At 73.8% G+C, this 57,671-nt stretch carries 48 protein-coding genes (1 of these 48 running past the window's edge); 39 read left to right on the top strand and 9 right to left on the bottom strand.

Translation table 11 applies throughout. The features are described 5' to 3' along the window. The first annotated feature begins 55 nt into the window (after window positions 1-55). The 6 genes from RM540_RS03915 to RM540_RS03890 all read left to right on the top strand — a co-directional run bounded on the left by RM540_RS03915 (window position 56) and on the right by RM540_RS03890 (window position 6,995). On the top strand, window positions 56-1,783 hold the full coding sequence (locus RM540_RS03915) for an alanine/glycine:cation symporter family protein (RefSeq protein WP_311662221.1): 1,728 nt from the start codon (window positions 56-58) through the stop codon (window positions 1,781-1,783). A gap of 68 nt (window positions 1,784-1,851) precedes the next feature. Beyond that, window positions 1,852-2,472 (top strand): uracil phosphoribosyltransferase, encoded by a 621-nt coding sequence (gene upp / locus RM540_RS03910; RefSeq protein ID WP_311662220.1) that lies wholly within the window; start codon window positions 1,852-1,854, stop codon window positions 2,470-2,472. Between the two features lie 140 nt (window positions 2,473-2,612). Then, the gene (locus RM540_RS03905) at window positions 2,613-4,439 is read left to right on the top strand and encodes a Na+/H+ antiporter NhaC family protein (protein ID WP_311662225.1); all 1,827 of its coding nucleotides are present in this window, start codon (window positions 2,613-2,615) and stop codon (window positions 4,437-4,439) included. A 79-nt stretch (window positions 4,440-4,518) separates the two neighbouring features. Continuing rightward, window positions 4,519-5,289, top strand: a complete 771-nt coding sequence (locus RM540_RS03900; RefSeq protein WP_311662219.1) for an RluA family pseudouridine synthase — start codon at window positions 4,519-4,521, stop codon at window positions 5,287-5,289. Window positions 5,290-5,463: 174 nt separating this feature from the next. Next, the gene (locus tag RM540_RS03895) at window positions 5,464-6,156 is read left to right on the top strand and encodes a YceH family protein (RefSeq protein ID WP_311662218.1); all 693 of its coding nucleotides are present in this window, start codon (window positions 5,464-5,466) and stop codon (window positions 6,154-6,156) included. A gap of 203 nt (window positions 6,157-6,359) precedes the next feature. Further along, window positions 6,360-6,995: a helix-hairpin-helix domain-containing protein gene (locus tag RM540_RS03890; protein ID WP_311662217.1), complete on the top strand. Its 636-nt coding sequence runs from the start codon at window positions 6,360-6,362 to the stop codon at window positions 6,993-6,995. Window positions 6,996-7,166: 171 nt separating this feature from the next. On the opposite strand, the gene RM540_RS03885 is transcribed toward RM540_RS03890, so the two are convergent. Both RM540_RS03885 and RM540_RS03880 read right to left on the bottom strand, forming a co-directional pair. Continuing rightward, window positions 7,167-8,258 (bottom strand): DUF72 domain-containing protein, encoded by a 1,092-nt coding sequence (locus RM540_RS03885; RefSeq protein ID WP_311662216.1) that lies wholly within the window; start codon window positions 8,256-8,258, stop codon window positions 7,167-7,169. After that, window positions 8,255-9,388 (bottom strand): lysylphosphatidylglycerol synthase transmembrane domain-containing protein, encoded by a 1,134-nt coding sequence (locus tag RM540_RS03880; RefSeq protein ID WP_311662215.1) that lies wholly within the window; start codon window positions 9,386-9,388, stop codon window positions 8,255-8,257. Before RM540_RS03880 ends, RM540_RS03885 begins: the two co-directional genes overlap by 4 nt. A 379-nt stretch (window positions 9,389-9,767) precedes the next feature. Between RM540_RS03880 and RM540_RS03875 the strand changes: the two genes are divergently transcribed. From RM540_RS03875 to RM540_RS03830, 10 genes are all read left to right on the top strand, one after another. Further along, window positions 9,768-10,277, top strand: coding sequence for an NADH-quinone oxidoreductase subunit J (locus tag RM540_RS03875; RefSeq protein WP_311662214.1), 510 nt, complete (start codon window positions 9,768-9,770; stop codon window positions 10,275-10,277). Between the two features lie 85 nt (window positions 10,278-10,362). Next, on the top strand, window positions 10,363-10,662 hold the full coding sequence (nuoK, locus tag RM540_RS03870; protein WP_311662213.1) for an NADH-quinone oxidoreductase subunit NuoK: 300 nt from the start codon (window positions 10,363-10,365) through the stop codon (window positions 10,660-10,662). Between the two features lie 86 nt (window positions 10,663-10,748). Further along, window positions 10,749-12,923, top strand: a complete 2,175-nt coding sequence (locus RM540_RS03865) for an NADH-quinone oxidoreductase subunit L (protein WP_311662211.1) — start codon at window positions 10,749-10,751, stop codon at window positions 12,921-12,923. Window positions 12,924-13,112: 189 nt separating this feature from the next. Then, on the top strand, window positions 13,113-14,768 hold the full coding sequence (locus RM540_RS03860; protein WP_311662210.1) for a complex I subunit 4 family protein: 1,656 nt from the start codon (window positions 13,113-13,115) through the stop codon (window positions 14,766-14,768). 41 nt (window positions 14,769-14,809) lie between these two features. Further along, complete coding sequence (locus RM540_RS03855; RefSeq protein ID WP_311662209.1) at window positions 14,810-16,576, top strand: sodium:proton antiporter; 1,767 nt, start codon at window positions 14,810-14,812, stop codon at window positions 16,574-16,576. 79 nt (window positions 16,577-16,655) lie between these two features. Continuing rightward, a complete protein-coding gene (locus RM540_RS03850; RefSeq protein WP_311662208.1) occupies window positions 16,656-16,952 on the top strand; it encodes a 4a-hydroxytetrahydrobiopterin dehydratase in 297 nt (98 codons plus the stop codon). A 209-nt stretch (window positions 16,953-17,161) separates the two neighbouring features. Further along, the gene (locus RM540_RS03845; RefSeq protein WP_311662207.1) at window positions 17,162-18,649 is read left to right on the top strand and encodes an NADH-quinone oxidoreductase subunit N; all 1,488 of its coding nucleotides are present in this window, start codon (window positions 17,162-17,164) and stop codon (window positions 18,647-18,649) included. A gap of 236 nt (window positions 18,650-18,885) precedes the next feature. Beyond that, on the top strand, window positions 18,886-19,428 hold the full coding sequence (locus RM540_RS03840) for a hypothetical protein (protein ID WP_311662206.1): 543 nt from the start codon (window positions 18,886-18,888) through the stop codon (window positions 19,426-19,428). A gap of 58 nt (window positions 19,429-19,486) precedes the next feature. After that, window positions 19,487-20,110, top strand: a complete 624-nt coding sequence (locus RM540_RS03835) for a hypothetical protein (RefSeq protein WP_311662205.1) — start codon at window positions 19,487-19,489, stop codon at window positions 20,108-20,110. Between the two features lie 103 nt (window positions 20,111-20,213). Beyond that, window positions 20,214-20,828 carry a superoxide dismutase gene (locus RM540_RS03830; protein ID WP_311662204.1) on the top strand — a complete coding sequence of 205 codons (615 nt, stop codon included), beginning with the start codon at window positions 20,214-20,216 and terminating at the stop codon, window positions 20,826-20,828. A gap of 235 nt (window positions 20,829-21,063) precedes the next feature. Here the strand turns inward: RM540_RS03830 and RM540_RS03825 are convergent, their stop codons facing one another. Next, entirely contained in the window at window positions 21,064-22,263 is a 1,200-nt protein-coding gene (locus RM540_RS03825) for a hypothetical protein (RefSeq protein ID WP_311662203.1), read from the bottom strand. A 143-nt stretch (window positions 22,264-22,406) separates the two neighbouring features. Then, on the bottom strand, window positions 22,407-23,849 hold the full coding sequence (locus RM540_RS03820; RefSeq protein ID WP_311662202.1) for a cryptochrome/photolyase family protein: 1,443 nt from the start codon (window positions 23,847-23,849) through the stop codon (window positions 22,407-22,409). Window positions 23,850-24,205: 356 nt separating this feature from the next. Between RM540_RS03820 and RM540_RS03815 the strand changes: the two genes are divergently transcribed. The 3 genes from RM540_RS03815 (at window position 24,206) to RM540_RS03805 (ending at window position 30,771) form a co-directional block, all read left to right on the top strand. Then, window positions 24,206-27,256 (top strand): SusC/RagA family TonB-linked outer membrane protein, encoded by a 3,051-nt coding sequence (locus RM540_RS03815; protein ID WP_311662201.1) that lies wholly within the window; start codon window positions 24,206-24,208, stop codon window positions 27,254-27,256. Between the two features lie 135 nt (window positions 27,257-27,391). Then, window positions 27,392-28,759, top strand: a complete 1,368-nt coding sequence (locus tag RM540_RS03810; RefSeq protein ID WP_311662200.1) for a RagB/SusD family nutrient uptake outer membrane protein — start codon at window positions 27,392-27,394, stop codon at window positions 28,757-28,759. Between the two features lie 26 nt (window positions 28,760-28,785). Then, entirely contained in the window at window positions 28,786-30,771 is a 1,986-nt protein-coding gene (locus RM540_RS03805) for a prolyl oligopeptidase family serine peptidase (RefSeq protein ID WP_311662199.1), read from the top strand. 73 nt (window positions 30,772-30,844) lie between these two features. Here RM540_RS03805 and rnr read toward each other — a convergent pair whose 3' ends face one another. Next, window positions 30,845-33,100: a ribonuclease R gene (gene rnr / locus RM540_RS03800; RefSeq protein ID WP_311662198.1), complete on the bottom strand. Its 2,256-nt coding sequence runs from the start codon at window positions 33,098-33,100 to the stop codon at window positions 30,845-30,847. A gap of 166 nt (window positions 33,101-33,266) precedes the next feature. On the opposite strand from rnr, the gene RM540_RS03795 reads away from it, so the two are divergent. From RM540_RS03795 to RM540_RS03780, 4 genes are all read left to right on the top strand, one after another. Then, entirely contained in the window at window positions 33,267-35,516 is a 2,250-nt protein-coding gene (locus RM540_RS03795; protein ID WP_311662197.1) for a protein-disulfide reductase DsbD family protein, read from the top strand. Between the two features lie 73 nt (window positions 35,517-35,589). Further along, window positions 35,590-36,273 (top strand): redoxin family protein, encoded by a 684-nt coding sequence (locus RM540_RS03790; RefSeq protein ID WP_311662196.1) that lies wholly within the window; start codon window positions 35,590-35,592, stop codon window positions 36,271-36,273. 72 nt (window positions 36,274-36,345) lie between these two features. Then, a complete protein-coding gene (locus RM540_RS03785; RefSeq protein ID WP_311662195.1) occupies window positions 36,346-37,443 on the top strand; it encodes a formate/nitrite transporter family protein in 1,098 nt (365 codons plus the stop codon). 82 nt (window positions 37,444-37,525) lie between these two features. Then, window positions 37,526-37,969 carry a BLUF domain-containing protein gene (locus tag RM540_RS03780; protein ID WP_311662194.1) on the top strand — a complete coding sequence of 148 codons (444 nt, stop codon included), beginning with the start codon at window positions 37,526-37,528 and terminating at the stop codon, window positions 37,967-37,969. Here RM540_RS03780 and RM540_RS03775 read toward each other — a convergent pair. After that, window positions 37,942-38,319, bottom strand: coding sequence for a hypothetical protein (locus RM540_RS03775; protein WP_311662193.1), 378 nt, complete (start codon window positions 38,317-38,319; stop codon window positions 37,942-37,944). The two genes, RM540_RS03780 and RM540_RS03775, sit on opposite strands and share 28 nt — an antisense overlap. A gap of 315 nt (window positions 38,320-38,634) precedes the next feature. Here RM540_RS03775 and RM540_RS03770 point away from each other — a divergent pair, with 315 nt between their 5' ends. The 4 genes from RM540_RS03770 (at window position 38,635) to RM540_RS03755 (ending at window position 43,045) form a co-directional block, all read left to right on the top strand. Then, window positions 38,635-39,561 carry a universal stress protein gene (locus RM540_RS03770; protein WP_311662192.1) on the top strand — a complete coding sequence of 309 codons (927 nt, stop codon included), beginning with the start codon at window positions 38,635-38,637 and terminating at the stop codon, window positions 39,559-39,561. A 131-nt stretch (window positions 39,562-39,692) separates the two neighbouring features. Beyond that, the gene (locus tag RM540_RS03765) at window positions 39,693-41,285 is read left to right on the top strand and encodes a sensor histidine kinase (RefSeq protein WP_311662191.1); all 1,593 of its coding nucleotides are present in this window, start codon (window positions 39,693-39,695) and stop codon (window positions 41,283-41,285) included. A 116-nt stretch (window positions 41,286-41,401) separates the two neighbouring features. Beyond that, entirely contained in the window at window positions 41,402-42,070 is a 669-nt protein-coding gene (locus tag RM540_RS03760) for a response regulator (RefSeq protein WP_311662190.1), read from the top strand. A gap of 153 nt (window positions 42,071-42,223) precedes the next feature. Next, window positions 42,224-43,045, top strand: coding sequence for a universal stress protein (locus tag RM540_RS03755; RefSeq protein WP_311662189.1), 822 nt, complete (start codon window positions 42,224-42,226; stop codon window positions 43,043-43,045). A gap of 58 nt (window positions 43,046-43,103) precedes the next feature. On the opposite strand, the gene RM540_RS03750 is transcribed toward RM540_RS03755, so the two are convergent. From RM540_RS03750 to RM540_RS03740, 3 genes are all read right to left on the bottom strand, one after another. Continuing rightward, on the bottom strand, window positions 43,104-44,084 hold the full coding sequence (locus RM540_RS03750; protein WP_311662188.1) for an Acg family FMN-binding oxidoreductase: 981 nt from the start codon (window positions 44,082-44,084) through the stop codon (window positions 43,104-43,106). Window positions 44,085-44,222: 138 nt separating this feature from the next. Further along, a complete protein-coding gene (locus RM540_RS03745) occupies window positions 44,223-44,645 on the bottom strand; it encodes a hypothetical protein (RefSeq protein WP_311662187.1) in 423 nt (140 codons plus the stop codon). 129 nt (window positions 44,646-44,774) lie between these two features. Then, on the bottom strand, window positions 44,775-45,752 hold the full coding sequence (locus tag RM540_RS03740) for a universal stress protein (protein WP_311662186.1): 978 nt from the start codon (window positions 45,750-45,752) through the stop codon (window positions 44,775-44,777). Window positions 45,753-45,974: 222 nt separating this feature from the next. Here RM540_RS03740 and RM540_RS03735 point away from each other — a divergent pair, with 222 nt between their 5' ends. The 12 genes from RM540_RS03735 to RM540_RS03680 form a co-directional block, all read left to right on the top strand. Further along, entirely contained in the window at window positions 45,975-46,949 is a 975-nt protein-coding gene (locus RM540_RS03735; RefSeq protein ID WP_311662185.1) for a universal stress protein, read from the top strand. 167 nt (window positions 46,950-47,116) lie between these two features. Further along, window positions 47,117-48,019 (top strand): universal stress protein, encoded by a 903-nt coding sequence (locus tag RM540_RS03730; RefSeq protein WP_311662184.1) that lies wholly within the window; start codon window positions 47,117-47,119, stop codon window positions 48,017-48,019. Between the two features lie 65 nt (window positions 48,020-48,084). After that, window positions 48,085-49,299: a universal stress protein gene (locus RM540_RS03725; RefSeq protein ID WP_311662183.1), complete on the top strand. Its 1,215-nt coding sequence runs from the start codon at window positions 48,085-48,087 to the stop codon at window positions 49,297-49,299. A gap of 227 nt (window positions 49,300-49,526) precedes the next feature. Beyond that, window positions 49,527-50,366, top strand: a complete 840-nt coding sequence (locus RM540_RS03720) for a universal stress protein (protein WP_311662182.1) — start codon at window positions 49,527-49,529, stop codon at window positions 50,364-50,366. A 252-nt stretch (window positions 50,367-50,618) separates the two neighbouring features. Continuing rightward, a complete protein-coding gene (gene ccoN / locus RM540_RS03715) occupies window positions 50,619-52,169 on the top strand; it encodes a cytochrome-c oxidase, cbb3-type subunit I (RefSeq protein ID WP_311662181.1) in 1,551 nt (516 codons plus the stop codon). Between the two features lie 72 nt (window positions 52,170-52,241). After that, complete coding sequence (gene ccoO / locus RM540_RS03710; RefSeq protein WP_311662180.1) at window positions 52,242-53,063, top strand: cytochrome-c oxidase, cbb3-type subunit II; 822 nt, start codon at window positions 52,242-52,244, stop codon at window positions 53,061-53,063. Window positions 53,064-53,070: 7 nt separating this feature from the next. Next, window positions 53,071-53,286, top strand: a complete 216-nt coding sequence (locus RM540_RS03705; protein ID WP_311662179.1) for a hypothetical protein — start codon at window positions 53,071-53,073, stop codon at window positions 53,284-53,286. After that, window positions 53,279-53,998, top strand: a complete 720-nt coding sequence (locus tag RM540_RS03700; protein ID WP_311662178.1) for a cbb3-type cytochrome c oxidase N-terminal domain-containing protein — start codon at window positions 53,279-53,281, stop codon at window positions 53,996-53,998. Before RM540_RS03705 ends, RM540_RS03700 begins: the two co-directional genes overlap by 8 nt. A gap of 346 nt (window positions 53,999-54,344) precedes the next feature. Continuing rightward, the gene (ccoG, locus tag RM540_RS03695; RefSeq protein ID WP_311662177.1) at window positions 54,345-55,790 is read left to right on the top strand and encodes a cytochrome c oxidase accessory protein CcoG; all 1,446 of its coding nucleotides are present in this window, start codon (window positions 54,345-54,347) and stop codon (window positions 55,788-55,790) included. Next, window positions 55,787-55,999 carry a hypothetical protein gene (locus RM540_RS03690; protein ID WP_311662176.1) on the top strand — a complete coding sequence of 71 codons (213 nt, stop codon included), beginning with the start codon at window positions 55,787-55,789 and terminating at the stop codon, window positions 55,997-55,999. The genes ccoG and RM540_RS03690 overlap by 4 nt, the downstream gene beginning before the upstream one ends. Window positions 56,000-56,062: 63 nt before the next feature. Next, window positions 56,063-56,239 carry a hypothetical protein gene (locus RM540_RS03685; RefSeq protein WP_311662175.1) on the top strand — a complete coding sequence of 59 codons (177 nt, stop codon included), beginning with the start codon at window positions 56,063-56,065 and terminating at the stop codon, window positions 56,237-56,239. A gap of 2 nt (window positions 56,240-56,241) precedes the next feature. Then, window positions 56,242-57,671: the 5' portion of a heavy metal translocating P-type ATPase gene (locus RM540_RS03680; protein ID WP_311662174.1), read on the top strand. It continues 1,162 nt past the right edge of the window; 1,430 of the gene's 2,592 nt are visible here — the first part of the coding sequence; it begins with the start codon at window positions 56,242-56,244; the stop codon falls past the right edge of the window.

Genomic DNA, 57,671 nt, shown 5'->3' with positions numbered 1-57,671 from the left:
CGTCGTTCGCGGCTGCTTCACCCCGCGCCCTGTTCCCCCCGCCCCGCCCGTCCGCATGGAGGTTCTCTCCCAGATCATCGACGCCGTCAACAACGTGCTCCGGTGGCCCCTCGTCATCGGCCTCTTGGGGACGGGCCTGTTCCTGACGGTCCGGCTCGGGTTCATCCAGTTCCGGCGGCTCGGGCACGGGTTCGCCGTCGCGACCGGGCGCTACGACGACCCCGACGAGCCCGGCGACGTGAGCCACTTCCAGGCGCTCACGACCGCGCTCTCGGCCACGGTCGGCGTGGGCAACATCGCCGGCGTCGCGCTCGCGATCCACATCGGGGGGCCCGGCGCGCTGTTCTGGATGTGGATCACGGCCCTGCTCGGGATGGCCACGAAGTACTCCGAGGTCACGCTCGCCCAGCAGTACCGCGACGTCCACCACGACGAGGACGGGAAGGCGTGGGAGGGCTCCGTCTCCGGCGGCCCGATGTACTACATCGAGCGCGGGCTCGGGCGCAAGTGGAAGCCGGTCGCGGTGTTCTTCGCGTTCGCCCTCATGGTCACCTCGTTCATGACCGGCAACGCCGTCCAGGCCAACACGGTCGCGACCCAGGTGTTCGACACGTTCGGCGTCGACCCCTGGATCACCGGGCTCGTGACCGCGACGATCGTCGGCATCGTGATCCTGGGCGGCATCAGCCGGATCGGCAAGGTGACCTCGATCGTGGCCCCGGTGATGGCCGCGATCTACGTCGCCGGCGCCCTCCTCATCTTGGTCCTCAACATCGGCGAGATCCCGGCGGCCTTCGGCCGGATCTTCTCCGAGGCGTTCAACCCCACGTCCGGCGTCGCCGGGACGGGCGCCGGCGTGTTCCTGCTGACGATGCTCTACGGCGTCCAGCGCGGGCTCTTCTCGAACGAGGCCGGTCAAGGCTCGGCGCCGATTGCCCACTCGGCGGCCAAGACCGACGAGCCGGTCTCCGAGGGCGCGGTCGCGCTCCTGGAGCCCTTTATCGACACGATCCTGATCTGCACCATGACCGGCCTCGTCCTGGTCACGACGGGCGCGTTCGAGGCGACGGCGCCCGCTCCGCTCGACCTGGGCGCGAGCAACGTGTCGTTCGTCGAGGGCGACCGCGAGACGGGGTACACGCCCTACCTCGGCCAGGACGCGATCTCGTACGAGGAGGGGATGGCCCAGACGCTCGACGGGCCGCGGCTCGGCCGGTTCAGCGTCGGCGTCGATACGCTCTACGTCGACGAGGCGCAGACGCGGCCGTTCACGGGCACCATCGACCCCGACCTCCGCGTCGCCCGCGACGCCGACGGCACCGTCCGGGAGACGCTCTACGGCAACACCGTCCGGACGTCGGCGCCGCTCACGACGCTGGCCTTCGAGCGCGGCCTGGCCCCGATCGGGCTGGGCGGGCTGGGCGGCTCGATCGTCCTGTTCTCGGTCATCCTGTTCGCGATCTCGACCTCGATCTCGTGGAGCTACTACGGCGACCGGTGCGCGAACTACCTGTTCGGGACCAAGGCCATCCTACCGTTCAAGGCCGTGTTCGTCGTGATGCACTTTATCGGCGCGGTCCTGGCCGTGACGACGATCTGGGACCTCGGCGACGTCGCGCTCTCGCTGGTCACGCTCCCCAACGTGCTCGCGCTGATCCTGCTTTCGGGCACGCTCAAAAAGCTGACCGACAGCTACTTCGAGCGCAAGCCGTGGCGCGAGAACGCCGAGGTCCACAAGCGGGTCGTGGCCGAGAAGCAGGCGAACAAGCGGCGCCCGAAGTAGCCGCCCGCCACCCCGCCCGCCGAGGGCGGGGTGGACCTCCCGCCGCCCCGCCCTCGCTGCCCCGCCCGATGCTCACCGTCGTCGACCACCCGCTCCTGAAGCGCGCGCTGACCACGCTCCGCGACCGGACCACGCCCTACGGCGCGTTCCGCCGCACACTCGCCGACGTGTCGTCGATCCTGGCCTATGAGGCGCTGCGGACGCTGCCCGTCGAGCCGGTCCGCGTAGCCACGCCGCTCGAAGAGACCGAGGGCGACCGGCTGGCCCGCGAGGTCGTCGTGGTGCCGGTCCTGCGGGCCGGGCTCGGGCTCGTCGACGGGTTCGTGCGCTACGTGCCCGAGGCCCGCGTCGGCCACCTCGGCATGTACCGCGACGAGGCCTCGCACGAGCCGGTCGACTACTACTCGAACGTGCCGCCGCAGGTGGCCGACGCCCGCGTGTTCGTCGTCGACCCCATGCTGGCGACGGGCGGGTCGGCGTCGGGCGCGCTCGGCCACCTCAAGCAGCGCGGGGCGACGGACCTCTCGTTCGTCTGCCTCGTGGCCGCCCCCGAGGGCGTCGCCCGCCTCGACGCCGAGCACCCGGACGTCGACGTGGTCACGGCCGCGCTCGACCGCGAGCTCGACGCCGACAAGTTCATCCGGCCCGGCCTCGGCGACGCCGGCGACCGCATCTTTGGAACGGCATGAGGAAGAGGAATACAGGGATGGGGGATGAGGGATGGGGGGAGTACGCTCCCGCGTCCGGCGCCCCGCCCGCGCTGGCCGCCCCGCCCTCGGCGGCGTTCTCCTCTCGTGGGCGGGGCGGGGTGGTCCGGGCCTTGCTGGCCGTGCTTCTCCTCGCGCTGGCCGCCCCGCCCGCGCTCGCCCAGGACGCGGCGGTGCCCGACCCCGCGCCCCCGCCGGAGGCGCCGGTCACGCTCCAGGCGCCGCCGCCGCCCGACGCCGCGCCCGTCGTGCCCGCCCCGCCCGCCGACGCGGTGGTCCACGACCTGGACGCGGCGGATGCGGAGGCGTCCGCCGCGGTCGCCGAGGCCGACGGCCGCAACGTCGGGTGGCTCGCCATCCTCCCCGCCCTCATCGCGATCGCGGCGGCGCTCCTGTTCCGCCAGGTCATCGCGGCCCTGTTCCTCGGCGTCTGGCTGGGCGCCTGGATCGTCACCGGCGACCTCGCGACGGGATGGTTTACGGGCCTCTTCGCGACGGTCCAGGTCTACGTGCTCGCCGCGCTCGCCGACGCCGACCACGCGGCCATCATCATCTTTACGCTGATGATCGGGGGGACGGTCGGGCTCATCCAGAAGAACGGCGGGACGGCCGCCATCGTCGACGTCGCCACCAAGTGGGCGCGGTCGGCGGGGCGGGGGCAGATGGCGACGGCGCTCCTGGGGACGGCCGTCTTCTTCGACGACTACGCCAACACGCTCATCGTCGGCGGGACGATGCGGCCGATCACGGACCGGCTCCGCGTGAGCCGCGAAAAGCTGGCCTACATCGTCGACTCGACGGCGGCGCCGATCGCGTGCCTCGCGCTCACGACGACCTGGATCGGGTACGAGGTGGGCCTCATCGGGACGGCCATCGCCGATCTCCCGGACTACGACGAGGGCGCCTACTCGGTCTTCCTCAACTCGATCCCGTACTCGTTCTACCCCATCCTCGCGCTGTTCTTCGTCTACCTCGTCGCGGGGACGCGCCGCGACTTTGGGCCGATGCTGGCCGCCGAGCGCCGGGCGCGCGAGACGGGACAGCTGTTCCGGCCGGGCTCGAACGCCGAGGCGGCCGAGGCCGAGGCCGAGGCGACCGCCCCGCCCCCAGACGCCCCCAAGCGGCTCATCAACGCCGTGCTCCCCATCGCCGTCCTGGTCGTGGGCGTCCTCGCGGGCCTGTTCATCACCGGCCGCGCGGCCGTGATCGAGGGCGGGGCGGAGATGACGATCACCAACGTCGTCGGCGAGGCCAACAGCTACACGGCCATGATGTGGGCGTCGCTCGCCTCGGTCCTGACGGCGGTCGCGCTGACGGTCGGGCAGCGGATCCTGACGCTGGGCGACACCATCGACGCGTGGTACGCCGGGATGCGGACGATGCTGCTCGCCATCGTCATTCTGGTCCTGGCGTGGTCGCTCGCGAACGTGAACGACGCGCTCGGCACGGCCGACGTCCTAGTCGACGCGCTCTCGGGGGCCGTCCTGCCCGGGTTCGTCCCGGCCATCGTGTTCCTGCTGGCGGCCGCGACGGCGTTCTCGACGGGGTCGTCATGGGGGACGATGGGGATCCTCATGCCGCTCGTGATCCCGCTCGCCTGGGGCGTGCTGGCCGCCGACGGGCTCCACACGTCGGGCGAGTACCACCACATCATCTACTCGACGGTGAGCGCGGTCCTGGCCGGCGCCGTCTGGGGCGACCACTGCTCGCCGATCTCGGACACGACGATCCTGTCGTCGCTCGCGTCGAGCTGCGACCACATCGACCACGTCCGCACGCAGCTCCCGTACGCGCTCACGACGGGCGGGGTGGCGCTCCTGCTGGGGACGATCCCGACCGGGTTCAACGTGCCGTGGTGGGTCATGATGCCGATCTGCGCGCTCGTCCTCGTCGGCGTCATCCGGTTCGTCGGAGAGCCGGTGGAGCCGGAGCCTGAGCCGGTGGCGTGAAGGGGTACGGGGTACTCGGTACGGGGTGCGGGGGGGCAAGGCCGGTCGGCCGCGCCCCGTCCGCTGCGTTCCGTCCGTCGTGAGCGCCGCCCCGCCCGACGACGGACCTCCCCGCCCCGCCCCGACCGGAGGTCTCGATCCGGGCGAGGCGCCGTTTCGGGTTGTCTACCTGGACAACCACCTGCTCGTTGTCTCGAAGCCGCCCGGCCTCCTCGCGCAAGGCGACGCGACGGGCGATGCGGACCTCGTGACGCTCGCGAAGGCGTACCTCAAGGAGCGGTTCGACAAGCCGGGCAACGTGTTCGTCGGCTTGGTCCACCGCCTCGACCGGCCGACGAGCGGCGTCGTAGCCCTCGCGCGGACGTCGAAGGCGGCGTCGCGCCTGAGCGACCAGTTCCGTCGCCGCGCTGTCCAGAAGCGCTACCTCGCCGTCGTTGACGGACGCCTCAATGGGGCGGGGCGGCGCGAGGACTGGCTCTCGTCCGCGGGCGGGGCGGTCGCCGTCGTCGCTGAGGGCGCGCCGGGTGCCAAGCGGGCGGCGCTCTCCTGGCGCGTCCTCGCATCGCGGGCGGACCGAACGCTCGTGGACGTCGACCTGGAGACGGGCCGCAAGCACCAGATCCGCGTCCAGCTCGCGGCGCTCGGCGCGCCCGTCCTCGGCGACTTCCGGTACGGCAACCGGACCCCGTTCGCCGGCGGCCGCGGCATCGCCCTCCACGCCTACCGCCTGACGCTGGAGCACCCGACGCGCCGCGAGCCCCTGACGTTCACCGCCCCGCCCCCGCCTGCGTGGGACGGACTGTTCGACGCCGAGGTGGCGGAGGCCGTCGGGCGGGGCGGGGCGGGGTGACGGGGCGCGCCGGGCTCGTCTCCACCCCGCCCGCGCGCCGTCGGGCGGGGCGGCGGTCTGCCCGAACGGGCTTGCGCCGCGCGGGCGGGGCGGGCACCTTCCCGTACCCCGTACCCCGTACCCCGTACCCCGTACCCCGTACCCCGTACCCCGTACCCCGTACCCACCCCGCCCATGCCCCGCCCCACGCTCGACGCCATCGAAGTCCGCGTCGTCGGCGCCCTCGTCGAGAAGGCGCTCGCGACGCCCGACAGCTACCCGCTCTCGCTCAACGCGCTCGTCGGCGCGTGCAACCAGAAGACGGCGCGCGATCCGGTCGTCGACTATTCGGAGCGCGAGGTGACGGCGGCGCTCGACCGGCTGGGCCGGCGCGGGCTCGTCGGGACCACGAGCGGGGCGGGGCACCGGGTCGCCAAGTTCCGCCAGAACCTCGACCGCGCGCTCGGCCTGTCGCGGCGCGAGCTGGCCGCGCTCGCCGTGCTCCTGCTCCGTGGGCCGCAGACGGCCGGCGAGGTGCGCACGCGGGCGGGGCGGATGGCCGACTTCGAGAGCACCGAGGCGGCCGAGGAGGCGCTGTGGATGCTCGGCGACCGCGACGAGCCGCTCGCCGTCCGCCTGGACCGGGCGCCGGGGCAGTCGGCCGACCGCTACGCCCACGCGCTCTCAGGCGAGCCACAAACCGGCGAGCCGCACGCCGACGAGCCCGAGGCTGCTCCGCCCGCCGAGGCCACCCCGCCCTCAGCGTCCACCACCCCGCCCGCAGGCGGGAGCGGGGCGGGGGATCTGGAGGAGCGAGTCGCCGCGCTGGAGGCCGAGGTCGCCCGGCTGCGCGAGGCGTTCGCCGCGTTCCAGTCGCAGTTCGAGTAGGGCGGGGCGGGGGCACGGTCGCCCCGAGGTGGCCGCCCCGCCCGTGGTCTGTGGGCACGAGAGAGCCCGTCCGCACATGCCCACCCCGCCCCGCCCAAACCGGCCCCGGCAGGGGCGGGCGGGGTGGTTCCGTACGCCGTGAGGGTGTGACGGACACATGTCACCCAAGCTCCCGATCTTGGACCACATTGACTCCGCGACCCATGACGTCCATCGGACCGACGAACGTAGAACTCGCCGAGGCCCTCGAGCAGATGGCCGAAGTCCTCGTCCGGCGCGGCGAGACGAACCCGTACCGCGTCCAGGCCTACCTCCAGGCGTCCGCGATGCTCCGCGAGCTCGACGAGCCTGTGGCCCGGCTCTACGGCGAGGGCGGGCGCGATGCGCTCACGGCGCTCCCCGGCGTCGGCGTGAGCCTGGCGCACCACATCGCGCAGTACGTCGAGACCGGGCGGATCGGGCTGCGCGACCGGCTCCTCCGCGCCGAGGACCCCGTCGCGCTCCTCGCCACGCTCCCCGGCGTGAGCCGCGCGCTCGCGCAGCGGTTCGTGACGGAGCTGGGCATCGAGTCGCTGGCCGAGCTGGAGCGGGCGTCCCACGACGGGCGGCTCCAGGACCTCGACGGCGTCGGCCCGCGCACGACCGAGGCCATCCGGCTCCAGCTCAACTCGGTCCTCAACCGCTCCGCCCGGCGCCGCGCACGCCGCGTCCGCCGGCAGGTCCAGCAGATCGCCGCCGGCCAGCGCCGCGCGGCCGACGCCGTCGCCGAGCGGGCCGAGGAGCCCGCCGCCCCGCCCGTCGCCACGATCTACACGCTGTTCCCCCCGGCCGCGGCCTGACCGCCCCGCCCACGCGGACGGCTCAAAGAGGACGGGGTGGGGGCGGGGCGGTCTCAGGCAACGTGAGCACCCGCTCTCCCGGCGGCGCAGGCCGCCCCGCCCACCGCGGGCGGGGTGGGCACGGTCGCGTCTGCTCATCCCTCCATCCCGCGTCCCGCCGATCCCTCCGTTCTACGCCCCCTTCCGCTCGGCGAAATCTAAAAAGCGGTTCGCGAGCGTCCGCGCGAGGTCCGGCGCGTTGCCCCACGCCCGGTTGTTGCAGACCACGTCCAGCGTCACCCCGGCCTCGACCGCCTGGTACATGAGCGCCGTCGCCTCGTCGACCATGCGGCGCGCGTCGCGCGTGTCGCTCAGGCCCGGCGCCGGCGCCTCGAACGGGTAGGCCAGCCGGAACGAGTCGTCGAAGCTCATGTCGCGCGGCTGGATCAGGCGGAGGACCGCCCCGCCCGACGCCGACGTGAATCGCTCGCCGACCAGCCGCCACTGGTCGATAATCGGCGGGAGCCACTGCCAGTGGCTAAAGCAGAACCCGAGATCGCGGTTCGCAAGCCACTCGAGGTAAACCGGCGTAAGCTGGTGCGACGAGCGGATTTCGAAGTGGAGCGGCGTGTCGTTGGGGACGTCCGCGACGAAGCGGTCCCACTCGGCCACGAACGTGTCGGGGTCCGGGCTGTCGCGGGCGCGCTCGTACGGCTGCTCCAGGATCACGCCGGCCAGCTTCACGCCGAGCGCCTTCTGGGCGGGGTGGAGAAAGCGGTCGGTAAAGAGGGCCGGGTCGAGGTAGTCCGGGTTCTCGACGTAGGTCCACCGGCCGTCGACCTTCCGGCGGAGCCGGCGTGCTACGACCTGCTGCGGCACCTTGAGGAGGAACCGGGCCGTCGCCGGCGCGGCGTCGTTGTAGTGCTGGAGCTGGAACAGCCCGGGCGCGGGCTTCCCCGTCTCCTCGACGAGCGGGCGGTAGTACGTCGAGTCGATTTCGAGCACGCCGAAGTGGAGGAAGTAGTCCTCGACGGACGCCACCGGCAGCAGGCGCTCCTCGACGCTCTCGCCGCCCACGCGCTTTTTCCGCGTCGTCACCTCCCCGCCCCACACGTCGCGCGGGTACACCTGCCCGATCCACGCCGCGTAGCGGTCGGACGCCGACCCGAACCGGAGCGACGTGTGGACGCGCCGGACGTCGTAGGCGTCGGCCTCGGCGCGGCGCGCCTCGACCGGGCGGGGCGCGGACTGCGGCGTGGAATCCGGGGGCGGGGTGGCGCTCACCGGGCGGGGGGGACGCCGGCCGACGGCTCGGTCAGCGGCGTCACGAGCGGGACCGCCTCGGGCTGCCCGTCGCCGCTCGGCGGCTCGGTCGGCGGCCGCTCGCCGGCCAGGAGCGACCGGACGGCGCTCCCGGCCACGAAGAAGCCCAGCACGAGGATGAGGTAGTACGTCAGGAGCCGCCACGTGAGCAGCGCCGGGCCGCCGTAGCCGGGCGGGAGGAGCGGGGCGAGGTAGAAGACGTAGAGCGCCTCGATGCCGCCCGACCCGCCCGGCGTGGGCATGGCCAGCCCCGCCAGCCACATGCCGGCCGTCCTGAGCACGAACAGGACGTGGCGGAAGTCGCGCCAGAAGCTGAGGGCGACGAGGAACACGATCCCGTACCGCCCCGCCCAGTAGAACGCGGTGTAGGCGGCGCCCTTCAGGTAGAAGGCGGCCGGCTTGCTGCGGAGCACGCGGGCCTGCCGCCGCAGCCGCCGCGCCTCGCGCTGGACCGTCGGCTCGAACCGCCGGAGCCACCGGAAGTGGACGACCCAGTTCGCGAGCCGCTCGATGAGCTCGGGACGGAACAGCGTGGCGTAGGCGAAGAACGCGATGTAGATCAGCATCCCGCCCAGGTACGCCGCGACGGTCCCGATGCCGGCCGCGCCCAGCCCGGTCGGAAACACGGGCACCCAGATCGCCGAGAGGTACAGGACCACGATCAGCAGGGCGAACCAGATCTGGTCCATCAGCATGGCGAACAGCATGACCGCCGTGATCTCGCCGTAGGGGACCTTGTTTTCCCGGGCGATAAAGAAGGCCGCGAACGGCGCCCCGCCCAGCGCCGACGGCGTGACGGCCGACATAAAGTCCCACGTCACCTGCGACCGGAGCCCCCCCGGCACCGAGAGGGCGCCGCCCGAGACGTGGCGGAGCCTCAGCCCGCCCGACGTGATCTGCACGCCCAGCGCGCCGACGGCGCCGAGGAGGATCCACGGGTTGAACGTGTCGCGGACGGCGCTGAACGTGCCCGGCTCGTACGTCAGCCACAGGACGACGGCGAGGGCGCTGAGGCTCAGCGCGACGGGCAGCACGAGGTCCCGCTTGCGGACGCGGCGTGCGGGGGCGGGTAGGGGGGAGGCGGCGTCCATGCGGTCCGGCAGACGGGGGAAAAGATAGGCCGGTTGCACACGCGGAGCCGACGCGCGGCACCGCGAGCCCGGGCGGGGCGGCGTCCATCCCCACCCCGCCCCGTCCGCCGAAGCGCCGCGTGTCCTGGCGGCGGCGCCGTCCGCATGGGACGGGGTGGTCGGGCGGGGTGGTCGCACCCGCCCGTCGACCGCCCCGCCCCGCCCACGCGCGAGCGGGGCGGGCCTCGTGCGCCGCCCGGTGGGCGGGGCGGCGGCTCTTCACCCATTCATCCCGCTCGCGGGGCACGTTGGTTGTCCGCGCCCCGGGCGGGCCGGTATCTTCGGCCCGCCGGCCGCTCTGTTGCCGCCCGGTGCCCCTCGCCCTCCGGGTCCGCCCCTCATGCTGGAGCTGTTCCTCTTCTTCGTCTTCGCCGTCTTCGCCGTCGCCGGCGCCGTCGGCATGCTGGTCTCGCGGAGCCCAGTCGCGAGCGCGCTCTGGATGGTCCAGACCATGCTGGCGCTCGCGTGCCTGTACCTGACGCTGAACGCGACGTTCATCGGCGTCGTGCAGGTCCTGGTCTACGCCGGGGCCATCATGGTCCTGTTCCTGTTCGTGATCATGCTCCTCAACCTCGAGGAGGCGCCGACGCTCAGCGGGTTCTCGTGGGCGCGCGCGGCCGCGTTCGTGGCCGGCGTCGGCGTGCTGGCCCTGCTCCTAGCCGTCGTCTCGGTCCGCCTCGTCGGCCTCCCCGATGCGCCCGTCGCAGCGGAGCCCGTGGTCGAGACGTCGGTCGTGGCGCTCGGCGTCGCGCTCCTGACCCGGCACGCGTTCTCTCTCGAGATCATCGCTGCCCTGCTCCTGGCGGCCACGATCGGCGCCGTGCTCCTCGCCAAGAAACGCTTCGTGTGACGTCGGTACCGCGGCACAGGGTACAGGGTACCCTCTGCGCCCACCGTCTAGCCGTACCCCGTACCTAGTACCCCGTACCGAACGCATGGACCTCACCTGGTACCTCTCGCTGAGCGCCGTGCTCTTCACGATCGGCGTGCTCGGCGTCCTCCTCCGCCGGAACGTGATCGTCGTGTTCCTCTCGGTCGAGCTCATGCTGAACTCGGTGAACCTCTCGCTGGTCGCCTTCAGCCAGGCCTTCGGCGACGTGGAGGGGCAGATCCTGGTCTTTTTCGTCATCTCCGTCGCCGCCGCCGAGGCTGCGGTCGGGCTCGCCATCGTCATCGCGCTCTTCCGCAACAAGCTGACGATCAACGTCGACGAAATCCGCCTGTTTAGGGGCTGACGCCCCGGGACTGGCGAATGGGGACTAGGGACTCCATTCGCCGCGTGCCCAGTCCCTAGTCCCCCCGTCCCTACGTCCCCTCCCCGATGGAACTCCTCGTCCGGCTCATCCTGCTCCCCCCGCTGCTCATGGCGGCGTTCAACGGGATGATGGGCCTGTTCGCCCCCGGCTACCGGAAGCAGGAGTGGGTCGTGGGCGGGCTGGCGCTCGTCGCCGTGGCCGTCCCGTTCGCCGTCACGTGCGCGCTGTTCTTCGGGTTCGAGGCCCCGTACGTCGTCCGCTACTTCACGTGGCTCACGGCCGGCGACCTCCAGGTGGACTTCGCCTACCGGATCGACCAGCTCTCGCTGCTCATGACCCTCGTCGTCACCGGCGTGGGCTCGCTCATCCACCTGTACTCGATCGGGTACATGAAGGGGGACCCCGGGTTCTGGCGCTTTTTCGCCTACCTGAACCTGTTCATCTTCGCGATGCTCAACCTGGTGCTCGCGGAGAACCTGCCCGTGCTGTTCCTCGGGTGGGAGGGCGTCGGGCTGTGCTCGTACCTCCTCATCGGGTTCTGGTACACCGACCTCAAGAACTCGGCGGCGGCCAACAAGGCGTTCATCGTCAACCGCATCGGCGACTTCGCCTTCCTGCTCGCCATGTTCATCGTCTTCCAGACGGTGACGGCGGCGCGGCCGGGCGCGTTCGGGCTCGACTTTACGACGCTGCTCGCGCCCGAGACGCTCGCGCTCTTCGACGGGCCGGTCGGGTTCTGGGTGTGCCTCCTCTTCTTTATCGGGGCGACGGGCAAGAGCGCGCAGATCCCGCTCTTCGTGTGGCTCCCCGACGCCATGGCCGGGCCGACCCCGGTCAGTGCCCTGATCCACGCGGCGACCATGGTGACGTCGGGGCTGTACCTGCTCGCCCGGCTCAGCGCGCTCGTGCTCCTCGCGCCGGGCGCCATGCAGATCATCGCCGTCGTCGGCGCGCTCACGGCCATCATGGCGGCGACGGTCGCCATGACGCAGAACGACATCAAGAAGGTGCTGGCCTACTCGACGGTCAGCCAGCTGGGCTACATGTTCCTGGCGGCCGGCGTCGGCGCCTACTTCGTGGCCATCTTCCACGTCATGACGCACGCCTTTTTTAAGGCGTGCCTGTTCCTGGGCTCGGGGAGCGTCATCCACTCGATGCACCACGTCGAGCACGAGCTGGAGCACAAGGGGCTCATCCCGGGGCCGCACGGCCCGGGCACGCACGACACCCCGCTCGGCTCCGAGGCCGCCAACGACCCGTTCAAGGAGGGCGGGGCGGGCGCTTTCGAGGAGGACGCCAAGGCCCGACAGGCCCGCCCCGCCCGTGGCTACGCGACGCTCCCCTACGACGGCCCGTTCGACGCCCAGGACATGCGCACGATGGGCGGCCTCAAGCGCTACATGCCGTCGACGCGGTGGACCTTCCTGATCGCGACGCTCGCGATCGCCGGCATCCCCGGGCTCGCCGGGTTCTTCTCGAAGGACGAGATCCTGTTCAAGGCGTTCGAGTACGGCTACGACGGGCACCTCGTGGGCTACCTCGTCTGGGGCGTCGGGCTCGTGACGGCGCTCCTGACCGCCATCTACATGACGCGGGCCTACCTGCTCACCTTCGAGGGCGACCCGCGCTGGCCCGACGCGCTCGACACGCACCCGCACGAGAGCCCGTGGACGATGACCGTCCCGCTCTGGGTGCTCGCCGGGCTCTCCGTCGTCGGCGGCTTCCTGGGCCTCCCGCCCGTCATCACCGAGACGTTCGGGCTGCCGGACTCGTGGATCCACCACTGGCTCGGGCAGGCTTACGGCGGACCCGTCGCCGAGTTGATCCACGAGGATCTCCCGACGGCCTTTACCACGTGGATGCTCCTCGGCGTCGGCGCCCTCATCGCGATCGCCGGCGTGGCCTTCGCCTGGGTCGGGCTCCGGTTCGGCCCGCGCGGCCCCGAGGCCGACCGCGGCATCCGCCGGCTCATGGGCTTCCTGTACCGCCCGGCCTCGCGCAAGTGGTACTGGGACGAGGCCTACGACGCGGCCGTCGTCGACCCCATCGTCGAGGGCTCGCGCAAGGGGCTCGCCCCGTTCGACAAGAAGGGCGTCGACGGCGCCGTGATGGGCATGGCCGGCTCCATCCGCGAGTCCGCCTCGCGCCTCCGCCGCCTGCAGACGGGCGTGGTTCAGACGTACGCCTTCGCCGTCGTGCTCGGCGTGCTCGGCGTCGTCGCGCTGCTCCTGTTCACGTGATCGCCGCCCCGCCCTCTCGCTGTGGCGCGACCGCCCCGCCCGCCGAGGGCGGGGTGGGGGAGGGCCGCCCCGCCCACGCCGCGACCGGCCGCGCGCTGCGCCCGGGCGGGGCGGTGAGCCCGCCCCGCCCCACCCCTTTGGTCCCCGGCGGAGACGCCGCACCGCGACGCCTCTACGTCCCCCCGTTTAATGGCTGACTGGCTCCTCTCGCTCATCCTGTTCCTCCCCGCCCTGGGCGCGCTGGCCGTGCTCGTGGTGCCGGGTGTGAGCGCGGTCCGGTGGACGGCCCTGGCCTTTACCACGGCCACGTTCGTGCTGTCGCTCGGGCTGTGGGCGGCGTTCGACCCGGCGGCCTCGACGGCGCTCGCGCCGCAGCTCGCGACGCGCGCGCCGTGGTTCGGCGGCATCGACATCAGCTACTACATCGGGATCGACGGGCTGAACCTGCTGCTGGTCCTGCTCACGACGCTCCTGGGGCCGGTCATCGTGCTCTCGTCGTGGACCTACATCGGCAAGCTGCACAAGGGGTACTACGCGCTCATGCTGCTGCTGGAGACCGGCGTGCTCGGCGTGTTCCTCTCGTTCGACGTCTTCCTGTTCTACGTCTTCTTCGAGCTCACGCTGATCCCGATGGTGTTCATCATCGGCATCTGGGGCGGGGAGGACCGCATCTACGCGGCCGTCAAGTTCGTGCTGTACACGCTCGTCGGGTCGCTCCTGATGCTGGTCGGCGTGATCTGGCTGGGCTTCGAGGCCGGCGACGCCGTCAACGGGGGCGTGTTCACGACCGACTGGTACAAGCTGGTCTCGTTCGGCGTCCCGATCGGCGCGCAGTACGCGCTCTTCGTCCTGTTCGGGCTGGCGTTCGCGATCAAGGTCCCGCTGTTCCCGCTCCACACGTGGCTCCCCGACGCCCACACGCAGGCGCCGACGGGCGGGTCGGTGGTGCTCGCCGGCGTGCTGCTCAAGATGGGGACGTACGGGCTCTTGAGGTTCGTCATCCCGTTCTTCCCCAACGCGTCCGAGGCGCTGGCCCTCCCGGTCGGCATCCTGGCCGTCATCGGGATCGTCTACGGCGCGCTCGTGGCGTTCGCGCAGACGGACATGAAGAAGCTCGTGGCGTACTCGTCGGTGAGCCACCTCGGGTTCGTGGTCCTCGGCGTGTTCGCGTTCCAGACGATCGCCGTCCAGGGCGCCCTCATCCAGATGGTGAACCACGGGCTCTCGACGGGCGCGCTGTTCCTCATCATCGGGATGCTCTACGAGCGGCGCCACACGCGCGCGATGGCCGACTACGGCGGCATCGCCAAGACCGTCCCCGTCTTGACGTTCTTCATGCTGTTCAGCGTGTTCGCGTCGGCTGGCCTGCCCGGGCTGAACGGGTTCGTGGGCGAGTTCATGATCCTCATCGGGTCGTGGCAGTCGCCGACGCTGGGCCACCCCGCCCTCATCGCCGTCGCCACGACGGGCGTGATCTTCGCCGCCGTCTACCTGCTGTGGATGGTCTACCGGACGTTCTTCGGCGAGGTCACGAGCGAGGCGAACGCGACGATGAAGGACCTGAACGGCCGCGAGCTGGGCATCCTCGTCCCGCTGGCCGCGCTCATGCTGGTGCTAGGGTTCTGGCCCGCCCCGTTCCTCGAGCGCTCCGAGCTCGCCGTCCGGTCCGTCGTCGCCACGTCGATCGCCAAGGCCGAGGCCGTCGAGGCGGCCGAGGCCGCTTTGGGGGGCGGGGTGGCCGTCGTGGTCCCCGTCCTGTGGCCCGATCCCATCGCCGACGAGGCGCCGCGGCCGTCCGGCCCGGTCCCCGTCCCCGGCGCGCCTGTCCCCGCCGTCGCGCACTAGCCCCCGTGGCCCCTCCGCCACCGCCCCGCCCACGCCCGCTCATGGTCCGCCCCGCCGCGCTGCTCGCGCTCTTCCTCCTCCTGTTCGCCCCGCCCGCGCTCGCGCAGACGGACGCGGACATCGACGCCCCGCCCAGCGTCGAGGCTCTCGACATCGACGACGACGCGGCGGCCATCGAACGCCGCGGCGAGATCGCCGACGAGCGGCTGGGCGACGGCGAAGGCCTTGGCGCCGACCACGGCGGCGACGACGAGCACGCCGACGACGGCCACGGCGCCGCCCCGCCCGTGTGGCTCGTGATCCCGTTCGTGGTGCTCCTGCTCATGATCGCGACGGGGCCGCTGTTCTACGCCCACTTCTGGCACCACAACTACCCGAAGATCGCGATCGCGCTCGGCCTCATCACGGCGGCGTACTACCTCCTCGTCATGGGCGACGGGATCCCCATCCTGCACGCGGCCGAGGAGTACTTCGCCTTTATCGCGCTCCTGGGCTCGCTCTACGTCGCGAGCGGGTGCATCCTCATCAAGACCGACTTTGCCGGCACCCCGAAGGCCAACACGATCCTGCTCCTGGTCGGCGGGGTCCTGGCCAACTTTATCGGGACGACGGGCGCCTCGATGCTCCTCATCCGCCCCTACATGCGGCTCAACGCGGGGCGGCTGAAGGCGTACCACATCATCTTCTTCATCTTTATCGTCTCGAACGTGGGCGGGGCGCTCACGCCGATCGGCGACCCGCCGCTGTTCCTGGGCTTCCTCCGCGGCGTCCCGTTCTTCTGGACCGTCGCCCACGTCTGGTACATCTGGCTCCCGACGATCCTCGCCATCGCGGCTGTCTTCTACGTCGTCGACGGCCGGAACAAGGAGGGGAGCCTCCGCGAGGGCGCCGAGCAGGTCGGGATCGACGTCGACCCCGGTGAGGTCCCGGGCGGGGCGGCGGTCCCCGAGGCCCGCGGCGTCCAGGACGTCGCCGACGTCCGCACGCCGGGCGAGGCGGTCCTGCCCGTCGACCGGAAGCGGCCGTTCTACCACGACATCGCCATCGAGGGCAAGGTCGGGTTCGCGTGGCTCGCGGTCGTCATCGCGGCCGTCTTTATCGACCCCAAGGTGATCCCGGCCATCGAGGGGACGATCATCGACCTCCACCACTTTGGCCTCCCGTTCGGGATCCGCGAGGTGATCATGGGGGCCGTGGCGTTCCTCGCCTACCGGACGGCGAACAAGGACATCCTCAAGGGCAACGACTTCAACTTCGAGCCCATCAAGGAGGTCGGCTTCCTGTTTATCGGCATCTTCCTGACGATGCAGCCGGCGCTCACGCTGATCGGCGCGTTCGCGAGCGAGAACGCGAGCGCGCTCGGCGTCTCGTCGTTCTACTTCGGGACCGGCGTGCTGTCCGGCGTGCTCGACAACGCGCCGACCTACGTGAGCTTCCTCTCGGCGGCGATGGGCAAGTTCGGGATGGACGTGAACATCCCCGAGATGGTCCGCGACTTCGCCGTCCACCCGGGCGACCCGACCGGCTTCTACCTCCAGGCGATCTCGGTCGCGTCCGTGTTCTGGGGCGCGCTGACCTACATCGGCAACGGGCCGAACTTCATGGTCAAGGCGATCGCCGAGTCGAGCGGCGTCGACACGCCCTCGTTCGTGGCCTACATGGTCAAGTACTCGATCCCGATCCTCGTCCCGATCTACATCGTGGTCTGGCTCGTGTTCTTCAGCGGCTGGGTGCTCCCGCACCCCGACGACGTCCAGCACACGGTCGAGGCCGTGTTCCGGTCGTCCGGCCTGCTCCTCCACTTCTAGGACCGGCTCGGGCGGGGCGGGCGACCACCCCGCCCCGGACGCCCCGCCGCCGCCCCTCCCGAACCGCTTCCCGCTCTCCATGCCCGCCCGCCGCACCCCGCTCTCCGACGACCAGATTGCCGACGCGCTCCCCGAGGGGTGGCGTCACGAGACGGACGGCGAGGAGAGCCGGCTCGAGCAGACGTTCTCGTTCGACGACTTCCGCACGGCGTTCGCGTTCCTGACGCGCGTGGCGTTCGAGGCCGAGGCCGTCGACCACCACCCCGAGATCGCCAACGTCTACGACACGGTCCACCTCTCGCTCTCGACGCACGACGCCGGCAACCGGGTGACGGAGAAGGACCTCGACCTCGCCCGCCGCGTGTCGGCCATCTAGCGCCGCGCGCCCTGGGCGGGGCGGGCCTTTCGCGCCCGGCCGCCCCGCCCGTGACACGAAGCGCCCGACGCGCTCCGCCACCGAGCCACTTTCCTACGGATTGAATCGTCGGCGAGGGAATCCTTCGCTACGCTCAGGACGACGAGTGGAGACCGACGCGGGCCGCCCCGCCCCCGCGCCACCCCGCCCCGGCGGACTGACAGCCCCCCATGTACGACTTCTTCCTCGAAGACCTCGCAGCGACCGCCCCGATCCTCCTCGTGGCGGCGCTCGGCGTCCTCGTCGTCCTTCTGGACTCGTTCCGCAACGACAGCCCAGCGATCCCGTGGATCGCGGGCGTAGGGATGACCGCCGCCGCCGTCTGGGAGGCGTTCCTCATCGGCCGCCCCGGCGTCGCCTTTGGCGGCGAGGTGTACGTGGGCGGGGCGGCGGCGCTCGCGTGCATCGTGGTCCTCGTGGGCGCCGTCGGCAGCCTCGCGCTGACCGTGCCGTACCTGTCGCGGCTGGGCCGCAACTACGGCGAGGTCCACGCGCTCATCCTGTTCTCGACGGCCGGCATGCTCACGCTGGCCTCGGCCGGCAGCCTGGTCACGCTGTTCGTCGGGCTGGAGACGATGTCGGTGTGCCTCTACGTGCTCACCGGGCTCGTCCGCGAGGAGTCGACGGCGAACGAGAGCGCGCTCAAGTACTTCCTGCTGGGGGCGTTCTCGACCGGGTTCTTCCTCTACGGCGTCGCCCTCCTCTACGGCGCGACCGGCACGATGCAGCTGTCGCTGCTCGCCGAGGGGGTCCTGCTCACCGGGCGAACCGGGCTGTTCCTGGCCGGCGTGGGCCTGCTGCTCGTCGGGTTCTTTTTCAAGGTCTCCGCCGTCCCATTCCATATGTGGACGCCCGACGTGTACCAGGGGGCGCCGACGTCGCTGACGGCGTTCATGTCGACGGCGTCGAAGGCGGCCACGTTCGCGGCGCTGGCAGTCGTCCTCGCGCGGGCGCTCCCGGCCGGGCTCGTTGAGGGCTCGGTGCAGACGGTCCTCGTCGCGGTCTCGGCGATCACGATGGTGGTCGGCAACGTGATCGCGGTCGTGCAGACGAACGTGAAGCGGATGCTGGCCTACTCGTCGGTCGCCCACGCCGGCTACATCCTCGCCGGTCTCGCGGCCGGGACGGCGGCGGGCTACGGGGCGGCCCTGTTCTACCTCCTCGCGTACACGCTCATGAACGTGGGCGCCTTCGGGGCGATCGGCGCGCTCGAGTGGGACGACGAGCAGGGGGCGGACCAGGACCTCGACAGCCTGGCCGGGGCCGGCTACCGGCGGCCGTTCCTGGGCGTGGCGCTCGGCGTGTTCATGTTCGCGCTGACGGGCTTCCCGCCGCTCGCCGGCTTCATGGGCAAGTTCCTCGTGTTCTCGGCCGTCGTCGACGCCGGGCTCGTGTGGCTGGCCGTGCTCGGCGTGCTGGCGAGCGTGGTCTCGGGGGCGTACTACCTCCGCGTGCTCGTCGTGCTCTGGATGCGGTCGCCCGACGAGGCGCCGGCGAACGCGCAGCGGCCGTTCCCGGTCGCCACGGCGACGGCGGTCGTGGTCGGCGCGTGCGCGATCGCGCTCCTCGTGTTCGGGATCGCCCCGGGCGTCCTCTCGGACGCGGCGACGGCGGCGTACACGCCGGACCCGGTCGTGCTGATCGTGCCGGTGCCCTAAGCGAGCGACGGGTCACGGGTGATGAGTGACGGGCGCCGAGTGCCCGCCCCGCCCGGCTTTGCTGGACCTGCCGCCCCGCCCGTGCATGATCGAGAGGGCGGGGCGGGGGAGAGCGTGCGGGTGAGCGGGGCGGGTGATTTGGGGACAACTTGCCGCCCCGCCTCGGGTACGAGCGGGGCGGGTCGGTGATCTTCCCGTACCCCGTACCCCGTACCCCGTACCCCGTACCCCGCCCTGTGGAACGCCTCCTCCGCGAGTACCTCCCGACGGCCCCCGACCTCGGCCTCTACGTCCGCCCCGACATCCCGGACGCGAAGCTCCGCGCGGCGGTCCAGGACTACGCGCCCGACGTAGCGCCGGGCGACGTGGTCGCGCTCTACGACGCGACGCGGCTGGGGTCGGCGAAGGACGGCGCGCTGTTCCTGGCCGACCGGCTCGTGTTCCAGAACAACGACCTCCAAGCGGCCCGCGTGGTTCGCTACGAAGACGTCGTGGGCGTGCGCGTCAAGCGGAAGCTGCTCGGTGGGCGCGAGGTCCAGATCGATCTCAACCGGGGGCGGGCGACGGTGACGGAGACGCTCGACTTTTCGGGCCAGCCCGGGGCGGCCGAGTACGTCGAGCGGGCGCTGACGCAGGTCCTGGCGCAGGGCGTCCGCCCCGCCCCGGCAGCGCCGGGCGGAACGGACCGAGCGGCCGTCGCCGACGCGCTCGACCGGCTCGTCGAGCGGGGCGACCTCACGGACGCCGACCGCGACCGGATGCTCGCGGCGCTGCGGTAGGGCGGGGCGGGACCTTGGGGGCCGCCGGCCGGTTCGCGTCGCCCCTCCTGGACCCTTTGTGCTCCGCCGCCTCTGCGCCCCGCTCGTCGTCGGCCTCGCCGGCTTGATGGCCCTCGCGGGCTGCCAGTCTGGAGGCGCCGCCCCGCCCGTTCTGCCCTCCCCGCCCCCGGTCGAGGACGACTCGGAGGGCGGGGAGGCGGCCTCGCCGAGCGCGGCGGGCGCGTTCGAGGTCGCGCTCGACCTGGGCGGGCTGCGCCTCGTGGACCCGCAGACGGGGTCGACCCGGCCGGTGGCGTTTGGAGACGCCGAGGGTGCCGTCGTGCGGGCGGTGGCGCGGTCTGCGGGCGAGCCGGCCGAGCGGGGCGTGAACGACGAGTGCGGCGCCGGCCCGCTCAGCTACGCCTCCTGGTCCGACGGGCTGACGCTCTGGTTCTCCGACGGTGCGTTCGCCGGGTGGGCCGTCGACGGCCGGTCCAGCGGCTCGGAGCGGCTCACGACTATGACAGGGCTGGGCATCGGCGCCACTCGGGCCGACCTGGACCGGGCGTACGCCGCCGACGTCGGGCCGTCGTCGCTGGGGACGGAGTTCGCGGCCGGCGATCTGGGCGGGGTCCTCGACGGGAGCGGCCCCGGCGCCCGCGTTACCGACCTGTGGGGCGGCACCACCTGCGCCTTTCGGTAGGGCACAGACCGCCCCGCCCGAGGCCGGGGGCGGGGCGGTCGCGGAAACGCTGCGGGGCGGGGCGGGGTAGAACGATCCCTCTTTCCCCACCCCTCTCCCCATCATGGCCTTCGACGCTGCCCCCCTCCCATACGACTACGACGCGCTCCAGCCCTCGATCGACGAGGAGACGATGCGCATCCATCACGACAAGCACTACCAGGGCTACACCGACAAGCTCAACGCGGCCCTCAACGGGACGAAGTGGGCGGATCAGCCCATCGAGGAGACGCTCGCCAACCTCGACGCGCTCCCCGAGGACAAGCAGACGGCCGTCCGCAACAACGGGGGCGGATTCCTCAACCACGGCATCTTCTGGACCATCATGAGCCCCGACGGTGGCGGCCAGCCGACGGGCGAGCTGGCGAGCGCCATCGAACAGTCGTTCGGGTCGTTCGACGCGTTCAAGGAAAAGTTCGAGGCCGCCGCGACGGGCCAGTTCGGGTCCGGCTGGGCGTGGCTCGAGCTGAAGAGCGACGGCGGGCTCCGGGTCCACGGCCACGCCAACCAGGACAACCCGGTCATGCACGGGGCCAAGCCGATCATTGGCCTCGACGTGTGGGAGCACGCCTACTACCTCAAGTACCAGAACAAGCGGCCCGCCTACGTGAGCGCGTGGTGGGACGTCGTGAACTGGGACGAGGCCGACCGCCGCTACCGGAGCTACAAGGCGCAGTAGGCCGCCCCGCCCGGCTCAACCGCGTGCCGCCCCGCCCGGGACTCCTGGGCGGGGCGGCGTGTGTGATAGCGGTCCCGAACGGTTGTGCGTCACCCCGCCCCCGTGTCCGGACGATCCCCTTACACCGTCTCTCTCCTCGAAGGAGAGGGGACTCCGTAAGCATATCTCGGGCGGGGTGGAACGCGGCGCACGGACTCAGCGATCGGGCGCAAAACGGAGCTCGTGGGCGGGGCGGCTAGAGCCGGGCGTGGACCCCGGCGCTCACCGTCCGTGTCCCCAGCGTCGACCCGCTAAAGAGCGGCAGGAAGGAGGGGCCGCCCCCGAACGAGGTGGCCTCGGCACGGACGGCGAGCCAGACCGACGTCCGCGGCACGGCAACTCCAGCCTCGACGTACTGGCCGCCGCTGGAGCGGACCGCGGCCGACGGCACAAACCGGACCGCGTCCTCGGCTGAGACAGACGCCACCGTGCGGTCGAGGACGGTCCCGATCATGAGTCCGGTCCCGACGTGGACGCCGAGGCCGCCGACCCTGCCCGCGAGGCGGGCGCCGAGCACGCCGTGGAGCGTGTTGAGCTGCTGAGCCTTGAAGTCGCTCCGGTACATCCGCGCCACGTCGTGCGCGTACTCGGTTCCGACAACGATCCGAGCAAAGTGGGGGAGAAGCGTCGGGGCGATCTCGGCGCCCGCCCGGACTTGGAACGACGACACGCCAGGATCGACGATCGTCGCCGGCCGCACGCCCCGGCGCCGGAACGAACCGACCGCCACGTCGGCGCCGACCTCGAACGTCACGGTCGTCGCTCGGCGGACGGCCGCCCCACCCGGCTGGGCGGTGTAGCTGGCGTCCTGGCACACGTTGTAGGCGTCGACCACGCGCGCGATAGCGGGTTCGGTATAGCCGAGCCCGGCGTACACCGCCTCCGGCACGCCGCACGTGCCGAGCACGGCCAGGAGCGTCTGACGGTACAGCGGCCGCGAGCGGTGGAGCCTGCCCCCGACCTCTTTCTCAACGAACCAAAGCCCGATAGGGGCGCCGTCGGTCTGGACGTAGAAGGTGGGCCGGCCTTCGGTGGTCTCCAGCGCGAGCAGGTCGGCGTCCCCGTCGCGGACGACGCGGGCGAACGCGAGCCGGTCGTTCGGCCTCGAAGGAGTAACCTCGCGAGCAGCCCGGACCTGGAACAGCCCGCGCCGGTACCGCCGCCCGTCGCCGACCACGAAGGCGACGGCATCGGCCGGTCCGAACCGCATGGCCTCGGCGCCGGGGGCGGGGCGGAACGCGACACCTCGGGCGTACTCAGCCTCGGTGGCCGACAGGACCTCGCCGCGGAGCGTGTCACCAGCGGCGGTGACGACGAACCCGGTGGGGCCGTCGGGAGCGGACTGAGCGAGCGCGGCGGGGGCTGCCAGGAGAAGCGCGAGCGCAGCAAGACGCATGGGCGGGGCGGCAGGGCCGCACGGGTGAATGGGCGCCGACGATACGGTCCACCCCGCCCGCGTCAAGGCGCTGGTCGTGCGAAGTTCGCGAGCGGCCGCTATCGGCTGGGCCGGCGCGCGGCGCGCGGCATACCGCCCCGCCCTCAGACGTTCACCTGCTTCAAGGCCTCCAGCGCCCGCTCGCGGGCCTCCTTGTGATCCACAATGGGGTGGGGGTACGTCTCGCCCAACGTCACACCGGCCTCTTCGAGAACCTCGGGCGGGGCGGTCCACGGCGCGTGGAGGTGCTTCGTGGGGAGGGCGGACAGCTCCGGCACCCAGCGGCGGATGTAGTCGCCTTCGGGGTCGTACCGCGTGCTCTGGCTGAGCGGGTTGAAGATGCGGAAGAACGGCTGCGCGTCGGCGCCCGAGCCGGCCGCCCACTGCCAGCCCATCGCGTTGTTGGCGAGGTCGCCGCCGCAGAGCGTGTCCCAAAACCACCGCTCGCCGTCCTGCCACCGGACGAGGAGGTCCTTGGTCAAGAACGAGGCCGTCACCATCCGCATCCGGTTGTGCATCCACCCGACGTGCCAGAGCTGGCGCATGGCGGCGTCGACGAGCGGGTAGCCGGTCCGCCCGCGCTGCCACGCGCGGAGCGCGTCGTCGTCGTGCGCCCACGGCATCCGCTCGTACTTCTCCTTGAGCGGGGCGTCGGGCATGTGCGGGAAGTGGTGGAGCACGTGGTACGAGAACTCGCGCCACCCGATCTCGAACAGGAAGGCGTCCGCCGCCTCGCGCGTGACGCCGTTCGAGACCCACCCGTTCGCGGCCGCCCACACCTGTCGCGGGCTGACCTCGCCCCAGTGGAGGTGCGGCGAGAGCATGGACGTACCGCGGGCGGCTGGGAAATCCCGCTCCTCGTCGTAGTGGAGGAGCTGCTGGCTCACGAACGTGTCCAGGCGCTCGGCCGCCCCGCCCTCGCCGGGCGTCCACGTCTCGCGCATGCCGCCCGCCCAGTCGACGCCGTCCTGAGCCTCGGGCGTGAGCCCGAGCGCGTCCAGGTCCGCCGACTCCGGCCACGTCGCCGGCGCCGCCCCGCCCAGGTCGGGGGCGGGGAGGGGATCGCCCGGGTCGAGCTGCGCGCGCACCTTCTTCCAGAACGGCGTGAACACGCGGTACGGCCCGCCCGAGCCCGTCCTGATCTGCTCCGGGTCGTGGAGGACGCGCCCGGCGAAGGTGCGGACCTCGACGCCGGCCGCCTCCAGGCCCTCCCGAACGGCCTCGTCGCGGCGCCGGAGCGCCGGCGCGAGGCGCGTCTGCCAGACCACCCGGTCCGCCCCGCTCGCCTCGCACACGGCTTTGAGCTCGTCCAGCGAGGTGCCCTGGCGGAGCACGAGGCGGCTGCCCTCTTCCTGGAGCGAGCGGCCCAGCGCGTCGAGCGACTCGTGGAGCCACCAGCGGTGCGCCCCGCCCGGCGCCCACGGCGCCTCCTCGTCGGGCGCCCACACGAAGACGGGCACCACCCCGCCCCGCTCGGCCGCGTGCGTGAGGGCGGGGTGGTCGTGGAGGCGGAGGCTGTTGCGGAGCCAGACGACGGTCGTGGGCACGGGCGGGCGCAGAGGGCGGGGTGGCCGGGGCTACCAGGCGGGGCGGGGGGCGTTCCACGGCCGCCCCGCCCGCTTGTCACCCCGCCCGCCGCGGGGGGCGCGGCGCCATCCACCGATGGGCGGGGCGGCGTGTGGGCTGTGGGCGGGGCGGCTGCCCACTGTGCTTGCCGCGGGCGGGATGGTTTCCCATCATGAACGGTGTCGGTGCCCAGTGGCGCGGGCGGCGTTTTGTTGTGGACAGGTCATGAAGATGCTGATAGCTTGTCAGTCTGTCCCGCAGGTGGCGCGCTCTGTCTCGTGCGGGTTTTTCCAGGAAGGACACCGGCACGTTCCGCTCTCACCCACTCGTGTACACCATGAAGAAGGCTCTCATGATTGCGTCGCTGCTCATCGGCGCTGCCGCGCCGGTCGCGGCACAAAGCGGGACGGTCGAGGGGGTCGTGGTCGACGCGCGCACGGGCGACACAATTCCCGGGGCCAACGTTGTCCTCGAAGGCACCACCACGGGGGCGTCCACGGGCGTCGATGGGACGTTCTCGCTCAGCGCTCCCGCGGGCACTTACCGGCTCCTCGCGAGCTTCGTCGGCTACCTTCCGGCCTCGCAGCCGGTCTCCATAGAGGAGGGGCAGACGCGGCGCGTTGAGGTCGAGCTCGACGAAGACCTGCTCGGGCTCGACGAGGTGTTCGTCGTCGGCTTCGGGACGACGAGCGAGTTGGCGCTCACCGGCAGCGTCGCGCGCGTCGGCGAGCGGGAGCTCGAGGACGCCGTCGTGAACTCATTCGAGCAGGTGCTCCAGGGCCGCGCGGCCGGCGTGACGGTCCAGGCCAACAACGGGAAGCTGGGCCAGGGCCTCCAGATCCGCGTCCGCGGCTCGGCGTCGGTGTCGGCCGGCAACGGCCCGCTCTACGTCGTCGACGGCATCCCGGTGACGACCGAGAACCTCTCAACGAACGGCGCGGCGACCAACCCGCTCGCCCAGCTCAGCCCGAGCGACATCTCGTCGATCGAGGTGCTCAAGGACGCCTCGGCGTCGGCCATCTACGGCTCGCGCGGCTCGAACGGCGTCGTGCTCATCACGACCAAAAGCGGGTTCGACGGGCGGACCCAGTTCACCGTCGACGTCCGCGGCAGCGCCAGCCAAGCGACGCGGCAGGTGGAGCTCCTGAACGCCCAGGAGTACACGGCGCTCCTCCTGGAGGCGGCCGAGAACTCGGCCCGCCTCGACCCCAGCTACGACTACGTCGGCGATGTTGAGGGGCAGTTCGACTTCCTCTCCCAAGGGACCGACTGGCGCACCGCCGAGGTCAACTCCGATTGGCAGGACCAGGCGTTCCAGACCGGCGGCGGCTACCAGGTCGACGTCAGCGCGCGCGGCGGCAGCCAGAACACGCAGTTCTTCCTGTCCGGGAGCTACAGCCAGGAGGACGGCATCCTCATCCGCGACGAGTACGACCGAATCACGGGGCGGCTCAACCTCAACCACGAGGTGAGCGACGCGCTCTCGCTCGGGGCCAACCTCGGCCTCTCGCGCGTCCTCAACAACCGGATCTCGACCGACAACAGCTTCGCCACGCCGGTCCAGATTATCGCGCAGCCGCCGATCTCGCCCATCACGATGTCGGAGGGCGACCTGAACGAGAACACGCTCTACTTCAACACGCTCCTCTACAACGACAACACGCGGTTCGCCGTCACGGGCTACCGCAACCTCGGCAACGTGTTCGGCGACCTCCAGATCGTCCCCAGCCTCCGCTTCCGCTCCGAGTTCGGCGTCGACGTCCTCGACCAGAACTCGGACGAGTACTACAACAGCCGCGTGGCCGAGAACACGGGCGCCCCGCAGGGCCTGGCCGTCGATACGTGGGACCGCGTCGTCAACTACACGACGAACAACTACCTCACGTTCGAGCGCGAGGTCGGGGCCGACCACGGCATCGAGGCCACGACCGGGATCACGTACCAGGACGTGAGCCTCCGGAACACGTCGGTTACGGGAGAGCGCTTCCCCAACGACGACTTCCAGCAGGTCGACGGGGCCGCCCAGATCACGGCCGGCACCGCCACCGAGACGCGGTACCGCTTCCTCGGCTACTTCGGCCGGGCCAACTACGACTTCAAGGACCGGTACTTCCTCTCGGCCTCAGGCCGCGTCGACGGCTCGTCGCGGTTCGGGAGCGAGAACCGATACGGGTTCTTCCCAGCCGTCTCCGGCGCGTGGGTGCTCAGCGACGAGCCGTTCTTCTCGGGCGTTCCTGGCGTCTCGTTCCTCAAGCTCCGCGCGAGCTACGGGATCACCGGCAACGCCGACATCAGCACGGGGAACATCGCCACCAACAACTTCGCCTCGCTCGGGCTGTGGAGCGTGGCCAGCTACGGCGGCACCCCGGGCATCATCCCGATCCAGGTCGAGAACCCGGACCTCAAGTGGGAGCGGACCTCGCAGATCGACGCCGGCCTCGACTTCGCGTTCTTCAACAACCGCGTGAGCGGCGAGCTCGACGTGTACGCGAAGAACACTGACGACCTCCTCCTCTTCGTCAACGTCCCCGCGCTCACCGGCTACTCGGCCGTGCTCCGCAACGTGGGCACGCTCCAGAACCGGGGCGTCGAACTGGCCTTCAACGCCCGGCTGGTCAACACCCGACGGTTCTCGTGGACGAGCACGTTCAACATCTCGGCCAACCGGAACGAGATCACCGACCTCGACGGGCAGGTGATCGAGGGCGGCTTCATCAACCGGGCCATCGAGGGCGAGCCCATCGGCGTCTTTTTCGGGTACGAGTACGCCGGCGTCGACCCCGACAACGGCGACGCCCTCTACTTCGTCAACGAAGGGGCCGACCCGCGGGCGACGACGAACGACCCCAACGAGGCCACGCGCGTCGTGCTCGGGAGCCCGCACCCCGACTTTACCGGCGGCCTGGGCAACACCGTCACGGCGGGCGGGGTGGAGCTCCAGATGTTCTGGCAGTTCGTCTCGGGCAACCAGATCTACGACGGCGGCGGCCGCTTCAAGACGGCCAACGGCGACTACTACGACAACCAGCTCCGCGACCAGCTCGACCGCTGGCAGCAGCCGGGCGACGTGACCGACGTGCCCGAGGCCCGGCTCTACTTCGGGAACGGGACGGCAGAGTCGAGCCGGTACCTCTACGACGGGTCGTACGTCCGCCTGAAGACGCTGTCGGTCGCCTACAACGTCCCGGTGCGGCTCCTCCGCAACTTCAGCGTGCAGGGCGCCCGCGTCTACCTGGTCGGGACGAATCTGCTCACGCTCACCGAGTACCCGTGGTGGGACCCCGAGGTCAACGCCGACTACGTGGCCGGCAACATCGGCCTGGGCAACGAATTCTACTCGGCGCCGCAGGCGCGGAGCGTCTCGCTCGGCCTCCAGTTCACGTTCTAGAGCACCCGCCGGGTGGGTACAAGGCACGACTGCCGGGTACGACTCAGCCCGAAACTGTACCTCGTACCCGGGAGCCCGTACCCCTCCACATTCCGCTCTGGCACCGCCCGCCCCCGGTCTCTCCACCCCGCCCTTATGCTGCCCGCCCGGTTCCGCCCCGCCCTCCTCCTGTCGCTCGCCCTGGTGCTCGGCGCCTGCGACGGCCTGCTCGACCTGGAGCCCCAGCAGTCGATCAGCAACGAGCGCGCGCTCGCCACGCCGCAGAACGTCGAGAGCGCCATCGTCGGCGCTTACGACCGGATGAGCGACGGCGACCTCTACGGGGGCCAGCTCATGATGGGGCCGGACCTCCTCGCGGCGAGCAACGCCGAGGTCGTCTGGACTGGGACGTTCGCGCAGCCGCGCGAGTTCTGGAACAAGAGCCTCCTCGTGAACAACTCGTTCGTCGAGGACACATGGGAGGACGCCTACGACGTCATCAACGTCGCCAACAACGTCCTGAGCGCACTCGACGTGTTCGGGGACGAGGGCGCCCGCGACCGGGCCGAGGGCCACGCCCGCTTCCTGCGGGGCCTCATGTACTTCGAGCTCGTCCGCCTTTGGGGGCCGGCCTGGACCGGGGGCGACCCGGGCTCGGACCTGGGCGTCCCGCTCGTGCTCGAGCCCACGCGGACCGTCACCGAGGCGGACGACCGCGCTCGGAGCACGGTTGGCGAGGTATACGCCCAGATCATCACGGACCTTGAGGCCGCCCGCGACCGGCTCCCGCAGAACGACGGCGACCTTGCCGACACTTACGCCGCCAGCGCCGTCCTGTCGCGGGTGTACCTCTCGCAGGGCGACTACCCCGCGGCGGCGGCCGAGGCGAGCCGGGTGATCGAGGGGAGCGGGCACGCGCTGGCCCCGACGTTCGGCGACGCGTTCAACCAGGCCGCTGGGTCGTCCGAGTACGTGTTCGGCATCCCGATCACCGAGCAAGACGGGGTCAACGAGCTCAACACGTTCTACGGCGCCCGCGAAAACAGCGGGCGGGGCGACATCCAACTGACCGCCGACTACGCCGGGCTGTTTGCCGCCGACGACGCCCGCGCCTTCTTCTACGTCGACGACCGCCGCCGGCGCCGGACGGCCAAGTGGCAGGGAACGACGGCCGAGGGCGTGGACATCCCCGTCATCCGCCTCGCAGAGATGCTCCTGACGCGGGCCGAGGCCAACCTTCGGGCGGGGACGACGGTCGGCGCCGCCCCGCTCGCCGACGTGAACGCGGTCCGCGAGCGGGCCGGGCTCGACGCGCTCGACGCCGTGTCGGTCGACGACGTGCTCCGCGAGCGCCGGCTCGAGCTGGACTTCGAGGGCGAGCTCCTCCACGACCTCAAGCGGACCCAGCGGGCGATCCCGACGATCGACGGGGAGCTTCCGGCAACGGCCCCGCGGTTCCTCTACCCGATCCCGCAGCGCGAGATCGACGCAAACCCGAACCTGGAGCAGAACGCCTACTACTAGTAGGCGCCGCCCGCCCCGCCCCCGCGATGAAACGGACGCTCCCGCTGCTCTCCCTCTGGGTCCTGGTGCTCTCGCCGGGCGTCGCGCGGGCGCAGGTCGCGGGGGGGGAGTCCGGCTACGACGCCGGCATCGAGGCCGTCGAGCCCACGGACGAACAGGTCGCGGTCGGCCTCGCCGGCGCGGACCCCGCCGACATCGGGCGGTACCTGATCGCGGAGAGCGGGGCGGCCCGCGGCGCTCAGCTCTCGCCCGACGGGAGCACGCTGGCGTTCCTGTGGGCCGTGACCGGAGAGCCCCAGCTCTGGATCCAGCCGGCGACGGGTGGGCAGCCCCAGCGGCTCACCTACGGGAGCGGCGTCACGTTTTTCCGGTGGGCGCCCGGCGGCCAGGCCCTCCTGTACGGGGCCGACGACGACGGCGACGAGCAGGAGGCGTACTTCGTCGTCCGGGCGTCGGGGGCCGACGAGCGCCGGGCGCTCCCGGCCGTGTCGGGGGGCTTCCGCGCGTTCGGCGACTTCGTATCGGCCGACCGCGTCGCCTACGCCTCGACCGAGCGGAACGGCCTCGACTTCGACCTCTACGTCGCCGACCTCTCGGACGGTGAGGCGCGGCTCGTCCGGGAGGGCCGGTTCGGGATGTTCGTCCGCAGCGTGTCGCCCGACGGGCAGTACGCGGTCGTGGCCGAGACGGTCGGCGAGGACTCGGACAACCTGTACCTCCTCGACCTCGCGACGGGCGGGCTCGACACGCTCTCGGCCCCGGACCGCCGCGCGAGCCACGCGGGCGGGGGCATCGCCTGGGACCCCGACGGCTCCGGGTTCTACCTGGCGACGAACCGGGACCGTGATGTCGCCGCGCTCACGTTCTACCGGCTGGGCGAGGGGTTCGAGACGGTCGAGGCACCGGCCGGCGACGTCGAGGGCGTCCACCTCTGCGGGCGGGGCGGCCGTTACCTCGCGTGGACCGTCAACGACGGCGGGTACAGCCGGCTCCAGGTCCGCGACCGGGAGGGCGGGGCGGCGCTGGACATGCCAGACCTCCCGGAGGGCGTCTACGGGCTTGACTGTGGGACCGGCTCGCCGCGTCTGGCTGTCACGGTCTCGGGGTGGCGGACGCCGGGGGACGTCGTCGTGTGGGACCTCGGCACCGGCGACGTCCACCGGCCGTTCCGGTCCGACCTCGCAGGCCTCGACCCCAGCCGGCTCGTCCGGCCAGAGAGCGTGACGATGCCGGCCCGCGACGGAGTCCAACTCCAAGGCCTGCTCTACCTACCCGACGCGACCTCGCGGGCCGCCGCCGGGACGGACGATGGCCCGCCGCCGGTCGTCTTCTTCGTCCACGGCGGCCCGACAAGCCAGTCGCGGCCCGGCTTCGACCCGGTCGTCCAGTACCACGTCGACCGCGGGCTGGCCGTGTTCGAGCCGAACGTGCGCGGCTCGAGCGGGTTCGGCCACACCTACGTCACGCTCGACGACCAGGAGCGGCGGCTCGACAGCGTCCGCGACCTGGTCGACATGCTCGAATGGCTCGGCGACGCCGGCCTCGTCGACGCGGACCGCGCGGCCGTCGTCGGGGGCTCCTACGGCGGCTACGCCGTCAACGCCGTGCTCGCGGCGTACCCCGGCCACTTCGTCGCCGGCGCGTCGCTCTACGGCGTGGCCGACTGGGTGACGGCCCTCGACGTCGCGTCGCCCGCGCTCAAGGCCTCGGACCGGATCGAGTACGGGGACATCAGCGAGCCGCGGTGGCGGGCCTTCTACGGCGAGAACTCGCCGGTCCGCCAGGCCGATGGGATCGACGTGCCGGTCCTCTACTCCCACGGCGCCCGGGACCCGCGGATCGACATCGCCGAGACCGAGACGATGGTCCGCTCGCTCCGGTCGCGGGGCGTCGAGGCCCCGTTCGTTCGCTTCCTAGACGAGGGGCACGGGTGGCGGAAGCTGTCCAATCGGCTGTTCTACTACCGTTACCAGGCGGCCTTCCTCGAGGGCGTCCTCGTCGGAGCGGAGTAGCCACACGGCCCACCCCGCCCGCTCGCAGGGCGGGGCGGTTCGGTCTCCACCCCGCTCGCCACGGGCGGGGCGGTTACCGCCGCCGCTTTTTCGACCCCGCCTCCTTCCGCGACCGCCCCGCCCCGCGCGAGCGCTTCTTGCCCTGGCGGGCCTTGGCGCGGCTCGGCGGCCGCCCCTCCCGGCCTGGCGTGCCGCCCGGCATGGTCACAAAGGCGAGGTCCACGCGGCGCGTCTCGGGGTCGGCCGCGTCGATCCGCACGCGGCACGTGTCGCCGACCTGGATGCGGTGGTTCGAGCGGCCGTCGACGAGCGCGTACCGCTTGTCGTCGTACTCCCAGTAGCCGTCCATGTCGCGGACGTGGACGAGCCCCTCGACGAGCAGCTTCGTCATCTGCACGAACACGCCGAACTTGGTCACGCCCACGGCCACGCCGTCGAACTCGTCGCCCACGTGCTGCGCCGCGTACTCGACCTGCTTCAGCTTGACCGACTCGCGCTCGGCCTCCGTCGCCTCGCGCTCGCGCTCCGAGCAGTGCTCGGCCTCCTCCTCCAGCCGGTCGACCGAGTACCGCGGCCCCTCCTGCTGGTCCTGCATCCGCTTGAGGATCCGGTGCGTGATGAGGTCGGGGTAGCGGCGGATGGGGCTCGTAAAGTGGGCGTAGTTCTCGAACCCCAGCCCGTAGTGGCCGATGTTGTGGGGCGAGTAGACGGCCTTCGACATCGACCGGATCGCGGCCTGCTCGATGATCGGGGCGACGGGCTTCCCCTTCACCTCCTTGAGCAGGTCGTTGAGGTCGGAGCGGACGACGGCGCCCTCGGTGTGCGGGAGCGTGTACCCGAACGGGCGCACAAAGTCGGCGAGCGCCTCGATCCGGTCGCGGTCGGGCCGGTCGTGGATGCGGTAGGGGAGGGGCACGTCGCGCATCGACGCCGCCGTCGCGACGGCCCGGTTGGCGAGCAGCATGAGCTCCTCGACCAGCCGGTTCGACGCCTGCCGCTCCTTCTCGACCACGTCGACCGGCCGGCCGTCCTCGTCCAGCCGCACCTTCACCTCGGGCACGTCGAAGTCGATGGCCCCCTCGGCCATCCGCTTGGCCGTCAGCGTCTCGGCCAGCCGCCCCGCCCGGCGGACCTCGCCGGCCAACTCGTGGTCGGCGCCGTCGAGGATGGCCTGGGCGCCGGCGTAGGTGAACCGCTCGTGGGAGTGGATGACCGTCTCGCGGACCTCCCACGCGTGGACGTTGCCGCCGCCGTCGACGGTCATGATGCACGAGTAGGCCAGCTTGTCCTCGCGCGGGCGGAGCGAGCAGACCCCGTTCGAGAGCGCCTCGGGGAGCATCGGGATCACGCGGTCGACGAGGTAGGTGCTCGTCGCGCGGTCGTAGGCCTCCTCGTCGATGACGCCGCCCTCGGGGACGTAGTGGCTCACGTCGGCGATGTGCACGCCGACCTCCATCATGCCGCCGCCGAGGTCGCGGACGTGGACGGCGTCGTCGAAGTCCTTGGCGTCCTCGGGGTCGATCGTGAAGACGAGCTCGTCGCGGAGGTCGAGCCGCCGAGCGACCTCCTTTTTCGTGACCCCGATCGTGATCTTCTCGGCCTCCGCCTCGACCTCGGGCGGGAAGTCCGACGGCGCCCCGTGCGCCAGCGCCAGCGCCAGCACGTCGACGCCCGGCGCCCCGGCCGGCCCGAGCACGCTGACGACCGTGCCCTCGGGCGACGCCTTGGGGTCGTCGTAGCGGTCGATCGTGACCACCACCTTGTCCCCGGGCTCCGCCCCGCCCCAGCTGTCGCGCGCGACGTAGACGTCCTTCGAGATCCGCTTGTCGTCGGGCGAGACCCAGCCCGTCTTGCCCGTCGTCGAGAACGTGCCGACGGTCTGGGCGCGGCCGCGCTCGACGACGGCCTCGACCTCGGCCTCGCGCTTCCGGTCCGGGTCGCGGTCCTTTTTCTCGGCCGCCAGCGCCACGCGGACGCGGTCGCCGTGGAGGGCCGTGCCCATGCGGCGCGGCTGGACGAACACCTCGGTGCCGGCCAGGTCCTCGGGCGTGTCGAGCGCGACGAACCCAAACCCCTGCGGCGAGACCGAGAGCGTGCCCTCAGCCGTCTTCTCCGACGGCGGCTTGTGGCGGATGCGCCCGCCCCGCTCGCCCAGGGCCGCGCCCGTGTCGCGGAGGTCGTCGACGACTTTGAGGAGCGTCTGGTACCGCCCCTGGTTCGTGACGTTCAGCACCTTCGACAGCTCCTTGGCGCGGTAGGACTGGTCCTTGTGGCGGGCGAGGTAGGAGAGGATCTGGGAGCGGAGGGCGTCGGCGTCCTTGTCGGCCATGCGGAGGGGCGGGGTGGGGGAAGGCCCGTCGTACCGCCCCGCCCCGGCGCGGGGTCCGTAAGGGCCGGAGAAGACGGGGCGCGGGGGGCAACGCGCGGGGCGGGGCGGCGTTCGAGGGGCGAGCCGCCGCCGAGCGGCCCGTCCGCAGGCTGCCGCCCCGCCCTCTATGTGCAACCCGTCTCAGAAGCTGCGTGGTACGATAGGAGTCCCCCTCCTGGACACCCGCCCGGTCGGCACGGCCAGGAGGGGACAGGGGTGGTGGACGGGCGAGCGCGGCGCTCCGGCCGGGCGGGGCGGGGCGGCCCTGTCGCTGGCGGCGGCGCTCGTCCTCCTCCTCGCCGCCCCGCCCACGTGGGCGCAGGGCGGGGCGGACCTGGGCGCCGACGACGGCAGCCCGCACTCGGCCGTCACGCTCGTGGCCGAGGTGTCGGCGGCGGCGCCCGGAGCGGCGTTCGACGCCGCGCTCCGCATCGAGCAGGAGCCCGGGTGGCACGTCTACTGGACGAACCCCGGCGACGCCGGGCTGCCGCCGGACGTCGCGTGGCGGCTGCCGGAGGGCGTCCGCGTGGGGCCGCTGCGCCACCCCGCCCCCCACGTCGTCGAGCTGGCCGGGGTCGCGTCGTACGCCCACGAGGGGACGCCCTTTTTCCTGTCGCGCGTGGCCGTCCCGCCCGATTTCGAGGGCGACTCGCTGCGCCTGGCCGGCACCGTCGACTACCTGATCTGCGCCGACGTGTGCCTGCCCGCGACCGAGGAGGTGTCGCTCGCGGTCCCCATCGCCGGGGCGACCGTGCGGACCGGGGCGCTCGACGCGGCGCGCGCGGCGCTCCCCACGAAGGGGGCGGGGTGGACGGCCGCCGCCGCCGCGACCGACGGCGGCTACGCGCTCACGCTGGCCCCACCGGACGCATGGGCTGGCTCGCTTGACGGTGCCCATTTTTTCCCCGCGGAAAAGGCCGTCCTCGACCACGCCGCCGCGCAGGACTTCGTACGCGAGGGCCGCGCGTGGGCCGTGGCCCTCGCGGGCTCGCCTTACGCCGAGGCGCCGGCCGAGCGGCTTCCCGGCGTGCTCGTGGCGCCCCCAGGCGAGACGTTCCCCGACGGCGCCCGCGCCATCGAGGTCGACGCCATCGTGGCGGGCGGGGCGGTTGCCAGCAGCGCCGCGGGCGGGGCGGCGGGTCTGGGGCTGGGCGCGGCGCTCGGGCTCGCGCTGCTGGGCGGGCTGCTCCTCAACCTCATGCCCTGCGTGTTCCCCATCCTGAGCATCAAGGTGCTCGGGTTCGTGCAGGGGCGGGACGCCTCGCCGGCGGCGCTCCGGGCGCACGGGCTCGCGTTCGGGGCTGGCGTCGTCGTCTCGTTCCTCGCCCTCGCCGGGGCGCTCCTCGCGCTCCGCGCGGCCGGGGCCGGCCTGGGGTGGGGGTTCCAGCTCCAGAGCCCGCCCGTCGTCGCGGCGCTCGCCGTGCTCATGACGGGGCTCGCGCTGTCGCTCCTGGGCGTGGTCGAGGTGGGGCAGGGGCTGGCGGCGGCCGGCGGCCGGCTCGACCGGCGCCAGGGGCTGGGCGGGGCGTTCCTCTCGGGCGTCCTCGCGACCGTCGTGGCGACGCCGTGCACGGCGCCGTTTATGGGCGCGGCGCTGGGATTCGCGCTCGCGCAGCCCGCGCTCGCCGCGCTGGCCGTGTTCGCGACTCTGGGCGTGGGCATGGCGCTCCCGTACGTGGCGCTCTCGTTCCGCCCCGCCCTCGTGCAGCGGCTGCCGCGGCCGGGGCCGTGGATGGAGACGCTCAAGCAGGCGCTGGCCTTCCCGCTCTTCGCGACGGCGGCGTGGCTGGTCTGGGTGTTCGCCCGCCAGGTGGGCGCCGACGGGGCCGGGCTCCTGCTCCTCGCCCTCGTGCTCGTCGGGCTGGGGGCGTGGGCGTGGGGGCGGTGGCCGCGCGTGCAGACGCGGGCGGGGCGGCGCGCGGCGCGCGCGCTGGGCCTGCTGGCCGCGGGCGGGGCGGTCGCGCTCGTGGTCTTGGCCTCGGGCCTCAGCCCGGCCCCGACCGCCCCGCCCGACGACGGCGCGTGGCGGCCGTTCGACGCCGAGGCCGTCGCGGCGCTCGTAGACGAGGGCCGGCCGGTGTTCGTCGACGTGACGGCCGCGTGGTGCCTCACGTGCCAGGTCAACAAAAAGACGGCGTTGGGCACCGACGCCGTCCGCGACGCCTTCGAGCGCGCGGGCGTGACGACGGTCCGGGCGGACTGGACGAACCGGGACGCCGAGATCACGGCCTTCCTGGACCGCTTCGGGCGCTCGGGCGTCCCGCTCTACGTGTACTTCCCGGGCGGGGCGGCCGAGCCCGTCCTGCTCCCCGAGCTGCTCACGCCGAGCCTCGTCGTCGACGCCGTCGAGGCGTCGGAGGTCGCGGCGGCGCTGTAGGCGGCCCGGGTCCGTGCCCGCCGAGCCTAAACCGAGCCGTACCCTGTACCGAGTACCCCGTACCCCTCGTCCCATGCGCGCCCTCCCCGCCCTCGCTGTTCTCCTGCTCCTCGCCGGCTGCGCCGACCCCGAGGCCCCGGCCGAGGTCGCCCCGGCCGACCGCCCCGCTCCGGCCGTCGCCGCCGAGTCCGGGGGCGGGGCGGAGGCCGCCGTGCCGGGCCGCCCCGCCCCGGCGTTCACGCTCGTCGGCACCGACGGCGCCGAGCGCTCGCTGGCCGACTACCGCGGGCAGACGGTTGTGCTGGAGTGGCTGAACTACGACTGCCCGTTCGTCGGCAAGCACTACGGGGGCGGGGCGATGCAGGCGCTCCAGGCGCAGGCGGCGGCCGACGGCGTCGTCTGGCTGTCCGTCGTGTCGTCGGCGCCCGGCGAGCAGGGCCACTTCGAGCCGGCCGCGATGGACGCGCGCACGGAGTCCGAGGGCGGACGGCAGGCGGCCGTGCTCCTCGACGCCGACGGCGCCGTCGGCCGCCGCTACGGGGCCGTCACCACGCCGCACATGTTCGTCGTCGACGCCGACGGCACGCTCGTCTACAACGGGGCCATCGACGACACGCCGACCACGGACCCGGCCGACCTTGCGACGGCGACGGAGTACGTGACGCCGGCCATCGCCGCGGCCCGGGCGGGGCGGCCGGCCGACCCGGCGCGGACGCAGCCCTACGGGTGCTCGGTGAAGTACGGCGACGGCGCGTAGCCGCCCGCCCCGCCTGCCCGAGCGCTCGGGCGGGGTGGGATCAGCGGCGGCCGGGCGCGGGTTGAGCGCCGCATGGCCACGCCCTTCTCGCGCGCCCGCCGCGCGCTCCTCGACCCGCCCGCCCCGCCCGCCGAAGGCCTCGACGCCGACGGCGTGCGCTCGACGCTGGACCGGGCCGAGAGCGGGGCGCCGGCGGCCGGCCACGCCGTCCGCGACCTGTTCTCGACCGACGAGATCTTCCAGCGCGTGCTGGCGACGGCCGACGAGGAGTTCGTCCGCTCGACGCGGCTCCTGTTCTTCTCGGGCCTCGCGGCCGGGCTCTCGATCGGGCTCTCGTTCGTGGCCCGCTCGTCGATGTCGGCCGCCGTCGGCGACGCCGACTCGCTGGTCGGCAGCGTGCTCTACCCGGTCGGGTTCCTGCTCATCGTGCTCGGGCGGTACCAGCTGTTTACCGAGAACACGCTGACGCCGGTCACGCTCGTGCTCACCAAGATCGCGTCGGTCCCCCAGCTGCTCCGCGTGTGGGGCGTTGTCCTCGTAGCCAACGTGCTCGGCGCGGCGCTCGTCGGCCTCGTCCTCGCGCGGTCGGGCGTGCTCGACGCGGACACGATGGTCGTCGCGCGCGAGATCGCGTCGCACGGCCTCCACGTGCCGACGGTCGCCCTGTTCTGGAAGGGGCTCTTCGCCGGGTGGCTTGTGGCCTCGATGGTGTGGCTGAACCACGCGGCGCGCGACTCGATCACGCGGTTCTTCATCGTGTTCGTCATCATGTTCCTGGTCCCGGCGGCCGACCTGTTCCACTGCATCATCGGCGCGTGCGAGGCCTTGTTCCTCGTGTTCCAGGGCGAGGCCGGGCTCCTGGAGGCCGGCCGCTTTTTCGGGGCCGTCGTCGTCGGCAACACGGCGGGCGGGGTGCTCCTGGTGGCCCTCCTCAACTACTCGCAGACGCGCCAGCAGCGGTTCCCGTACCACGACCCCGACGCCCTCGAGCTGACGTGGCGCGAGTGGATGTTCGGGGTCGGGCGGGGCAAGGAGGCGAAGGAGGCGGCGAGCCAGAACGCCCCGCTCACGCGCGACGAATCGGTCGCCGAGACGGGCAGCATGCTCGACCGGCCCGTCTCCGCCGAGGCCGACGACGAGGCGGCCGAAGACGGGCGGGGTTCGGCGTGACCCCCAGGCGCACGGGAGGCGCGGTAGATTGCGGGCGCTGGCCAGCCTCTGTGGGCGGGGCGGCTTCCCCCCGACTCCCAGCATGCCGACCTACGCCCTTCTCTACCGTTCGCGATCCGTCTCGACCCTCTCCGACGCCGACGTGGCCCAGATCGCGTGGACGTCGGTCCACCGCAACGCCCGAGTCGACGTGACGGGCCTGCTCCTCCACGCGGACGTCGCGGGCGGGGCGGAAATCCTGTTCGTGCAGTGGCTGGAGGGTCCGAAAGACGACGTCCTCGCCCTCTACGCGCGCATCCGCCGGGACCCGCGCCACACCGACTGCGAGACGATTGCAGAAGGAGCGGCGGCGGACCTCGTCGGCCGCGACGGCCGCCTGTTTCCCGAGTGGGGGATGCGGTTTGAGCCGGTGGGGGCGCTCCCCATGACGCTGGAGGCGTTCCTGGCCGATTGGCTCGGCCGAGGGGGCGCTATGCCTCCGCCCGCTCCGTTCGCGGGCTACCGGCGCCGCACGACCTGGAAGTAGGACCCGTAGCGGCGGACGTACGCCGCCCGCGGCGAGCGGTACAGCGGAGCCGCTGGCACCACGCGAGCGGCGGGCGGGGTGGCTACCGGAGCCGTCCGGTTGGCGCGGAGCCCCTTGTAGCGCCGCGCAAGCCGCCCCCGCTCAGCCGGGCGCCGCGCGTACGTCGTCACGCGGACGGCTTCGCCCGGCCCCGACGGCACGACGTAGGTCGAGCCCTCGGCGGGCGTTCCGGCGGGCGTTCCGGCGGGCGTCTCCTGGGCCGTCGCGGGTGCGGCGACAAGGGCAGCGAACGCGGCAGCGAGCGGGAGGACGCGCGTCGCGAACCGGCGGGCGGGCAGAGTCGGGACCATGAGCAGGAGGGAGAGGAGAGGGGCCGGCGGTACCCAACCGCCCCGCCCGCGGAACGCGGCCGCGTCACACCCGGCGCCGATGGAACGCCCCCGTTCCCGCGCCGCAGAGTAAAGGCGGCACCTCCGCGCCCCGCCCGAGCCGAGCGGGGCGGCGGAGGGCGAGGGCGGGGCGGTCCCTGGAACAGCGGCCTGTGTGGGGAACCGCCCCACAAAAGAGCCGAGGTGCCGGGTGCGGGCCGTCACCGGACGCCGTCTCTCCCCGCTCGCGGGGCGGGGCATGCCGGAGGACCTTGGCAGGGTTCTCTCCTCCGCGCCATGCTCCCCCCGCGCCCCGTCGTCGTCGCCGTCGACTTTTCTCCTGGGTCCGAGGCCGCGCTCGTGCGGGCGGCGGCGCTCGCTGCGCAGTCCGGCGCCGCGCTCCACCTCCTCCACGCCGACGCGGCACCGCCCTCCCTGGGCGGGGCGGCGCACGCTGGGCGGGGCGGCCCGCTCTGGGACCGCCTCGGGCGGTTCGCAGCCGCGGCGCTCGACCGCCCCGCCCCCGGCGCCACGTTCGCGGTTCTGCGCGGCCCGTCGGTGTCAGCGGCCATCCTGGACTATGCCGGCCGCGTTGAGGCCGGCCTGCTCGTGGTCGGCGCGCGCGGCGGGTCGGGCGCGGACCGCCTCCTCGTCGGCGGCGTCGCGGCGGCGTGCGTGGCCGGCGCCGCGTGCCCCGTGCTCGTCGTTCCCCAGGCGGCACACGTGGGGGAGCCGTCCCCGGTGGTGCCCGTCCTCGTCGCCGTCGACTTTACCGAGCGCAGCCGGGAGGCGGTCCGGCAGGGGCAGAAGTTGGCGCACTTGTACGACGCCGCCCTGGAGCTCGTCCACGTCGTCCGCGACGCCGGCCCGTACACCGGGCTCGCGCCGAGCGCGCTCTCGCTCCGCGGCCTCGACGACGACCGGGACCGGGCTGTCCGCCGCCGCCTCGCTCAGTTTGTCGGGGCCGTCGCTCCGGCCGCGCTTCACGTGGCGCTTGGGGCGCCGTCCCGCCAGATCGCCGCCGTCGCCGCCGCGCGCGGGGCGGGCGTCGTCGTGGTCGGCACGCACGGGCGGGGCGGGGCGGCCCCGGCGCCCGTGGGAAGCACCGCCCGCGCCACGCTCCAGCGGGCGGGGTGCGCCGTGCTCACGGTCGGGGGCGCGGTCGGCACGCGCGCTGCGCCAGTCGCCACCCCGCCCGCGCTCTGCTCGACGGCCGCTGCTTGAGGGCGGGGCGGGCGCTGGGGAACGGTCGGGGTCTTGGCCGCCCCGCCCGCTCGGCGTCCGGTGGCCCTCTGGCGGGCGGGGCGGGCGAGGGAGCGATGGGCCTAGCTTGCCGCCCCTCACAGGTCCCCCGAGTGTTCCGGCCGATCCACCCCGACTACGCGTTTCCCCTCGCCGAACTGGCCCTGTGCGAGCTCTCAAAGGCTGGGGCGGGCGAGGTCCCCGCGTCGGGCCGCTCCGAGGTCGCGATCGTGGCCGACGCCGTGGGCGCGGCCGCCGCGCTCCTGCAGCTCGACGGCGACGGGGCGCTCTCTGTCGTGGCGGCCTCGGGGTGGGCGCCGCCGTCGTGCCGGGTCCCGCTCGCGGGCGCCCTCGCCGAGGCGTGGGTGCGCGAGTCGTGCGTCGACCTCCGGCCGGTCCCCGAGGCGCTCGCCGCCGACGGCGTGGCCGGCGGGCTGGCCGTCCGGGTGGGGACCGCGGAGCACCCGCGGGCGCTGCTCGTCGCCCTCGCGTTCGGGCCGCACGCGTTCGACGCCGATGCGCGCGCGTTCCTCCAGGGCGCCGCGGCGGCGCTCCACGCCCGGTTCGTCATCGAGTCCACGCGCCACGCGCTCGAAGAGTCGCAGGCGCGCGCGCGCGCGATCGTGCAGACGACGGTCGACGGCGTCATCACGATCAACGACCACGGCCGGATCGACGGGTTCAACGCCGGCGCCGAGCGGATCTTCGGGTACACCGCCGACGAGGTCGTCGGCCGCAACGTCTCGGTCCTCATGCCCGAGCCGTACCACTCGGAGCACGACGGCTACCTCGCCGCCTACCGCGAGACGGGCCGGCGCCGGATCGTCGGGATCGGGCGCGAAGTCGTGGGCCGGCGGAAATCGGGGGCCACGTTCCCGATGGACCTCGCGGTGAGCGAGGTGACGCTCCCCGACGGTGAGACGCTGTTCACGGGCGTCGTCCGCGACATCACCGACCACCGCGTGCTCGAACGCGAGGTGCTCCGCGTGGCCGAGGAGGAGCGCCGGCGGATCGGGCAGGACCTCCACGACGGGCTGGGCCAGGAGCTGACGGCGGTGGGCCTGTTCCTGCGCGGGCTCGCGCGCGGGCTCGACGCCGACGGCTCGGCCCGGGCCGACGAAGCCCGCCGCCTCGTCTCGCTCGTCGACGACGCCGACACGCAAGCCCGGACGCTCGCGCGCTCGCTCGTGCCGGTCGAGCTGGAGCAGAACGGGCTCGGGGCCGCGCTCTCCCGGCTCGTCGAGCGGGCCACGGCCCTCTACGGTCTCGACGTGCGCACCGAAACGACGGGGTCCGGCCCGGCCGAGGCGTCGGCGCTCACGGCCGACGCGGCCACGAACCTCTACCGGATCGCCCAGGAGGCGGTCTCGAACGCGGCCCAGCACGGCCACGCCCGCCGCGTGACGGTCGCGCTCGTCCGCGGCGCCCACCACCTCCGCCTCCGCGTCGAGGACGACGGCGTGGGGCTCGACGGGGCGCTCCGGCGGGGCGGCGTGCTCGAACCGCTGGACACGACGCCCGCGGCGCCGGACCGCGTCGTGAGCGCGCCCGCGCGGCCGGCCGACCAGCGCGGGATGGGCCTCCGCATCATGCACTACCGCGCCCACCTCGCCGGCGGCTCGCTCGAAGTCCGCCCCGGCGCCGGGGGCGGGACGGTCGTGACATGCACGGTCCCGCTCCGCGGCCCCGGCTTCTCGTCCCCCTGACCGCCCCGCCCCGTCGAGAGGAGGGAGGAGAAGACGCGTAGAGGCGAGAGGATGCCGCCCCGCCCCGCCTCTTCTCGTCCCCTCCTCGTCCCCGCCCCGCCCTCACGCCCCGCCCCATGACCCGCATCCTGCTCGTCGACGACCACCCGCTCCTCCGCCAGGGGATCGCCCTGACGATCGAAGCCGAGCCCGACCTCGCCGTGGTCGGGCAGGCCGGCGACGCCGAGGAGGCCACGGCCATGTTCGAGGACGTCGACCCCGACCTCGTCATCACCGACATCTCGCTGCCGGGCGTGAACGGGCTGGAGCTGCTGAAGAACCTGCTCACGCTCCGCCCCGACCTCCCCGTCCTGGTCGTCTCGCGGCACGACGAGGAGCTCTACGCCGAGCGCGCCGTCCGCGCCGGCGCGCGGGGGTACGTCTCGAAGGTGGCCGCCGGCGACCAGATCGTGACGGCCGTCCGCCGCGTGCTCCGCGGCGGCATCCACCTGTCGGAGGACCTCAAGGACCGGATGCTGTTCGGGGCCGCGAGCGGGACGAAGGACCCGACGCAGACGCCGCTCGAGGTGCTCTCGGACCGCGAGCTCGAGGTGTTCGAGATGACCGGGCGCGGCCTCCCGACGCGCGAGATCGCGGAGCGCCTGCACCTGTCGGTCAAGACCGTCGAGAGCTACCGCTCGCGGATCAAGGCGAAGCTGGGGCTCGCGAACGGGACCGAGCTCATGAAGCACGCCGTGACCTGGGTCGAGGGCGAGGGCGCTGGGCGCCCGGGCGGGGCGGCGTAGGGACGGGCGACCGCCCCGCTCGCGTGGGCGGGGCGGCCCCCACGCGCCAGGCGCTGTCGGCCCCGCGTCGGCCCGCTCCCCGCCCCGCTCCCGCCGCGGGCGGGGCGGCGGGTTCTTGGAGCGTGCCCCCACGTTCCACGCGCGCCGCCCCCTATGCTCCCGTTCCAGACCGTCCTCTGCGCGCTTGACTTCGAGCCGGGCTCTGAGCGCGCGCTCGTCCAGGCCGCCGACCTCGCCGAGCGCGCCCACGCCGCGCTCCACCTCGTCCACGTGAACCCGCTGTTCCGCGCGCGCCTCGCCCCAACGCCGGGCGACCCCGGCGCCGCGTTCCAGGAGCGCGTCGAGCGGTTCGTGAACGGCGCCCTCGGGGCCGACGACGCGTTCGGCGTGCTGGCGCCGGCGCTCCACGAGACGCGCGGGCAGGCGCCGGCCGACGGGATCGTGGGCCGCGCGGCCGACGTCGGCGCCGACCTCGTCGTGGTGGGGACGCACGGGCGGGGCGGGCTGGGGCACCTCCTGCTGGGGAGCGTGGCGGCCGAGACGCTCCGCCGCTCGCCGGTCCCCGTCCTCGTCGTGCCGGACCGGGCGGAGCCGCCCGGGGCGGGGCGGCCCGTCCTCGTGGCCGTCGACGAGCCCGAGCCGGCGGTGGTGGCGCTGGGGTTCGCGCTCGCGACCGCGTACGGCTCGCCGGTCGTGCTCGGCCACGTCTGCGCGGCGGACGACCAGGGCGAGCGGCGGCAGGCCCTCGACCGGCTGGCCGCCGAGGCCGCCGGCCCGACCGCCCCGCCCCACGAGGTGCGCGTGACCCAGGGCGAGCCGGCGGCCGAGGTCGCCGCGATGGCCGAGCGCGTCGGCGCCGGGGCCGTCGTGATGGGGACGCACGGGCGGACCGGGTGGGACCGCCTCCGCCTGGGGAGCGTCGCCGAGCGGACGGTCCGCCACGCGCCGTGCCCGGTCCTGACCGTGCCCGTGTAGGGCGGTCGCCACCCCGCCCGCCGTTTGTCGTGGGCGGGGCGGTCTCGCCGCGCGGCCGCTAGCCGTCCGCCGCCCCGCCCGCGCGCTCGGTCACGTCGGCGGCGCGGCGGCGCGACGTCGCCGGCTCGGGCGTGGGGTAGCCGACCCGGAAGAGCGCCTGGGGCACGCCGTCGCCGATGAGGGCGGCGACCCGGGGCCGGAGCGAGTCGACCTCGATGGGCTCGTTGGCGTACGACGCGGCCAGGCCGCGGTCGGCCGCGACGACGAGGGCGCGGGCGAGCGCCTGCCCCGCCGCCAGCCAGTCGGCCGGGCCGTCGGCCGCCGTGGCGAGGACGAGGACGGCCGGCGAGTCGCGCACCAAGCGGCCCTTGTACGTGGCGACCGCCGAGGTCGTCGTCCGCGTCGTGGCGTGGCGGTCCCAGGTCCCCTGCTCCGAGTCGCGGACGCCGTCGGGGCGGGCGTCGCGCGCCGGGCGCAGCCACCGCTCGATCTCGGCGACCACCTCGCGGTCCCGGCCCTGCTCCGCCACGCCCTCTTCCACGAGGCGCGCGAGGGCGTCTTTTCCGTCCTCGTCGTCGAACACGTAGAGCGCCGCGCCCTCGGTCGCCACGGCCCCGGCCAGCTCGGACGGGACGCCGAACGGGACGGGCTCGTCCTCGAACGGGAGCCGGTTCGTGTGGCGGAGCGCCAGCGCCCGGAACGGCCGGTCGTCGCCCGAGGGCGAGGGGGCGGGGCGGAACGTGACCGTGGCGAGCAGGCCCGCGTCGTCGGGGAGCGCGTCCACGAGCGGCTCCCACCCGAAGTGCCAGGCCGCGACGCGCAGGTAGAGGAGGGCGGCCCCGCAGCTCATCGTCAGCTCGCGGCCGTCGGGGTCGAGCGCCGAAAGCTGGCGGGCGCGGTCGGCGTAGAGGCGGACCGTCCCGTCGCCGACGACGAACCGCCAGGGCTGGGAGTTCAGCAGGCTCGGCGCGCGGACGGCGTGTTCGAGGATCTCCTCGATGTCGGCGTCGGTCGGGCGGTGGTCAGGGGCGTCGGGCATGGCGGGGAGGGAGGGGCACCCCCGAGGGTAGCGCCCCGCCGCCCCGCCCCCTGCGCTCGTCTGGCCGAGCCGGGCGCGCGGCGGACCCCGCCGGCCGTGCCGGGGCTCGCCCCACACTCCCGAACCGCCCCGCCCGCGTCAGCGCCGGGCGGCGTACCAGGTGCCCTCGGCGGTGTGGCCGCCGTGCTCGGCCTCGGACGCGAACGTGCCGTTGATGACGTCGCCGCCGACCTCGCCCCGGAACGTCGTTTGCAGCGTGCACCCGCAGTCGGGGTCGGGGTACGGGTCGAGCTCGCCGACGATCTCGCGTCCCGCGCCTCCGCCAGGCGCGCCCTCGTCGGGGAGGCGGACAAACCGGATCGTCAGCACCTGGGGCCGCTCGACGCCCTGCCACTGCCAGCCGCCCGCGCCCTCGCGGCGGACGTCGACCGTCGCTCCGCGGGGGACCATCGCGACCTCACCGGCGGCCTGGGCGCCGTCGTCGGAGAGCGCGAAGTAGACGTCGCCCACGCGGCCGGTGTCGTAGCTCTCGTACGTCCCCTCCCAGACGCCGGCGAGCACGGCCGACGCGGCGCCGTCGACGTGGACCGGGGGCGCCGCGGCCTCGGGCGGGGTGGCTTCAGGCAGGCTGGCCTCGGGCGGGGCGGGGGCCGCACGCGGCGAGGGCCACGAGCAGGGCGAGGAGGCGCCTCACGACCGGGCCTCGCGGGCGTCCGCGGCCGGCCGGTCGGCGTCCGCGAGCGCGTCGCGGGCGACGAGGACCGGGCACGGGGCCGTCCGCACGAGCGTCTCGGCCACGCTCCCCAAGAGCGCCCGCCCCGCCCCGCCCCGCCCATGCGTGCCCACGACGAGCAGGTGCGCCCGCGTCTCTTCGGCGGCGGCGCGGACGGCGGCGGCCGGGTCGCCGGAGCGAACGGCGACGCCGACGGGCAGTTCGGCCTCGGCCTCGGCCCGGAGCGCCTCGGCCAGCGTGAGGAGCGCCTCGCGCTCGCGCGCCTGGACGCGGGCCAGCTCGTCGGGGAGGCCGAGCGAGAGCCGGGACGGGGTCGTCACGTGGACGATCTCGAGCGGGGCGTGGTAGGCCACGGCTAGGCGCGCGGCCCACCGGGCGGCCAGCGGGACGGGGGCGGCGTGGTCGCCGCGGGCGGGGAGCTCATCGGCGGCCAGGAGCACGCGGCTCGGCGGCCACTCGCCCTGGCCGGGCGCGTCGAGCGGGCGGACGGTGAGGACGGGGCACGGGGCGCGCCGGGCGACGGCCTCGGCCGCGCTCCCGAGCACGCCGCGCCGCCAGCCGCGGCGCCCGTGCGTGCCCATCACCACGAGGTCGACCTCCTCGTCGCGGGCGTAGTCGAGGACGGCCTCGGGCACGGCCCGGCCGACGACCTCGGCCTCGACGACCTCGATCTCGTCGTACGGGGCGTGGTCCTCGGCGGCCGGCGCCGGGAGCCCGAGGTCTTCGCTCACGTCGGCCAGCGAGACACGGACGTGGCCCGTGCCGGCCACGTCGGGCCAGTCGCGGGGCGGGGCGGACTCGTCCTCGACGACGTGGAGCACGTGGAGCTCGGCCCCGAACCGGTCGGCGAGCCAGGCCGCGTGGCGGTAGGCGCCCTCGGCGGCGGCCGAGAAGTCGGTCGGGAACAGGATGCGCTGGACGGCGAGCGGCGGCATGGCGGCGGGGGCGGGGTGGCCCGCAGCGTACGACGGTTCCGCCCCGCCCGGTGTAGGGGAGGGCGGGCGGCGGCGGGCGTTCGTCTCCGGGGTGGCCTGTGGGGCGCGGCCTCGCCACGAGCCGGCCGCGTGGGGCGCCGCCCGGCGCGCGGGGGCGGGGCGGCCCGGCGGCCGCGCCCGGCTCGCGGTCGCACGTTGGCTGGAACGCTGCCACCCCGCCCCGTGCCCACCCCGCCCCTCGTCGTCCCCACCGACCTGTCCGCTGCCGCCGCCGAGGCGCTGCGCTACGCGCTGCGCATGTCGCGGGCGACCGGCGCACCCGTCCACCTCCTCCACGTCGTCGCGTGGCCGGACGCCGGGCGGTTCGAGGCGGACAGCGAGGCGCTGACGGCGGGCGAGGAGGAGGCCGACGAGGCAGCCCGCGCGCAGGCGGCGCTGCGAGCCGTCGTCGCGGAGGCCGGCGCCGAGGGCGAGGTCGTGCTGGCGGTCCGCCACGGCAACGTGCCGGCCGCCGACGTCCTGGGCTACGTCCGGGACGTCGAGGCGGGGCTGGTGGTGATGGGCACGTGCGGCCGGCGGCCCCGGCGCCACGTCCTGGGCTCCGTCGCCGGCGAGGTCGTCCAGACGGCCCCGTGCGACGTGCTCCTCGTGCCCCACCGCGACGAGGCGCCGTTTTCGGCCGCCCCGCCCCGCCGCGTCCTCGCGCCCGTCGACTTTTCGTCGGCGTCGCGGCCGCTGGCCCTCGTCGCCCTCCGCCTCGCCCGCGACCTGGGCGCCGAGGGCGTCGACCTCGTCCACGTCCTGGAGCCGCTCCCGCACCCGCTCCGCTGGCTCGACGAGACCCTCGTCGACGTGGCCCCCACGATCCGCGAGCGGGCCGAGGTCGCCCTCCACGAGCTGGCAGACGACGTCGCCGCCGAGGTGCCGGGCGTGCCCGTGGCCCGCTACATCGAGCGCGGCAAGGCGGCCCGGACGGTCGCGCGCGTGGCCGAGGCGCTGGGCGACGACCTCATCCTGGTCGGCCCCCACGCCGAGCGGCCCGTGTTCGACCGGCTGCTCGGGAGCGTCGCCGAGGGCGTCGCGCGGCGGGCGCGGTGCCCCGTGCTCGTCGCCCGGCGGTCGGCCGCGCCCGGCCCGCTCGACGCGGCCGACGTCGACGGCCGGAGCTACGAGGCCGCCGCCCCGCCCTACGCGTAGAGCCCGCACGTATAGAGCCCGCGTGTGGAGCCCGTCTGTAGGGGCGGCCCCCGCACTCTGGGGCGGGGCGGGCCGCCCCGACCGGCCGCCGCCGTCCGGCAGGGCGGACGGCGACGCGCACCGATCCTCGCTCCAGGCCGATCCGCCTGTGGACCGCCGCCCCGCCTATGCTCCACCTCCGCACTGTCGTCGTCGCCCTCGACCTCTCGCCCGGTTCGGAGGCCGCCCTCGTGCGAGCGTCCGACCTCGCCGAGCGGTCGGGCGCTACGCTCCACCTGCTCCACGCCGACGTCCTGTTCCGGTCGTCGGGCGACGGCGCCCCCGACGCCTCGCCGTCGAGCGCGCTCCGCGTCCGCGTCGAGCGGTTCGCCGCCGACGCCCTGGGGCTGGACGGCCCCCAGGCGCTGGACCGGCTCGGTCCGACGGTCGCCGTGGTCCGCGACGTGACGGCGCCGGCGGCCGTCCTGCGCTACGCGGCCGAGGCCGGCGCCGACCTCCTCGTGGTCGGCACGCACGGGCGGGGCGGGGTGGCTCGGCTCCTGCTGGGGAGCGTGGCTGAGGCCGTCGTGGCGGCGGCGCCGTGCCCGGTCCTGACGGTCCCGTCGCGGGGCGCCGCCCCGCCCCCGTCGCCCGAGGCGCCGGTCGTGGTCGCCGTCGACTTTTCGGAGCGGAGCCGGACGGCGCTCGCCGCGGGCTACGCGCTGGCCGAGCTCTACGGGGCGGCCGTCGAGCTCGTCCACGCGCGCCGCCCCGCCCGCGGCGCCGGGGCGGACTCGGACGCCGAGGTCCGCGAGCGGCTGGCCGAGTTTGCCCGGTCGGTGCCCGGCCCGGAGCCGGCGGCCCTCCACGTCGTGCGCGGGGCGCCGTCGCGGGCGGTCCCGGCGTGGGCGGCCGAGCGGGGCGCCGGCGCCCTCGTCCTGGGCACGCACGGGCGCACGGGCATCGCCCACGCCGTCATCGGGAGCGTGGCCGAGGCGTCGCTCCGCCGCGCTCCCTGCCCGGTCCTCACGCTCAAGCAGACCGAGCGGCTGGGCGCCGCCCCGCCCCGCCCGACGCTCGCCTCGGACTAGCCCGCCCCGCCCGCCCGCTCCGAGGGCGGGGCGGGCGCTTTTTTCCTCTCTCTCCTCTCCGATCCATGTCGTCCTTCCGGTTCCACGTCCAGACCGTCCTGTTCCCGACCGACGACTCGCCGGCCGCCGAGGCGGCCCGCCCGCTCGCCGAGCGCCTGGCCGAGCGCCACGGGGCCACGCTCCACGTGCTCCGCGTCCAGATCATCCCGCCGGCCCTCGCGGACCCGTCGGGCACCGACTCCACGGCCGAGGCCGACGGCGTCGTCGAGGCCACGCGCCGCGCGCCCACGGCCGCCGACGCCATCGTCCGCTACGCGGGCGAGGTCGACGCCGACGTCGTGGTGATGGGCTCGCACGGCCGGTCGGGCTGGAACCGGCTGACGCTGGGCTCGACGGCCGAGGACGTGCTCCGCCAGGCCGACTGCCCCGTGCTCACGGTCGGGCCGGAGGCCGACGCCGAGCGGGGCGGCCCGGTCCTGGCCCCGCTCGCCTTCGAGTCGGCCTCGGACCTCGCGCTGGAGACGGCGGTCGCGCTGGCCGAGGAGCGCGGGACGCGCGTCGTGGCGCTCCACGTGGTCGAGCCGGTCCAGGTGCCGGCCCCCTACGGCATGACGTTCGGGGCCGTCGACCTGGCGGCGCTCAACGACCGCGTCACGGGCACGCTCCGCCGCTGGGTCGCGCCCTACGCCGACGGCCCGGTGCCGGTCGACGTCGAGGTCCGCCACGGGATCGCCGCGCACGCCGTCCTCGACGCGGCCGCCGAACTGGGCGCCGGGCTCGTGGTCCAGGCCAGCCACGGCCGCCGCGGGCTGAGCCGGTGGCTGTTGGGGAGCGTGGCCGAGGAGGTCGCCCGCCGCGCGCCGTGCCCGGTCCTCACGCTCCGCATCGGGGGCGCGGGGGGCGCCCGCGCCGAGGCCGCCCCGCCCCTGGCCGTCCCGCGCGCCGACTGGCCCGACCTGTTCGACGCCTTGTCGCGGCGGGCGGCCGGGTCGCCCCACGAGGTCTCGGTCGACGTCGTCTCGCCGGACGCGGCCGGCCCGGTCTTGCAGGCCGTCCCGCTCGTCGGCATCACGTACGACCCGCGCGAGGACGCGATCGACGTGATGGCGGAGGGCGCCGAGCACCGCGTCGCGCGGCCGTTCGCCGTCCGCTCCGAGGCCGGCGCGTGGACGCTCGACGCCGCGCTCGACCCGGAGGCGCCGGGGCCGTGGGCGCTCGACGTGGTCGGCCCCGACGGCACGCGCGAGCGGATCGTGGTCCGGCCCACCGACGCGGCCTGACGGGGCGGGGGAGACCCCGCCTCGGTTCGAGGGCCGCCCCGCCCGGCGCCCGCACGCCCGGGCGGGGCGGTTGGCGTTGAGGGCGGGGCGGACGCCCGGGCGGGGCGGCCGGCGTAGGGGCCGCCCCGCCACGCGAGTTGGGGCGCGGACCACGCGAGGCCGCGGGCGCGGCGCGCGGCGGCGCGGGCCGGTGGCGCCGACGTTGCCGCCCCGCCCGCCGCCGCCCTATGCCCGACCTTGCGCCCGTCGTCCTCGCCTTCGACCTCGCCCCCGAGTCCGAACCCGCCCTCGTCGCCGCCGTCGACCTGGCCGCTCGGGCGGGGGGGACGCTCCACCTCGTCACCGCGCGGCCGCCCGACGCCCCCGACGTGTACCGGGCGCCGAGCGACCCCGAGGCCGCCGTCCGCGCCGTCGTCGAGGTGACGGTCGACCGCGCCCTCGGGGCCGGCGCCTGCGCCGAGATCGCGCCTCACATCGCCGTCGCCCGCGGCTCGGACCCGGCCGCCGAGGTCGTGCGCTACGCGGACGACGTAGGCGCGGGCACGGTCGTCCTGGGGACGAGCGGCCGGCAGGGCGTCCAGCGGTTCCGGCTGGGGAGCGTGGCCGAGACCGTCGTGCGCCGCTCGGCGTGCCCCGCCCTCGTCGTCCCCAACCGGAGCCCCGACCGGACGCCCGGTGCCGAGCGCCCGGTCCTGGTCCCCGTCGACTTTTCCGACCACAGCGCCCGGGCGCTCGCCGTGGCGCGGTCGCTCGCCGACCTCTACGGCGCCGCGATCGAGGTGCTCCACGTCGCTGACGGCTTGGCGCACGCGGACGCCGAGGGCGACCCGCCTTCGTCCGAGGCGCTCCGGGCGTTCGCGCGCGACGCGGGCGCCGGCGACGTGGCCGCGCACCTGGCCGAGGGCGACCCGGCCGCCGAGATCGCCCGCCACGCCGAGGACGCCGGCGCCGTGGTCATGGGCACGCACGGGCGGGGCGGGTTGGCGCGTGCCGTGTTCGGGAGCGTCGCCGAGGCCACGCTCCGCCAGGTCCGGTGCCCCGTCCTCGTCGTCCGCCCCGCCCGCTGACCCGGCTTTGGCCGCCCCGCCCGGTTGGGGAGGAAGAGAGGAGAAGAGGAAGTGCCCTCAGCGGGTGAGCGCCCAAGCCCCGCCCCGCCTCCCGCCGCCCCGCCCAACGCTCGCGCGCCCGGGCGGGGCGGTCGGCGTAGGGGCCGCCCCCACACGACGCGCCGGGCGTGGACGGCGAGCGGGGACGGGAGCCGCCGCCGCCCCGCCACCCCGCCCGCGGTCACCTTGGGCCGTCACCCGTCCCCGCCCCCGATGTCTCAGATCCCGCCCGCGGGACCCGCGTCCTCCGCCGCGCCGGCGGCCCCCTCGACCGCCGAAGCCGACCGTTCGGCCCGGTTCGAGGTGTTCACCTACGACGACCAGATCGTCCGGTGGTTCGTCATCGCGACGTCCATCTGGGGGCTCGTCGGGATGCTCGTCGGCGCGCTCATCGCGCTCCAGCTCCCGTTCCCCGAGGCCAACCTGGGCGAGTACCTCTCGTTCGGGCGGTTGCGGCCGCTGCACACGAACGCGGTCATCTTCGCCTTCGCCGGCAACTCGATCTTCGCGGCCATCTACTACAGCACGCAGCGGCTGTGCAAGGCGCGGATGTTCTCGGACGCCATGAGCCGCATCCACTTCTGGGGGTGGCAGGCCATCATCGTGTCGGCGGCCATCACGCTGCCGATGGGGTTCAACACCTCGAAGGAGTACGCCGAGCTCGAGTGGCCCATCGACATCGCGATCACCGTGATCTGGGTCGTGTTCGCCGTCAACTTTTTCGGGACGCTCTGGCGGCGGCGCGTAAAGCACATGTACGTCGCGCTGTGGTTCTACATCGCGACGATCGTGACGATCGCCGTGCTCCACATCGGGAACTCGCTGGCGCTCCCCGTGGGGATGTTCAAGAGCTACCCCATCTACATGGGGATCCAGGACGCGCTCGTGCAGTGGTGGTACGGCCACAACGCGGTCGCCTTCTTCCTCACGACGCCCTTCCTGGGGCTCATGTACTACTTCCTGCCGAAGGCAGCGGAGCGGCCCGTGTTCTCGTACCGGCTCTCGATCGTCCACTTCTGGTCGCTCGTGTTCATCTACATCTGGGCCGGCCCGCACCACCTCCAGTACACGTCGGTGCCCGAGTGGGCGGCGACGCTGGGGATGGTCTTTAGCGTCATGCTGTGGATGCCGTCGTGGGGCGGCATGATCAACGGCCTGTTCACGCTCCGCGGCGCGTGGTACAAGCTCCGCGACTCGGTCGTGCTCAAGATGTTCGTGGTCGGGATCACGTTCTACGGCATGGCCACGTTCGAGGGGCCGGCGCTGAGCGTGAAGACGGTCAACGCGCTCAGCCACTACACCGACTGGAACATCGCGCACGTCCACTCGGGCGCCCTCGGGTGGAACGGGTTCATGACCTTCGGGATGATCTACTGGCTCGTCCCGCGCCTGTGGCGGACGCCGCTGTGGAGCCAGAAGCTGGCCAACTGGCACTTCTGGATCGGGACCGTCGGCATCCTCCTCTACATCCTGGCCATGTACACGTCGGGGATCACGCAGGGCCTCATGTGGCGGGCCTACGACGACGCCGGCCGCCTGCTCTACCCCGACTTCGTCGAGTCCGTGGTCCAGGTGATCCCGATGTACTGGGTGCGCCTTATCGGTGGGCTGATGTACCTGGGCGGGGTGGTGCTCATGCTGTTCAACCTGTTCATGACCACGCGGCGGGCGCCGGACCAGCTGCCCGACCCGGCCGTGGCCGTCCCGCGCCGCGTGGGCGCCGGCGGCGACGGGCAGGCCGGCGGCACGCCCGCCCTCGCCTAGCCCACCCGCCCGCCCCGCCCTCGTGGGCGGGGTGGAGCCTGTGGCCCGCCGCCCCGCCCCGCCCCCTCCGACATGAAACGCTTTTTCCGGGCCAACGGCGCCCACCGCCGCCTCGAAGGGTGGCCCCTCGTCTTTACCGTGCTCACGACCGTCGCCATCCTCGTGGGGACCGTCGTCGAGTTTGCCCCGCTGTTCCTCGTGGGCGGGGCGGTCGAGCCGCTCGCCACGCTCGAGCCGTACACGCCGCTCGAGCTGGTCGGCCGCGACGTCTACATCGCCGAGGGCTGCAACAACTGCCACAGCCAGCAAATCCGGCCGTTCCAGGACGAGGTCATCCGCTACGGGCCGTACTCGGTCCCCGAGGAGGGCGCCTACGAGACGCCGCACCTGTGGGGCTCGAAGCGGACCGGCCCCGACCTCGCCCGCGTCGGCGGCAAGTACCCCCACCTGTGGCACGTCCGGCACATGGACAACCCGCGGAACACGAGCCCGCGCTCGATCATGCCGCCCTACCCGCACATGCTCACGAAGCGGCTCGACCTCGACGACGTCGCGGGCAACATGCGCGGGCTCCGGCGGCTGGGCGTGCCCTACACCGACGCCGAGATCGAGAACGCCGCGGCCCTCGCCCACGCCCAGGCCGAGGCCATCGCGGCCGAGGTCGAGAGCCAGGGCGGGCCGGAGGGGCTGTCGGACCGCGAGATCATGGCGGTCGTGGCCTACCTCCAGCGCCTGGGCGTCGACCGCGCCCGCGCGCTCGACCCCGACCTCGACCGGGGCGAGACGGAGCTCGAGGCCCACGAGGTCCGCGAGATCGAGCAGACCGTGCTGCCGCCCGAGCGCCGGCCGCCCGTGCTCGAGGACCCCGACCCCATCCCCGACCCCGCCCCCTAGCCGCGCCATGTGGAAAGAGACCGTCCGCGCCTTGCAGACCGGCGCCCTCGCCGAGGTCGCCGTCGTGGCCTTCGTCGTGGCCTTCCTGCTCGTCGTCGTGTACGCGTTCACGCTCTCGAAGCGGACGCGCGAGGAGATCAAGCGCCAGCCGCTCGACGACGCCGCCGAGTTCTACCCCGAGCCCCCGCGCAACGGCACCGCCGAGGAGACCGACCATGCCTGAGCCCACCCCGCCCCCGTCCGACGCCGTCCCCGAGGGGGCCGTCGGAGACAACGCGCTGTCCGAGACCGCGCCCGACCCCGACTCCCCGCTCCGCAAGCCGGGCGCCCCCGAGCTCCCCGAGGGCGTCATCGGCGAGGACGCCGTCGACCGCGTGATCCAGGGCCACACCTACGACGGCATCCGCGAGTACGACAACCCAATGCCCGGGTGGTGGGTCGCGCTGTTCTGGGCCGGCATCGTGTTCGCGCCGATCTACATGCTGGGCGTCCACGTGTTCGACTGGATCAACGACTACGGCGACGACTACGCCCAGGCCGGGGCGCGCCTCGAGGAGGTCCGCGCGGTCTACGCCGCGACCGGCCCCTCGTTCAAGACCGACGCGGGCGCGCTCCGCGAGTACGCCGCCGACGCCCAGATGGCCGAGGCCGGCGCCGCCGACTTTGCCGCCATCTGCGCCGCGTGCCACGGCGACGCCGGCCAGGGCGTCATCGGCCCCAACCTCACCGACGACTACTGGATCCACGGGGCCGACGTCGAGCAGATCTGGACGTCGATCGCCGAGGGCTTCCCGGCCCAGGGGATGCCGCCCATGAAGGACCAGCTCGACGAGGAGGCCCGCGCGCAGGTGCTGGCCTACGTGTACGCGCTCCAGGGCACCGACCCGCCCGGCGCGAAGGCGCCGGAGGGCGAGCCGGCGACGGCGACCCTCTAGTGGAGCGCCGCGCGATTGTTGACGGCTTCGCTCGGGTGCCGCGTATCGCGTGTTGCGTGTCCTGATGACCGGGACATGCAACACGCGATACGGAATGCGGGCCGCCACCCGTCAGAGACGCCGCGATGCAGCATTAGGAGTGCCACGGGCGGGCCTTCGGGGCGGCGTGCCCGGTGCTGCCTCCGAACCGCCCCGCCCCCGCGCCTCCTCCCGGGCGGGCCGGCCGGCGGCGCGTAGGGGCGCGCCCCACACGGCCGCCCGCGTCCTGCCCACCCCGCCCCGCTCGGTCCACCGGCGCCCGCGGGGCGGGGCGGGAGAGACCTTTGGGGTCCCCTTTCCACCGCCCGTGTCCTCGTTCATCCCCACCGCCGACGTCGGCATCCTCGACAGCCCGGAGGAGGTCCTCTCCACGCTCCGCAACGACGGCTCGCGGCGCTGGCTCTACCCGGTCCCGTCGAGGGGCCGGTTCTGGCAGCGGCGGCTCGTCGTCGGGTGGGCGCTCATCGTGTTTTTCGTCTCGCTCCCGATCGTTCGGATCGCGGGCAAGCCGGCCGTGCTCCTCGACGTGGCCGCGCGCGAGTTCACGTTCTTCGGGTTCACGTTCTACCCGACCGACACCTTCCTCCTGCTCCTCGTGGGGATCGCGATCCTGGTGTCGGTCGCGCTCGTCACGGCCCTCCTGGGCCGCGTGTGGTGCGGGTGGGCCTGCCCGCAGACCGTCTACCTCGAGTTTTTCTACCGGCCCGTCGAGCGCTTTTTCGAGGGCGCCGAGCACGTCCGCGCGCGACGCGACGCCGGTCCGTGGACGTTGGACAAGGCGTGGCGGAAGGCGGGCAAGTGGGCCGTCTACGTCGCCGCCTCGGCGCTCCTGGCCCACACTTTCACGGCCTACTTCGTGGGTTGGGACCGGCTCGTCACCTGGATGACCGGCCCGCCGACCGAGCACTGGGGCTACTTCGTGCTCGCCGCGGCCACGACCGGGCTCGTGCTCTTCGACTTCGGGTACTTCCGCGAGCAGATGTGCACGATCACGTGCCCCTACGGCCGGTTCCAGTCGATCCTGCTCGACCCCGACTCGATGATCGTCTCGTACGACCCGAGCCGGGGCGAGCCCCGCGCCAAGCGCGGCAAAAAGGCCATCGCGCAGGAGAAGGCGGGCGAGAAGCCGCCGCTGGGCGACTGCATCGACTGCGGGTCCTGCGTGCGGACGTGCCCGACGGGCATCGACATCCGCGAGGGGCTCCAGATGGAGTGCATCGCGTGCACGCAGTGCATCGACGCGTGCGACTCGATCATGGACGCCGTCGACCTCCCGCGCGGGCTCATCCGGTACACGTCCGAAAACGCCATCGAGGGCAAGCCGACGCGCGTGTTCCGCGCGCGCACGGCGGCCTACGGGCTCCTGCTCGTCGCCGTGGCGACGGTCTTTACGGTCGCCCTCACCACGCGCCGCGCCTACGACGTGGGCGTCGGGCGGGGCGTGGGGCAGCCGTTTATCGAGCTGGCCGACGGCACGGTCGGCAACCAGATCCGCGTCCGCGTCCGCAACCAGACGGCGACGGCGTCGGCGTTCCGCGTCGACCTCCTGACGCCCGAGGGCGGGGCGGTCCGGCTGGGCGCGGCGCAGCCGGTCCCGGTCGAGCCCCAGCAGCAGGTCCGCGCCGAGGGCTTCGTCGTCGTCCCGCGCGCGGCGTTCGAGGGCGCCGCCGAGGTCGCCGCCGTCGTCCGCGTGACGTTCGACGACGGGACCGTCGAGGTCGTCCCGTTCACGCTGCTCGGCCCCAGCCGATGAAGCCCGAGAACCAACACGTCCGCACGCACGGCGCGGCGCGGCCGCGGAACCTGGCCGTCGGGTGCCTGGCCGTCCTCGTGGTCCTGCTCGCGTGCGGGCTGCTCGCGCGGTTCGTCCGCGACGAGGACGCCGACACGATCACCCCGCCCGACCCGCCCGCCGCCGTCGAATCCGTGAGCCGGTCGGTCAGCGAGCCGGTGGATCCGTAGCACGAACGTGCAGACCGACCCTCTCGCCCCGGACCCCTGACGGACCGCCCCGCCCGCCCCGCCATGACTGACCCCGACCGCCGGCCGCCGCTCGTGCCCTCGCACATCGCGTGGCCCGCCTTTATCGTGTTCCTGCTCGCCATCAGCATCACGATGGCCGCCGCGACCTTCGTCGCCGCGCGGTCCGACGGCGGCGTGCGACTGGCCGAACCTCCTGCCGCGACCGCCCCGCCCCGGTGACCGTGCCCGCCCCGCCCCCGTCGGTTCCGGCCGCCCCGCCCGAGGGCGCCGTGTCGCCCGAGGCGCCGTGCGCGCACTGCGGGCTGCCCGTCGGGCGCCGCCCCGCCCGGACGGCCGCGGGCGAGGCGTGCTGCTGCACCGGGTGCGCCACGGTCCGCGACGTGCTCGCGGCGTCGGGCCTGGGCGAGACGTACGACCGGCTCCGCACCGTGGCGCCGTCGGCGCGGCCGGCGGGGCGGCCGCAGGCGCCCGAGGCCCTCGCGCTCGCCGAGCTCGACCGGCCCGAGTTCCTCGACGGCTCGACGCGGCCCGCCGAGGGCGGCCGGGCGGTCGACCTGTTCGTCGACGGCGTCCACTGCGCGGCGTGCGTGTGGCTCGTCGAGCGGCTCCCGTACGAGGTCGACGGCGTCTCGGCGGCGCGGCTGGACCTCCCGCGCGCGCGGCTCTCGCTCACGTTCGACCCGGACCGCGTGCGCCTGGGCGACGTGGCGCGGTGGCTGGCCCGGTTCGGCTACGCCGTGCGCCCGTCGCGGCCCGAGGCCGGGGAGGCGAGCGCGGCCGAGCGGTCGCTGCTCGTGCGTATGGGCGTGGCGTGGGCGCTGGCCGGCAACATCATGCTCGTCGCGTTCGCGCTCTACAGCGGGCTGGGCGCCGAGCGGGGCGGGCTGGCGACGGCCGCGCGGTGGTTCAGCCTCGCGCTGATGGTCCCCGCGGTGGGCTACGGCGCCGCGCCGTTTTTCCGCCGCGCGTGGGCGTCGGCGCGGGCCGCGTGGCGGGCGCGGTCGCTCCGCCACCTCCACCTCGACACGCCGATCGCGCTCGGGATCGCCGTCGGCGCCGGGCACAGCGCGTGGGCGACGGTCACGGGGCGGGGCGAGGTCTGGTTCGACTCGGTCGCCGTCCTCATCGCCGCGCTCCTGACGGCGCGGTGGCTCCAGCTCCGCAGCCGGCGCCTGGCCGGCGAGGCGTCCGACCGGCTCCTGGCCCTCGTCCCGCGCGTGGCCCGCCGCGTCGGGCCGGGCGGGGCGGTGGCCGTCGTAGACCTGGACGACGTGCGCCCGGGCGACACGGTCGAGGTCCCGGCCGGCGAGGTCGTCCCAGTCGACGGCGTCGTCACGACGGGCGCGAGCCGGCTCGACCGGGCGGCGCTGACGGGCGAGGCCCGGCCGGAGCCGGTGGACGAGGGCGCGCCGGTCGAGGCCGGCACGACGAACCTGACCGCCCCGCTCCGCGTGCGCGCGACGGCCGTCGGCGAGGCGACGCGCGTGGGGCGGCTCCTGGCGTGGGTCGAGCGGGGCGAGGTGCGGCGCGCGCCGGTCGTGCTGTGGGCCGACCGGATCGGGGGCTTTTTCGTGCTGACGGTCCTGGGGCTGGCGGTGCTCACGGCCGGCCTGTGGCTGTGGCTGGACCCGGCGCAGATGCCGGCGCACCT

The sequence above is a fragment of the Rubrivirga litoralis genome, from assembly GCF_031846415.1.
GTDB classification, from domain to species: domain Bacteria; phylum Bacteroidota; class Rhodothermia; order Rhodothermales; family Rubricoccaceae; genus Rubrivirga; species Rubrivirga litoralis.
Note: the sequence above shows the minus strand (reverse complement) of the source record. Positions and strands in the feature narration are given on the sequence as shown.

Bases quoted from the DNA above. Each gene is read 5' to 3' on its own strand.
- RM540_RS03740 (WP_311662186.1), bottom strand. From the start codon at position 45,752: ATGCCGCCGCTCGCCGTCCAGCGCATCCTGTTCCCGACCGACTTCTCG.
- RM540_RS03750 (WP_311662188.1), bottom strand. From the start codon at position 44,084: ATGCCCGACGCCCCTGACCACCGCCCGACCGACGCCGACATCGAGGAG.
- RM540_RS03855 (WP_311662209.1), top strand. From the start codon at position 14,810: ATGGTCCGCCCCGCCGCGCTGCTCGCGCTCTTCCTCCTCCTGTTCGCC.
- RM540_RS03760 (WP_311662190.1), top strand. From the start codon at position 41,402: ATGACCCGCATCCTGCTCGTCGACGACCACCCGCTCCTCCGCCAGGGG.
- RM540_RS03810 (WP_311662200.1), top strand. From the start codon at position 27,392: ATGCTGCCCGCCCGGTTCCGCCCCGCCCTCCTCCTGTCGCTCGCCCTG.
- nuoK (WP_311662213.1), top strand. From the start codon at position 10,363: ATGGACCTCACCTGGTACCTCTCGCTGAGCGCCGTGCTCTTCACGATC.
- RM540_RS03875 (WP_311662214.1), top strand. From the start codon at position 9,768: ATGCTGGAGCTGTTCCTCTTCTTCGTCTTCGCCGTCTTCGCCGTCGCC.
- RM540_RS03890 (WP_311662217.1), top strand. From the start codon at position 6,360: ATGACGTCCATCGGACCGACGAACGTAGAACTCGCCGAGGCCCTCGAG.
- RM540_RS03725 (WP_311662183.1), top strand. From the start codon at position 48,085: ATGTCGTCCTTCCGGTTCCACGTCCAGACCGTCCTGTTCCCGACCGAC.
- RM540_RS03795 (WP_311662197.1), top strand. From the start codon at position 33,267: ATGTGCAACCCGTCTCAGAAGCTGCGTGGTACGATAGGAGTCCCCCTC.
- RM540_RS03790 (WP_311662196.1), top strand. From the start codon at position 35,590: ATGCGCGCCCTCCCCGCCCTCGCTGTTCTCCTGCTCCTCGCCGGCTGC.
- RM540_RS03815 (WP_311662201.1), top strand. From the start codon at position 24,206: ATGAAGAAGGCTCTCATGATTGCGTCGCTGCTCATCGGCGCTGCCGCG.
- ccoO (WP_311662180.1), top strand. From the start codon at position 52,242: ATGAAACGCTTTTTCCGGGCCAACGGCGCCCACCGCCGCCTCGAAGGG.
- RM540_RS03825 (WP_311662203.1), bottom strand. From the start codon at position 22,263: ATGCGTCTTGCTGCGCTCGCGCTTCTCCTGGCAGCCCCCGCCGCGCTC.
- rnr (WP_311662198.1), bottom strand. From the start codon at position 33,100: ATGGCCGACAAGGACGCCGACGCCCTCCGCTCCCAGATCCTCTCCTAC.
- RM540_RS03785 (WP_311662195.1), top strand. From the start codon at position 36,346: ATGGCCACGCCCTTCTCGCGCGCCCGCCGCGCGCTCCTCGACCCGCCC.
- RM540_RS03915 (WP_311662221.1), top strand. From the start codon at position 56: ATGGAGGTTCTCTCCCAGATCATCGACGCCGTCAACAACGTGCTCCGG.
- RM540_RS03755 (WP_311662189.1), top strand. From the start codon at position 42,224: ATGCTCCCGTTCCAGACCGTCCTCTGCGCGCTTGACTTCGAGCCGGGC.
- RM540_RS03780 (WP_311662194.1), top strand. From the start codon at position 37,526: ATGCCGACCTACGCCCTTCTCTACCGTTCGCGATCCGTCTCGACCCTC.
- RM540_RS03865 (WP_311662211.1), top strand. From the start codon at position 10,749: ATGGAACTCCTCGTCCGGCTCATCCTGCTCCCCCCGCTGCTCATGGCG.
- RM540_RS03895 (WP_311662218.1), top strand. From the start codon at position 5,464: ATGCCCCGCCCCACGCTCGACGCCATCGAAGTCCGCGTCGTCGGCGCC.
- RM540_RS03685 (WP_311662175.1), top strand. From the start codon at position 56,063: ATGACTGACCCCGACCGCCGGCCGCCGCTCGTGCCCTCGCACATCGCG.
- RM540_RS03775 (WP_311662193.1), bottom strand. From the start codon at position 38,319: ATGGTCCCGACTCTGCCCGCCCGCCGGTTCGCGACGCGCGTCCTCCCG.
- upp (WP_311662220.1), top strand. From the start codon at position 1,852: ATGCTCACCGTCGTCGACCACCCGCTCCTGAAGCGCGCGCTGACCACG.
- RM540_RS03805 (WP_311662199.1), top strand. From the start codon at position 28,786: ATGAAACGGACGCTCCCGCTGCTCTCCCTCTGGGTCCTGGTGCTCTCG.
- RM540_RS03830 (WP_311662204.1), top strand. From the start codon at position 20,214: ATGGCCTTCGACGCTGCCCCCCTCCCATACGACTACGACGCGCTCCAG.
- ccoN (WP_311662181.1), top strand. From the start codon at position 50,619: ATGTCTCAGATCCCGCCCGCGGGACCCGCGTCCTCCGCCGCGCCGGCG.
- RM540_RS03705 (WP_311662179.1), top strand. From the start codon at position 53,071: ATGTGGAAAGAGACCGTCCGCGCCTTGCAGACCGGCGCCCTCGCCGAG.
- RM540_RS03690 (WP_311662176.1), top strand. From the start codon at position 55,787: ATGAAGCCCGAGAACCAACACGTCCGCACGCACGGCGCGGCGCGGCCG.
- RM540_RS03845 (WP_311662207.1), top strand. From the start codon at position 17,162: ATGTACGACTTCTTCCTCGAAGACCTCGCAGCGACCGCCCCGATCCTC.
- RM540_RS03720 (WP_311662182.1), top strand. From the start codon at position 49,527: ATGCCCGACCTTGCGCCCGTCGTCCTCGCCTTCGACCTCGCCCCCGAG.
- RM540_RS03730 (WP_311662184.1), top strand. From the start codon at position 47,117: ATGCTCCACCTCCGCACTGTCGTCGTCGCCCTCGACCTCTCGCCCGGT.
- RM540_RS03880 (WP_311662215.1), bottom strand. From the start codon at position 9,388: ATGGACGCCGCCTCCCCCCTACCCGCCCCCGCACGCCGCGTCCGCAAG.
- RM540_RS03770 (WP_311662192.1), top strand. From the start codon at position 38,635: ATGCTCCCCCCGCGCCCCGTCGTCGTCGCCGTCGACTTTTCTCCTGGG.
- RM540_RS03850 (WP_311662208.1), top strand. From the start codon at position 16,656: ATGCCCGCCCGCCGCACCCCGCTCTCCGACGACCAGATTGCCGACGCG.
- RM540_RS03860 (WP_311662210.1), top strand. From the start codon at position 13,113: ATGGCTGACTGGCTCCTCTCGCTCATCCTGTTCCTCCCCGCCCTGGGC.
- RM540_RS03700 (WP_311662178.1), top strand. From the start codon at position 53,279: ATGCCTGAGCCCACCCCGCCCCCGTCCGACGCCGTCCCCGAGGGGGCC.